70 protein-coding genes (1 of these 70 running past the window's edge) are annotated in these 54,844 nt (G+C 36.1%); 11 read left to right on the forward strand and 59 right to left on the reverse strand.

Annotated elements, in window-relative coordinates; translation table 11 throughout:
• Positions 1–52: 52 nt before the first annotated feature.
• The 6 genes from smpB to HGPG_RS04915 are packed head-to-tail and all read right to left on the reverse strand — an operon-like array spanning position 53 to position 6,564.
• Positions 53–508, reverse strand: coding sequence for an SsrA-binding protein SmpB (smpB, locus tag HGPG_RS04890; protein WP_019124946.1), 456 nt, complete (start codon positions 506–508; stop codon positions 53–55).
• Complete coding sequence (gene rnr, locus HGPG_RS04895) at positions 501–2,603, reverse strand: ribonuclease R (RefSeq protein ID WP_019124947.1); 2,103 nt, start codon at positions 2,601–2,603, stop codon at positions 501–503. The genes smpB and rnr overlap by 8 nt, the downstream gene beginning before the upstream one ends.
• Entirely contained in the window at positions 2,603–3,775 is a 1,173-nt protein-coding gene (locus HGPG_RS04900) for a D-alanine--D-alanine ligase family protein (protein WP_019124948.1), read from the reverse strand. The genes rnr and HGPG_RS04900 overlap by 1 nt, the downstream gene beginning before the upstream one ends.
• Positions 3,776–3,779: 4 nt before the next feature.
• Positions 3,780–5,333 carry a UDP-N-acetylmuramoyl-tripeptide--D-alanyl-D-alanine ligase gene (locus HGPG_RS04905; protein ID WP_019124949.1) on the reverse strand — a complete coding sequence of 518 codons (1,554 nt, stop codon included), beginning with the start codon at positions 5,331–5,333 and terminating at the stop codon, positions 3,780–3,782.
• A gap of 9 nt (positions 5,334–5,342) precedes the next feature.
• Positions 5,343–6,113 (reverse strand): alpha/beta fold hydrolase, encoded by a 771-nt coding sequence (locus tag HGPG_RS04910; protein WP_019124950.1) that lies wholly within the window; start codon positions 6,111–6,113, stop codon positions 5,343–5,345.
• On the reverse strand, positions 6,100–6,564 hold the full coding sequence (locus HGPG_RS04915; protein ID WP_019124951.1) for a hypothetical protein: 465 nt from the start codon (positions 6,562–6,564) through the stop codon (positions 6,100–6,102). Before HGPG_RS04915 ends, HGPG_RS04910 begins: the two co-directional genes overlap by 14 nt.
• 106 nt (positions 6,565–6,670) lie before the next feature.
• Here HGPG_RS04915 and HGPG_RS04920 point away from each other — a divergent pair, with 106 nt between their 5' ends.
• Positions 6,671–6,910 (forward strand): glutaredoxin family protein, encoded by a 240-nt coding sequence (locus HGPG_RS04920; protein ID WP_019124952.1) that lies wholly within the window; start codon positions 6,671–6,673, stop codon positions 6,908–6,910.
• A gap of 32 nt (positions 6,911–6,942) precedes the next feature.
• Here HGPG_RS04920 and HGPG_RS04925 read toward each other — a convergent pair whose 3' ends face one another.
• The 7 genes from HGPG_RS04925 to HGPG_RS04955 all read right to left on the reverse strand — a co-directional run bounded on the left by HGPG_RS04925 (position 6,943) and on the right by HGPG_RS04955 (position 12,493).
• Entirely contained in the window at positions 6,943–7,848 is a 906-nt protein-coding gene (locus HGPG_RS04925) for a hypothetical protein (protein WP_019124953.1), read from the reverse strand.
• A 195-nt stretch (positions 7,849–8,043) separates the two neighbouring features.
• A complete protein-coding gene (locus HGPG_RS04930; protein WP_019124954.1) occupies positions 8,044–9,030 on the reverse strand; it encodes a resuscitation-promoting factor in 987 nt (328 codons plus the stop codon).
• A gap of 382 nt (positions 9,031–9,412) precedes the next feature.
• Positions 9,413–10,042, reverse strand: a complete 630-nt coding sequence (locus HGPG_RS04935; protein WP_019124955.1) for an NUDIX hydrolase — start codon at positions 10,040–10,042, stop codon at positions 9,413–9,415.
• Positions 10,032–11,072, reverse strand: a complete 1,041-nt coding sequence (locus HGPG_RS04940) for a patatin-like phospholipase family protein (RefSeq protein WP_019124956.1) — start codon at positions 11,070–11,072, stop codon at positions 10,032–10,034. Before HGPG_RS04940 ends, HGPG_RS04935 begins: the two co-directional genes overlap by 11 nt.
• Positions 11,069–11,488 (reverse strand): large conductance mechanosensitive channel protein MscL, encoded by a 420-nt coding sequence (gene mscL / locus HGPG_RS04945; RefSeq protein ID WP_019124957.1) that lies wholly within the window; start codon positions 11,486–11,488, stop codon positions 11,069–11,071. The genes HGPG_RS04940 and mscL overlap by 4 nt, the downstream gene beginning before the upstream one ends.
• Before the next feature lie 10 nt (positions 11,489–11,498).
• The gene (locus HGPG_RS04950; RefSeq protein WP_019124958.1) at positions 11,499–11,918 is read right to left on the reverse strand and encodes a deoxycytidylate deaminase; all 420 of its coding nucleotides are present in this window, start codon (positions 11,916–11,918) and stop codon (positions 11,499–11,501) included.
• The gene (locus HGPG_RS04955; RefSeq protein WP_019124959.1) at positions 11,915–12,493 is read right to left on the reverse strand and encodes a ribonuclease H1 domain-containing protein; all 579 of its coding nucleotides are present in this window, start codon (positions 12,491–12,493) and stop codon (positions 11,915–11,917) included. Before HGPG_RS04955 ends, HGPG_RS04950 begins: the two co-directional genes overlap by 4 nt.
• Positions 12,494–12,579: 86 nt before the next feature.
• Here HGPG_RS04955 and HGPG_RS04960 point away from each other — a divergent pair, with 86 nt between their 5' ends.
• The 3 genes from HGPG_RS04960 (at position 12,580) to HGPG_RS04975 (ending at position 17,258) form a co-directional block, all read left to right on the forward strand.
• Positions 12,580–13,470 carry a fructose bisphosphate aldolase gene (locus tag HGPG_RS04960; protein ID WP_019124960.1) on the forward strand — a complete coding sequence of 297 codons (891 nt, stop codon included), beginning with the start codon at positions 12,580–12,582 and terminating at the stop codon, positions 13,468–13,470.
• A gap of 732 nt (positions 13,471–14,202) precedes the next feature.
• Positions 14,203–15,846 (forward strand): tryptophanase, encoded by a 1,644-nt coding sequence (locus tag HGPG_RS04970; RefSeq protein WP_019124962.1) that lies wholly within the window; start codon positions 14,203–14,205, stop codon positions 15,844–15,846.
• A gap of 71 nt (positions 15,847–15,917) precedes the next feature.
• On the forward strand, positions 15,918–17,258 hold the full coding sequence (locus HGPG_RS04975; RefSeq protein WP_019124963.1) for a sodium-dependent transporter: 1,341 nt from the start codon (positions 15,918–15,920) through the stop codon (positions 17,256–17,258).
• Positions 17,259–17,317: 59 nt separating this feature from the next.
• On the opposite strand, the gene HGPG_RS04980 is transcribed toward HGPG_RS04975, so the two are convergent.
• Entirely contained in the window at positions 17,318–17,680 is a 363-nt protein-coding gene (locus HGPG_RS04980) for a hypothetical protein (protein ID WP_019124964.1), read from the reverse strand.
• Between the two features lie 127 nt (positions 17,681–17,807).
• Here HGPG_RS04980 and HGPG_RS04985 point away from each other — a divergent pair, with 127 nt between their 5' ends.
• A complete protein-coding gene (locus HGPG_RS04985) occupies positions 17,808–18,383 on the forward strand; it encodes a hypothetical protein (protein WP_019124965.1) in 576 nt (191 codons plus the stop codon).
• A gap of 42 nt (positions 18,384–18,425) precedes the next feature.
• Here the strand turns inward: HGPG_RS04985 and gloB are convergent, their stop codons facing one another.
• Positions 18,426–19,115, reverse strand: coding sequence for a hydroxyacylglutathione hydrolase (gene gloB, locus HGPG_RS04990; protein ID WP_019124966.1), 690 nt, complete (start codon positions 19,113–19,115; stop codon positions 18,426–18,428).
• A 119-nt stretch (positions 19,116–19,234) separates the two neighbouring features.
• Here gloB and HGPG_RS04995 point away from each other — a divergent pair, with 119 nt between their 5' ends.
• Complete coding sequence (locus tag HGPG_RS04995; protein ID WP_019124967.1) at positions 19,235–19,768, forward strand: hypothetical protein; 534 nt, start codon at positions 19,235–19,237, stop codon at positions 19,766–19,768.
• A 310-nt stretch (positions 19,769–20,078) separates the two neighbouring features.
• On the opposite strand, the gene groL is transcribed toward HGPG_RS04995, so the two are convergent.
• From groL to HGPG_RS05185, 38 genes are all read right to left on the reverse strand, one after another.
• A complete protein-coding gene (gene groL / locus HGPG_RS05000) occupies positions 20,079–21,701 on the reverse strand; it encodes a chaperonin GroEL (RefSeq protein WP_019124968.1) in 1,623 nt (540 codons plus the stop codon).
• 11 nt (positions 21,702–21,712) lie between these two features.
• The gene (locus HGPG_RS05005; RefSeq protein WP_019124969.1) at positions 21,713–21,994 is read right to left on the reverse strand and encodes a co-chaperone GroES; all 282 of its coding nucleotides are present in this window, start codon (positions 21,992–21,994) and stop codon (positions 21,713–21,715) included.
• Between the two features lie 173 nt (positions 21,995–22,167).
• Positions 22,168–22,791 (reverse strand): methylated-DNA--[protein]-cysteine S-methyltransferase, encoded by a 624-nt coding sequence (locus tag HGPG_RS05010; protein WP_019124970.1) that lies wholly within the window; start codon positions 22,789–22,791, stop codon positions 22,168–22,170.
• 45 nt (positions 22,792–22,836) lie between these two features.
• A complete protein-coding gene (gene rplQ / locus HGPG_RS05015; protein ID WP_019124971.1) occupies positions 22,837–23,178 on the reverse strand; it encodes a 50S ribosomal protein L17 in 342 nt (113 codons plus the stop codon).
• Between the two features lie 10 nt (positions 23,179–23,188).
• Complete coding sequence (locus HGPG_RS05020) at positions 23,189–24,136, reverse strand: DNA-directed RNA polymerase subunit alpha (RefSeq protein ID WP_019124972.1); 948 nt, start codon at positions 24,134–24,136, stop codon at positions 23,189–23,191.
• Positions 24,137–24,162: 26 nt separating this feature from the next.
• A complete protein-coding gene (rpsK, locus tag HGPG_RS05025) occupies positions 24,163–24,558 on the reverse strand; it encodes a 30S ribosomal protein S11 (RefSeq protein WP_019124973.1) in 396 nt (131 codons plus the stop codon).
• 12 nt (positions 24,559–24,570) lie between these two features.
• The gene (gene rpsM / locus HGPG_RS05030; protein ID WP_019124974.1) at positions 24,571–24,933 is read right to left on the reverse strand and encodes a 30S ribosomal protein S13; all 363 of its coding nucleotides are present in this window, start codon (positions 24,931–24,933) and stop codon (positions 24,571–24,573) included.
• Between the two features lie 11 nt (positions 24,934–24,944).
• Positions 24,945–25,058: a 50S ribosomal protein L36 gene (gene rpmJ / locus HGPG_RS05035; protein WP_010244353.1), complete on the reverse strand. Its 114-nt coding sequence runs from the start codon at positions 25,056–25,058 to the stop codon at positions 24,945–24,947.
• A gap of 23 nt (positions 25,059–25,081) precedes the next feature.
• The gene (infA, locus tag HGPG_RS05040; protein ID WP_005957367.1) at positions 25,082–25,300 is read right to left on the reverse strand and encodes a translation initiation factor IF-1; all 219 of its coding nucleotides are present in this window, start codon (positions 25,298–25,300) and stop codon (positions 25,082–25,084) included.
• Positions 25,301–25,318: 18 nt separating this feature from the next.
• Complete coding sequence (locus HGPG_RS05045; RefSeq protein WP_019124975.1) at positions 25,319–25,573, reverse strand: KOW domain-containing RNA-binding protein; 255 nt, start codon at positions 25,571–25,573, stop codon at positions 25,319–25,321.
• A 3-nt stretch (positions 25,574–25,576) separates the two neighbouring features.
• Positions 25,577–26,218 carry an adenylate kinase gene (locus HGPG_RS05050; protein WP_019124976.1) on the reverse strand — a complete coding sequence of 214 codons (642 nt, stop codon included), beginning with the start codon at positions 26,216–26,218 and terminating at the stop codon, positions 25,577–25,579.
• Positions 26,219–26,227: 9 nt separating this feature from the next.
• A complete protein-coding gene (gene secY, locus HGPG_RS05055) occupies positions 26,228–27,508 on the reverse strand; it encodes a preprotein translocase subunit SecY (protein ID WP_019124977.1) in 1,281 nt (426 codons plus the stop codon).
• Positions 27,508–27,957 (reverse strand): 50S ribosomal protein L15, encoded by a 450-nt coding sequence (gene rplO / locus HGPG_RS05060; protein ID WP_019107904.1) that lies wholly within the window; start codon positions 27,955–27,957, stop codon positions 27,508–27,510. Before rplO ends, secY begins: the two co-directional genes overlap by 1 nt.
• Before the next feature lie 13 nt (positions 27,958–27,970).
• Positions 27,971–28,147: a 50S ribosomal protein L30 gene (rpmD, locus tag HGPG_RS05065; RefSeq protein WP_019124978.1), complete on the reverse strand. Its 177-nt coding sequence runs from the start codon at positions 28,145–28,147 to the stop codon at positions 27,971–27,973.
• Positions 28,148–28,157: 10 nt separating this feature from the next.
• Positions 28,158–28,664 carry a 30S ribosomal protein S5 gene (gene rpsE, locus HGPG_RS05070; protein WP_019124979.1) on the reverse strand — a complete coding sequence of 169 codons (507 nt, stop codon included), beginning with the start codon at positions 28,662–28,664 and terminating at the stop codon, positions 28,158–28,160.
• A 13-nt stretch (positions 28,665–28,677) separates the two neighbouring features.
• Positions 28,678–29,040 (reverse strand): 50S ribosomal protein L18, encoded by a 363-nt coding sequence (rplR, locus tag HGPG_RS05075; RefSeq protein ID WP_019124980.1) that lies wholly within the window; start codon positions 29,038–29,040, stop codon positions 28,678–28,680.
• Positions 29,041–29,055: 15 nt separating this feature from the next.
• Positions 29,056–29,592 carry a 50S ribosomal protein L6 gene (gene rplF / locus HGPG_RS05080; RefSeq protein ID WP_019124981.1) on the reverse strand — a complete coding sequence of 179 codons (537 nt, stop codon included), beginning with the start codon at positions 29,590–29,592 and terminating at the stop codon, positions 29,056–29,058.
• Between the two features lie 14 nt (positions 29,593–29,606).
• Positions 29,607–30,002, reverse strand: coding sequence for a 30S ribosomal protein S8 (gene rpsH, locus HGPG_RS05085; RefSeq protein WP_019124982.1), 396 nt, complete (start codon positions 30,000–30,002; stop codon positions 29,607–29,609).
• A gap of 29 nt (positions 30,003–30,031) precedes the next feature.
• Entirely contained in the window at positions 30,032–30,217 is a 186-nt protein-coding gene (locus HGPG_RS05090) for a type Z 30S ribosomal protein S14 (RefSeq protein ID WP_019107910.1), read from the reverse strand.
• 11 nt (positions 30,218–30,228) lie between these two features.
• Entirely contained in the window at positions 30,229–30,774 is a 546-nt protein-coding gene (rplE, locus tag HGPG_RS05095; RefSeq protein WP_019124983.1) for a 50S ribosomal protein L5, read from the reverse strand.
• Positions 30,775–30,785: 11 nt separating this feature from the next.
• A complete protein-coding gene (rplX, locus tag HGPG_RS05100; RefSeq protein WP_019107912.1) occupies positions 30,786–31,094 on the reverse strand; it encodes a 50S ribosomal protein L24 in 309 nt (102 codons plus the stop codon).
• A gap of 14 nt (positions 31,095–31,108) precedes the next feature.
• The gene (rplN, locus tag HGPG_RS05105) at positions 31,109–31,477 is read right to left on the reverse strand and encodes a 50S ribosomal protein L14 (RefSeq protein WP_019124984.1); all 369 of its coding nucleotides are present in this window, start codon (positions 31,475–31,477) and stop codon (positions 31,109–31,111) included.
• A gap of 23 nt (positions 31,478–31,500) precedes the next feature.
• Positions 31,501–31,755, reverse strand: a complete 255-nt coding sequence (rpsQ, locus tag HGPG_RS05110; RefSeq protein WP_019124985.1) for a 30S ribosomal protein S17 — start codon at positions 31,753–31,755, stop codon at positions 31,501–31,503.
• Between the two features lie 4 nt (positions 31,756–31,759).
• A complete protein-coding gene (gene rpmC / locus HGPG_RS05115) occupies positions 31,760–31,966 on the reverse strand; it encodes a 50S ribosomal protein L29 (RefSeq protein ID WP_019124986.1) in 207 nt (68 codons plus the stop codon).
• On the reverse strand, positions 31,956–32,387 hold the full coding sequence (rplP, locus tag HGPG_RS05120) for a 50S ribosomal protein L16 (RefSeq protein WP_019124987.1): 432 nt from the start codon (positions 32,385–32,387) through the stop codon (positions 31,956–31,958). Before rplP ends, rpmC begins: the two co-directional genes overlap by 11 nt.
• A gap of 17 nt (positions 32,388–32,404) precedes the next feature.
• Positions 32,405–33,169, reverse strand: coding sequence for a 30S ribosomal protein S3 (gene rpsC, locus HGPG_RS05125; protein ID WP_019124988.1), 765 nt, complete (start codon positions 33,167–33,169; stop codon positions 32,405–32,407).
• 11 nt (positions 33,170–33,180) lie between these two features.
• Complete coding sequence (rplV, locus tag HGPG_RS05130; RefSeq protein ID WP_019124989.1) at positions 33,181–33,516, reverse strand: 50S ribosomal protein L22; 336 nt, start codon at positions 33,514–33,516, stop codon at positions 33,181–33,183.
• Positions 33,517–33,527: 11 nt separating this feature from the next.
• Complete coding sequence (gene rpsS / locus HGPG_RS05135; protein ID WP_019107919.1) at positions 33,528–33,812, reverse strand: 30S ribosomal protein S19; 285 nt, start codon at positions 33,810–33,812, stop codon at positions 33,528–33,530.
• 12 nt (positions 33,813–33,824) lie between these two features.
• The gene (rplB, locus tag HGPG_RS05140; RefSeq protein WP_019124990.1) at positions 33,825–34,655 is read right to left on the reverse strand and encodes a 50S ribosomal protein L2; all 831 of its coding nucleotides are present in this window, start codon (positions 34,653–34,655) and stop codon (positions 33,825–33,827) included.
• 18 nt (positions 34,656–34,673) lie between these two features.
• Complete coding sequence (gene rplW / locus HGPG_RS05145; RefSeq protein ID WP_019124991.1) at positions 34,674–34,961, reverse strand: 50S ribosomal protein L23; 288 nt, start codon at positions 34,959–34,961, stop codon at positions 34,674–34,676.
• Complete coding sequence (gene rplD / locus HGPG_RS05150; RefSeq protein WP_019124992.1) at positions 34,961–35,584, reverse strand: 50S ribosomal protein L4; 624 nt, start codon at positions 35,582–35,584, stop codon at positions 34,961–34,963. The genes rplW and rplD overlap by 1 nt, the downstream gene beginning before the upstream one ends.
• Before the next feature lie 17 nt (positions 35,585–35,601).
• Positions 35,602–36,234, reverse strand: a complete 633-nt coding sequence (rplC, locus tag HGPG_RS05155; protein WP_019124993.1) for a 50S ribosomal protein L3 — start codon at positions 36,232–36,234, stop codon at positions 35,602–35,604.
• A gap of 58 nt (positions 36,235–36,292) precedes the next feature.
• Positions 36,293–36,610, reverse strand: coding sequence for a 30S ribosomal protein S10 (gene rpsJ, locus HGPG_RS05160; protein WP_005957385.1), 318 nt, complete (start codon positions 36,608–36,610; stop codon positions 36,293–36,295).
• 488 nt (positions 36,611–37,098) lie between these two features.
• Positions 37,099–38,622 (reverse strand): alkyl hydroperoxide reductase subunit F, encoded by a 1,524-nt coding sequence (ahpF, locus tag HGPG_RS05165; RefSeq protein WP_019124994.1) that lies wholly within the window; start codon positions 38,620–38,622, stop codon positions 37,099–37,101.
• Complete coding sequence (ahpC, locus tag HGPG_RS05170) at positions 38,622–39,191, reverse strand: alkyl hydroperoxide reductase subunit C (RefSeq protein ID WP_019124995.1); 570 nt, start codon at positions 39,189–39,191, stop codon at positions 38,622–38,624. The genes ahpF and ahpC overlap by 1 nt, the downstream gene beginning before the upstream one ends.
• A 163-nt stretch (positions 39,192–39,354) precedes the next feature.
• The gene (locus tag HGPG_RS05175) at positions 39,355–40,155 is read right to left on the reverse strand and encodes an ABC transporter ATP-binding protein (protein WP_019124996.1); all 801 of its coding nucleotides are present in this window, start codon (positions 40,153–40,155) and stop codon (positions 39,355–39,357) included.
• Positions 40,152–41,180: a FecCD family ABC transporter permease gene (locus HGPG_RS05180; RefSeq protein WP_019124997.1), complete on the reverse strand. Its 1,029-nt coding sequence runs from the start codon at positions 41,178–41,180 to the stop codon at positions 40,152–40,154. The genes HGPG_RS05175 and HGPG_RS05180 overlap by 4 nt, the downstream gene beginning before the upstream one ends.
• Complete coding sequence (locus HGPG_RS05185; protein WP_019124998.1) at positions 41,177–42,340, reverse strand: ABC transporter substrate-binding protein; 1,164 nt, start codon at positions 42,338–42,340, stop codon at positions 41,177–41,179. Before HGPG_RS05185 ends, HGPG_RS05180 begins: the two co-directional genes overlap by 4 nt.
• A 193-nt stretch (positions 42,341–42,533) precedes the next feature.
• Here HGPG_RS05185 and HGPG_RS05190 point away from each other — a divergent pair, with 193 nt between their 5' ends.
• Together HGPG_RS05190 and HGPG_RS05195 are read left to right on the forward strand one after the other, a co-directional pair.
• On the forward strand, positions 42,534–43,331 hold the full coding sequence (locus tag HGPG_RS05190; protein WP_019124999.1) for an electron transfer flavoprotein subunit beta/FixA family protein: 798 nt from the start codon (positions 42,534–42,536) through the stop codon (positions 43,329–43,331).
• An 8-nt stretch (positions 43,332–43,339) separates the two neighbouring features.
• Positions 43,340–44,335 (forward strand): electron transfer flavoprotein subunit alpha/FixB family protein, encoded by a 996-nt coding sequence (locus tag HGPG_RS05195; protein ID WP_019125000.1) that lies wholly within the window; start codon positions 43,340–43,342, stop codon positions 44,333–44,335.
• A 449-nt stretch (positions 44,336–44,784) separates the two neighbouring features.
• Here the strand turns inward: HGPG_RS05195 and HGPG_RS05200 are convergent, their stop codons facing one another.
• The 6 genes from HGPG_RS05200 to HGPG_RS05225 are packed head-to-tail and all read right to left on the reverse strand — an operon-like array spanning position 44,785 to position 50,159.
• Complete coding sequence (locus tag HGPG_RS05200; protein ID WP_019125001.1) at positions 44,785–45,477, reverse strand: LrgB family protein; 693 nt, start codon at positions 45,475–45,477, stop codon at positions 44,785–44,787.
• Positions 45,470–45,820 carry a CidA/LrgA family protein gene (locus HGPG_RS05205; RefSeq protein WP_019125002.1) on the reverse strand — a complete coding sequence of 117 codons (351 nt, stop codon included), beginning with the start codon at positions 45,818–45,820 and terminating at the stop codon, positions 45,470–45,472. Before HGPG_RS05205 ends, HGPG_RS05200 begins: the two co-directional genes overlap by 8 nt.
• Positions 45,821–45,827: 7 nt before the next feature.
• A complete protein-coding gene (locus HGPG_RS05210) occupies positions 45,828–46,799 on the reverse strand; it encodes an electron transfer flavoprotein subunit alpha/FixB family protein (RefSeq protein ID WP_019125003.1) in 972 nt (323 codons plus the stop codon).
• 9 nt (positions 46,800–46,808) lie between these two features.
• A complete protein-coding gene (locus tag HGPG_RS05215; protein WP_019125004.1) occupies positions 46,809–47,576 on the reverse strand; it encodes an electron transfer flavoprotein subunit beta/FixA family protein in 768 nt (255 codons plus the stop codon).
• Positions 47,577–47,578: 2 nt separating this feature from the next.
• Positions 47,579–48,715 (reverse strand): acyl-CoA dehydrogenase family protein, encoded by a 1,137-nt coding sequence (locus HGPG_RS05220; RefSeq protein WP_019125005.1) that lies wholly within the window; start codon positions 48,713–48,715, stop codon positions 47,579–47,581.
• Between the two features lie 31 nt (positions 48,716–48,746).
• On the reverse strand, positions 48,747–50,159 hold the full coding sequence (locus HGPG_RS05225; protein WP_019125006.1) for a D-lactate dehydrogenase: 1,413 nt from the start codon (positions 50,157–50,159) through the stop codon (positions 48,747–48,749).
• 171 nt (positions 50,160–50,330) lie between these two features.
• Between HGPG_RS05225 and HGPG_RS05230 the strand changes: the two genes are divergently transcribed.
• From HGPG_RS05230 to iadA, 3 genes are all read left to right on the forward strand, one after another.
• Complete coding sequence (locus HGPG_RS05230; RefSeq protein WP_019125007.1) at positions 50,331–51,767, forward strand: hypothetical protein; 1,437 nt, start codon at positions 50,331–50,333, stop codon at positions 51,765–51,767.
• A gap of 410 nt (positions 51,768–52,177) precedes the next feature.
• Complete coding sequence (yfcC, locus tag HGPG_RS05235; protein WP_019125008.1) at positions 52,178–53,890, forward strand: putative basic amino acid antiporter YfcC; 1,713 nt, start codon at positions 52,178–52,180, stop codon at positions 53,888–53,890.
• A gap of 20 nt (positions 53,891–53,910) precedes the next feature.
• Positions 53,911–54,844, forward strand: partial view of a beta-aspartyl-peptidase gene (gene iadA / locus HGPG_RS05240; protein WP_147629752.1) — the 5' portion only. Its footprint extends 251 nt past the window's final position; 934 of the gene's 1,185 nt are visible here — the first part of the coding sequence; the start codon lies at positions 53,911–53,913; the stop codon falls past the right edge of the window.

Below are 54,844 nucleotides of genomic sequence, written 5' to 3' on the forward strand. Positions count from 1 at the left end.
AAATAAAAACGCCCATAACTGAGCGTTCTCTAATAAATTTTATTTTTATTTTTTAATACATTGTAGCCTGGCGAAGTTTTTTGTCCACTTCTTTTTTCTTCATTGTCTCCCTCTTGTCCCAAAGTTTTTTACCCCTTGCCTTGGCAATTAGGACCTTTACCTTTCCACGAGTTAGGTAAACCTTTAAGGGAATAATTGTGTAGCCATCTTGGGTCTTAACTTTTTCCAAGCGGAGAATTTCATTTTTGTGCATCAAAAGTTTTCTCTTCCTCATGGGATCAACATTGTGTATATTTCCCTGCTCATAGGGAGAGATGTGCATGCCGTAGACGAAGATCTCGCCCTTATTTATGTCGCAGTAGGAATCTTTTATATTTACCTGCCCTGCTCTAATTGATTTAACTTCTGTGCCAAAAAGTTCTATGCCAGCTTCATAAGTGTCCTCGATAAAATAAAGATGGCTTGCCTTTTTGTTATTAGCTATTGCATTGTCTTTTTCTTTACTCATCTTCATCACCTACTAATTTAAAATCAATATTTCCCATATTTAAGTCCACGCTTACAACTTGGATCTCTACTTGGTCGCCTATGTGGAACTCATTTTTTGTCTCATAGTCTACAGCCTTGTAGTGGTCTACATCAAATTCGTAGTAGCCCTCCATGGACCTGTAGCTTACAAGGCCTTCTACTAAATTGTCTAGTTCCACAAAAATTCCAAAGCTTGTAATGCTAGAGACCCTGCCAGTGTATCTTTCTCCAAGACGCTCTGACATGTACTCTGCCATTTTTATGTCTTGGACTTGTCTTTCTGCCTCTTGAGCAATTTTTTCTGTCCTTGAAACTTGCTCTGCTATCTCTGGCAAGATGACCTTTAAATTTTTAATTTCTCCACCAGAGAGTTTGCCCTTTAGGTATTTCTTTATAATTCTGTGAATTGTCAAATCTGCATATCTTCTTATGGGAGATGTAAAGTGTGAATAATAATCAAAGGCTAGGCCAAAGTGAATGTCATTTATTTCAGAATACCTTGCCTTTGTCATGGAGCGAAGGGTCATAGTAGAGATAAACATCTCTTCCTTAGAGCCCTTTGCCTTTTCAAGAACTTTTTGCACATCTTTTGGCTGAACTTTTTCGTCAAAGTTAATCATGTAGCCAAGAGGCCTTAGGTAGGTATTAAGTTCAGAAATTTTTTCTTCCTTAGGTCTTTCGTGGATTCTATATAAGAAAGGAATATGCTTGAAAAAATATTCCCTTGCCACGCAGACATTGGCTGTAAGCATAAAGTCTTCGATGAGTTTGTTGGCTGATCTTCTGTCTCTCTTGTGAATATTTTGTGGCCAACCTCTATCGTCAACTTCAATTACAACTTCTGGTATGTCAAAGTCAATGGCGCCGCCCTCTTCTCTCTTCTTTTGCAAGATTTTTGAGAGCTCATACATCTTGTCCAGTGTTTTTTCCAGTCCCTTTATAGATTCGTGAAGGACTCCCTTTTCTAAGTAGTCAGATACATTTTCGTAAACCAGTCTTTTACTTGAATTTATAACAGATTCACAGATTTCATATTTTACAACATCGCCCTCTTTATTTATCTCTGCCATAACTGATAGGGTAAGCCTATCTACGCCCTCATTAAGGGAGCATATGCCATTGGAAAGTTCAAGGGGTAGCATTGGTATTACCTTGTTTAACAAATAGACTGAGTTGCCCCTCTTGAAGGCCTCCTCGTCAAGGGCGCCAAACTCTTCTACATAGTGAGCCACATCTGCAATGTGAACGCCTAAGAGATAAGATCCCTTCTTTGTAATTTCAAGGGAGATAGCATCGTCAAAGTCCTTTGAGTCTGCCCCGTCAATGGTAAAAGTTAGTAGGTCTCTAAAGTCCCGCCTTCCCTTTATATCATCAGCAGTTACTTCTTGTGGCAGGCTCTTTGCCTCAGCTAGGGCTGCCCTGTTAAATTCCATGGGTAGGTCAAGACCTGCTGCCACAGACATTATGTCTACATGGGGGTCTTCTGGATAGCCTAAAATTTCTAGAACCCGCCCTTCTGGTTTTTTATTTGCCTCTGGCCACTTCTCGATTTTTACAACTACCTTTTGACCATTTCTTGCTCCATTAATTTTTTTCTTTGGAATGTAGATGTCCATTGCCATTTTGCTCTCGTCAGTGATTACAAAACCAAAGTCCCTCTTGTCTTGAAAGATGCCAACAAATTTTGTGTTCACCCTCTTTACTATGGCAAGGACCTTTCCCTCTGGCTTGTCGCCAAAGGAATCTTTATACCTTCTCACAATGACTTCGTCGCCATTTAGTGCGAAGTTTAAATTATTTTTTGATATATAAATGTCTTCGTCAAGATTTTCAGTAATCAAAAATCCAAAACCCTTGGCATTTGTTTGAAGTTTCCCATAAAAGAATTTGTCATTATCTACAAATCTATATTTTTTTCTGCTGTCTTCAAAAATAAGTCCCTCATTTTCTAGTTCTTCAATTATTTTCAAAAACTGCTTCTTCTCTTTATTTTTAATTTTAAATAATTTAAGGAGTTCCTCTTTTGACCTTGGTGTTGTCTTTTCGATAATTTCTAAAATCTTTTCTTTAATCATTAAATCTTTGCTCCATAACTTGTCATATTAAATAAGTTTGAATCGATGGAATAGCTGTTTTCTGCCCTTTCATTGTATCTCTCATGACCAAGTTCAATTAATCTTGTGATTAAATCCTTAATCTTTAAGCCCTCTACTTCATAGAGGTAAAAGGCAATGGACCCTGGAAGGGTGTTGATTTCATTTACATAAGCCACATCGCCATCAACTAAAAAGTCAATTCTTGCAACGCCTGCTCCGTCAATTGCCCTAAAACTTTTCTTGGCAAGGTCTTTAATTTCTTTTTCAAGTTCTGGTGTGAGGTCAGCTGGAAGCTTTTTGTTTTGATGCTTTTGTGAAGACTTTGCTCCCTTTGAGCCAGAAACATACTTGTCTTCGTACTTCAAAAGATCTTTAAAGCCAAGAGGTTCTTCTGCTGCAGAAACTTTTAGGTCATCTTCATAACCTAGGACTGCCACATTTATTTCTCTTGGGTTTACCACTGCTTCTTCCACGATTATTTTTCTGTCGTAATGGGCAGCAACTTCAAGGGCCTTTGAAAGGTCAAGGGCATTTTCCACTCTTGAAATTCCAATAGAGGAACCTAAATTTGCTGGCTTTACAAATAGAGGATATTTCAAATCCTTGCACTTTTCAACAATATTTTGTAAATTTTTGAGTTCATCTTTGTAAAAATACTTGTATTTTGTCATGGGAATATTTTCTGATTCAAAAACTTTTCTCATTACAACCTTGTCCATGCCCACAGCAGCAGACATTACGCCACAGCCAGTGTAAGGCATGCCCATAAGTTCAAAAAGTCCTTGGGTACATCCATCTTCACCAAAAGTTCCGTGAAGGGCAAAAAATATTGCGTCAATTTTTTGGTAAACTTCAACAGAATCATATTCTGCCTTAAATAATTTCTTTTCATTGTGTTTCACGCAGTAAAGATTTTTGTCGCCATAAATTGGTTTAAAGAAAACTTCAACTCCATCATGAAAGTCTTGGTTCTTGTAGGCCTTAAAGTTTTTTAAACTTTCGCCAGATAGAAATTTGCCGCTCTTTGTAATATAAATTGGAATAGGATTGTACTTAGTCTTATCCATATTTTCAATAATTTGCATTCCTGTTATAACAGAAACTTCGTGTTCAACGGATCTTCCTCCGAAGATTACTCCTATATTTTCCATTTTTTCACTCCTCATTGTAGTTGTCAGGTAGGTCATTTTCAAAGAGAACGACATCTCCCGGCAAGGAAATCTTTGCTAAGACTTCAGTAGCTTCTGCTAGTGAAGACACCCTATAAATATTATCTTCATTAAAATTTTTATTTTTTAAGCCTTGGTAAATTGGCATAGTTCTCTTTTTCCCAACTAAAATTGGAAAATCTATGACATCTGCCATGACTTCGCCTATTTTTCTATTTTCTTCTTCTTCCATGTCGCCAAGTTCAACCATGCCCGGCGTAATTATAATCTTTCTATGGTCCTTAAATTCTCTTAGTACATCAAGAGCTGCCCTAAAGCCTACAGGATTGGAATTAAAGGCATCGTCAATTATTATTGTGCCATTAGTTGATGGAATAAGTGAAAGCCTGTGTTCCACTGGCTCAACTTTTTTCATGCCCCTTTGAATTTCTTCTAGGCTAAGTCCAAGGACATGGGCTGCAGTTGCCGCCGCAAGCAGGTTTGAAATATTGTGAAGACCAAGAAGCCTAGTTTCGCATTTAATTTCTCCCACATCTTTAATGTGTAGGGTAAATTCGGAGCCTTCCTCATTTACTTTTATTTCATCAGCATAGACATCTAGCTTGTCAAAATCTCTTGTGCCGTACCTATAAGTCTTCTTTTTAGTCTTGTCTGCAAGGGGTTTTACATAGTCGTTGTCGTAGTTAAAAATTGCAATTCCATCTTCAGGCAGATCTTCGATTAACTCGTACTTAGTCTTTTTAATGTTTTCGATAGTCTTAAAGAGGTGCATGTGAGTTGGTCCAATGGCTGTAATTATTCCAATGTCTGGTTGGACAAGCTGTGCTACTTCGTGAATTTCTCCTGGCACTTTGGCTCCAAGTTCTGCAATAAAAACTTCCCTGTCACTTTCAAGCTCGTTATTTATAATTTTTGAAAGGCCCATAGGTGTGTTAAAGGAAGATGGCGTGTTCTTGACCCTTAGTCCCTCAGATAAAATTGTGTCAGATATAAATTTTACAGAAGTCTTGCCAAAGGAACCTGTTATGCCAAGGACCTTTAAGTCATTTTCTTTTTTGAATTTTTTTATTTTTTCTTGGGCAGAAGTGTAAAAGCCCATGTTTATCTTATCTTCAGTAGGCTTTGCCCACTTGTTAGAAAGTATCAAAAGTCTATATTGGTAGAAATATGTCAAAAAGGAAAGGACTAAAGTCGCAAGACCTGAAATGACATAGGACTTTGTTATATCAAATAGGACCAGTGAAATAATAACTATAAGAATAAAAGTAAGGTCATTTACAAGCTTATGCTTCTTTAAAAGTCTCTTTGCCCTGTCAGTCCAAACTAGGGGAGTCTTTTGATTTTTCTCAGGCTTATAGACAAGCTTATTCATCTTTTCCCTGTTGTTTTTTAAAAATGTCTTGTATTCATCATTGTCGTAGCCCTCTAATTGAAGCATGTGAATGGGAAAATTGCTCCTAATTAGAGAATAATATAGGGCCAGGCAAATAACTACAAAATCTATTAAGTAAATTGGTAATCTCGCCAAAAAATATTCCATGTAAATCTCCTAATCTAAAAATGAATTAATAACTGCGCTAAATTGCGAAAACTTGTCTAGGTAAGAATAGTGACCTGCATCTTCTAAGACCACAAGTCCAGAATTTTTTATCTCTTCTTCAAAAATCTTACCCATGTAAAGGGGCGTTGCCTCGTCCCTATCTCCCCAAATGAGAAGGGTCTCTGCCTCAATGTTTTTAAACTCTTCTCTTGTAGATTCATTTACAACTTTTACGAAGCACTTGCGCATAATTCCATCTGCTGCCTGATAGTCGTCAGAGCCGCGGTTTTTGTAAAACTTTTCCATGGCTTCTTCATTGTTACCATGAGTCAGCATATATAATTTTTTTGCCGCCTTAAAGGAGTAGACCTTGGTGTAATAAGAAAGCTTTCTCTTGGGAAGAACTCCCGATGCATCAATTATTACAAGCTTGTCTATTAAGTCCTTATTTCTTGCCCCTAGAATGGTTAATGTCTTGCCACCAAAGGAGTGACCGATAAAGGTCGCCTTCTTTATATTAAAGATCTCTAAAAATTTTAAGAGAAATTCATAATAATCGTAGGTCCCCATGACTTCTTTTGGGTTATCAGAATCGCCAAAGCCTGGAGCATCGTAGGCATAGACTGTGTAGGATTCTGGAATGGCATTAAAAATCGGCATAATTGATTCAATATATGCGCCCCATCCATGGAGAATTACAGCCACTTTGTCGCCGCCCTCTCTCTTAATATATGCAGTTTTAATTCCATCTATATCAATAAAATTTTTATCTACTTTCATCTTCATCTTCTTCTATAAAAATTATGGATCCTTCATCATTATTTGAATTATTTTCTTTTCCAAAATCTTTTTCAATATAAAGTCCAGAAAAGTCATCTTCGCCTAAATTTTTATCTAGCTTACTTTCAGAATCACTTGTAAAAATAAGACCAGAACTGTCTCTTACATCAAGACCCATTTTTAGGGAAGAGATCCTTGCACTGTGCCTTTCAATTTCTCTCAAGGTCTCATCAACATCAAGCTCTGATTGACTGCCCTTTAAAAGACTGTATTCATGGCGACCAAGGGCTTCAAAGAGTTCAGATAACTTTCTCTCTTCATTTAAAATTTCGTACTTTAGCCTTGCCGTCTTCTTAATTTCCTGTGATTCACTTACAATTTTTTTCTTCAAATAGTTTAAATTTTCCATAATTTCATCTACATTGCCATCGAGACTGTCAAAAAATCCCACAATATCACCTCGAATCTATGTTATTATATCAAAAAATGGCTGTTTTTTAAATACTGCCCTTGTTTTCTTTGTCATTAATTGGGTAAATCTATTTTGGAGGGATATTATGGAAAAATTAACACTTTATGTAGGAACAGTTTGTCCTTTCTGCAAAAAAGTTGAATCCTTTATGGCAGATAATGGCATTGACTCTGTAGAAATAAAAAATATCGACAAGGACAAAGAAGCTCGAGAGTATTTGATTGAAAAGGGTGGCAAAAAACAAGTGCCATGTCTATTCATTGGTGAAGAGCCTCTTTATGAATCACTAGATATTATTAAATATTTAAAGGAAAACCTAGCATAAAAATTTTTTTACGAAAAAAAGACAGGGATACTCTAAGAGTTTTCTCTGTCTTTTTTATTTCTTCTCTTGTGCTTATTTTTCTTTCTCTTTTTTCGCGATAGCAAAATATTTTTGCTCTTAGAAATATTGTAAGTGTTTAAAATTAAATTAATCACACTCATTAGCATTATTACCTTTATGATAAATACCTTTGGGATAAAGTGATTCGTCATAATAATAAAACTGATGATTGTAAAAATATCTACAAAGTATTCCAGATACATTACCTTTGAGACGATTGTGTTTTCTGAAAGCTTTAAGTTGTCGCTAAGCACATTTATAAAAAATAAAAACATTATAAAGGTGTAAGTGACAATGGAAATATTTATGCTGGTAGTGATTATATAAGTCTGAAGCATAAAATACATTGAAAAAGTCACTAAGTGTAGTGCAATTTCATACTTTTCAATTTTAAAATCCTTAGTCTCGTAAAGATTATCTATGTCCCAATCCTCTGTAAGTGCCTTTAAAATTTTTTTGGTCTTAATTTTTTCACAAATCCATGAAGGAAGTAGGCTCAAGATAAAAATGCTAATGACTAGACTCTTTAGTAGGTCAAATAAATTTGCGCTGACAAATCTGTTGAAGTAATTGAAAATAAATAAAATTATTCCAATTAGGGCTGAAACAGAAAGCATCTTCAAGAAGGCGACAAAAATTTCATAATTCTTGCCACTTATAAGAAAGTTTCCCCCCTCAGTATAAGCACTGGCAAATTCGTAGGGATTACCCATTCTATTTAATTCTTTTTTTATGTCATCTTCCCTATAAATTTCGGGAAGTCTATCTTTTAAAATTTCTAAAAAATCATCCCTGGCATCCTTTTGCTTGTCATAGGGGATGTATCTTTGCAAATAATAAATATATCTATCGACGAGTTCATGTTCAATTAATTTCATAAAATCATCCTCATATATATTATAAAGTAAATAAAAGTTCTTTTAAATGGTGAAGCTTTATTTTTTAAAATTTTATTTTTTCTTAGCTTTTTAATTTCGGTGAAATTTTTTGTAAGTTTCTAAAGGAATCTCCCACAAACTATTAAAAATTCAAAAATTTTCCCAATAAAAAAAGTCCTGTTGCCAGGACCTTAATTAGTCTAATACATAAACTTTTACATTTCTTCTGCCGAACCTATTTGCCTCAGCATTTGAGTTGTAATATAAATCAATTCTGTTGCCCTTAATTGCTCCACCAGTATCTTCTGCTGTTGCATATCCATAACTTGCGAAACCGTCCATTGATTCTATATAAAGTTTTGAACCAAGTGGAATAACCTTAGGGTCAACGGCAACTGCGCCAACTCTTGCACGAGTTCCCATGGCTGTTTTTGAGCCAGCTGTTGGATCATAAGCTGTAGCTTGCATTACTATTACTCTCTTTGCATCTTTTCCATTAGGAGCTACTGTTCCCTTTTTAGTTCCAACTTCTACAACTTCCTTAACTGGATCCTTTGTAATTTCACTTTTTAAAACTTCAGTAGTTTCAAGAACGCCATTTACATAAGTGTTCTTTAGGCTTTCAGTCTTTTGTCCAACTTCACCCTTAGTGATTACCTTCTTTTCTCCTTCAAACATGTCTTTGTTTTCGCGACTTTCTGTTTCAAAAGGAATTTCTATTTTATTTTCAAGGTTTTCAACTACAACTCTATCGATTTTAATTTCCATGCCCTCTTTTGCAATTTCGTCAAGAGGAAGAGAAACTCTGTCAAGTTTGTTTAACTTAATGTCTAGGTTGTCAAGAACATCGGCAACTGTGTAACCACTTGCTTCAGCTATAAGAGTCTTTTTGCCGTCTTTAATATGATAAGATTTTGGAGAAGAAATAACAATCTTCATATCCTTATCAATTGCTTTATCAAGGCTTGGACTAACTAGGTCCTTATTTTTAAGTACAATGCCTTCCTTTTCTAAGAAGTCACCTACAGTTTTTTCATATGTAAAAACTGTCTTTGTCTTTCCATCAATATTTAATTCTACATCATTTCCTAGAGCTGTGCTAAAACCCATTGTAAGTACAGACACAAGAGCTAGGACAATCAAAATAAATTTCGCATTTCGAAAAATGTTTTTTCTATTCAACTATATTACCTCCATAACGTTACAAAGTTGTAAATATTGTTACGATTTTGTAACCTCTTCTAACCTCATAAAAGTATAATAGAAAAAACTTGATTTGTCAATTTTTTGTAACCAATTTGTAATTCTTGTCACAAGTCCTAATATTTAGCCATTTCTGAATTTGTATTATTTGTATATATTTTCCAACAAAAATAAAAAAAGCTCTAAAGCTTGAAATTTAGAGCTTGAAAAAGAAATATTACATTTATGTTACAAATTAATTTTACTTTTTTATCCTTTTTTATAAAAAATCCCTTAAATTTTTCATTTTTTGCAAAAATTTTTTTCTTTTGTTGTGCTTAATAAAATTTTTGAACATTATATGTACAAAATTTTATTGAGTCTAAAGGCTTATCCTTTCCACAAACCTTCTCGCCATTTTTGCAGTAAAGCCCCAGATGATTTGACCCTTATAATCATAGAAAAGTACCTCTTCCCTTCCCCTTTTAAATTTATAATTTTCGCCATTGGGGATCAAGTGGTAGGGGAAGTCCTCACTCCTATTGACCTTTAAATTTATGGTGTAGGTTTTTGGCTCAGTCTCCATAAAAAACTTTAGTGGCACTGTAAAAATACTTTCCACTTCTGCCCTTGATGGATTGATTTCGAAAAAATCTTTTTTAATTTCGCCTATGAAGGTGTAGATAATTGCAGCATAGGGATTGACCAAAAAGTCGCCCTCTGCATAGATTTCTAGGTCTTTTTCTTCTATTAAGAGTTCCTCGCAAGTTTCTCTAAGGGCTGCCTCCCAGGGACTCTCATTTTTTTCTATACGACCTCCTGGAAAGGAAATTTCTCCAGGCTGATTTCTAAGAGTTAAGGCTCTCTTCTCAAACAAGAGGTGAATCTCTCCCTTTCTCTTTATTAGAGGAATCATGACAGCAAATCTATTTTTCACATCTACAGGCATGGGACTTTTCTTCTGAAGTTTAGCTTTAATTTTCATCAAGTCAAAATCAGCATTAAAATCCATTTTCTATTTCCCTCATTAGTTCATCAACAGTATAAATTTTAAATCTGTCCACTTTCTTCTTTTCTGCCTCATCTTCCAGAAGCTTATAGAGAAGTTCGTCATATTTAAAAGTTTCTGGCAAGTCCAATTCCTCTGCAAGCTTTGGAACATGTTCCTCAAATACTTTTCTCACAAGTTCATTTTCAGAATTTTCAAACTTGTCTTTTAAAATTCTGTAAATATATTTTAAACTTTCCTCTTCCTCCACTGGATGTATATAATAATCTTCTCCCCTTAATCCCTTGACTTCTCTAAAGGCATCAAAGTAGCCAGTTTTTATGAGCTCGTCAGCCTTTTCTTTGTTAAAATCCATGCTTGAACCAAGTTTTTTATTTGGCTTTATTATATACTTTGCCTTTATTTCAGTTTTAGGCGGAGTATTGTGAAGTCTTATAACTACAGCGTCCCTGCCTGTCTGGTCAACCATGTCCACTGGCAATTGTGATGCAAAGCCACCATCTAAATAATACTTTCCGTGAAGAGGTTTCATTTTAAATACTGGCAAGTAACAAGATGCGATTATATAATCCTTCAAAAGTCCCTCTTCAATGTCATTCTTAAATAATTTTTCAACCTTAAAATCAGAGATGTTGACAGTGCAGAGGCCAAAATCAATATCAGACTTCCTTATTTTTTCTTCATCAATATATTCATCAACTAACCTAAATAGTGGGTCGGGGGATTTTTTTATCTCAGGAATTTTTATATCGCGATCCCTTAACAATTGACTTATCTTGTCCAACAAGTCATCATCTTCATTATTATCAATTTCTTCCATTTCATTTTCAAAGGAAGATAAATCTAAACTTTTCCAAGCTTTAAAACACTCATAGGCATCACCTTGGCAGAACATAGCACCGTTAATAGCGCCAATGCTTGTGCCAACGATTTTTGAAAAATTAAATCCCATTTCCATGAGGGCGAAATAGGCACCAACTTGGTAAGCACCCTTAGCTCCGCCGCCTTCAAGGACTAAATCCCACTTTTTCATTTTACACTTCCTAGTTCAGATGTGCAGTGTGGACATCTAGTAGCATCAATGGCAATAGTTGACTTGCAGAAAGGACACACCTTTTCTGTAGGCGCAGCTTCTTCTTCCTCTTTTTTAAATTTGTCAGTAACCTTTGAGATTTGTTTGATCATAATAAAAATAACAAGTGCGATAATCAAAAAATCAAAAACGGATTGCAAAAATATACCGTATTTAACTTCAGCATTTCCAACCGTTGCGCTCAAATCAGAAAAATTAACGCCTCCAAGTAAAATTCCAATAAGTGGCATCAAAATATTTTCCACAAGACTTGACACGATTTTGCCAAAGGCACCACCTATAATGACACCCACAGCCATGTCCATGACATTGCCCTTGGAAATAAAGTCCTTAAACTCTTCCATAAATCCTTTCATCTTTAACCTCCTATATTTGTTTTAATCTTATATTGTTTTTTTCGATTAACTCCATTGCATAATCGTCAACTCTATAGGCTTCGTGGTAGTAAATTGCACAGATTCCTGCTTGTATAAGTGCCTTTGTGCAGTTTAGGCAAGGAAAATGTGTCACATAAGCCTTGGCGCCCTTGACAGAAATTCCTTCCTTTGCACAGTAAAGGAGGGCATTCATCTCTGCGTGAATAGTTGCTATGCAGTGGCCGTCACGCATAGTGTGACCAACTTCGTCGCAGTGAGGGTTTCCTGTCACTGAACCGTTGTAGCCAGTGGAAATTATTCTGTTGTCAGAATTTACCAGGACGCAGCCCACAAAGGCGCGGTCGCAAGTAGATCTCGTCGCTACCATTTCAGTTATTTCCATAAAATATTCATCCCAAGATTTTCTCATTTTGCCTCCTTTGCAAGCTTGTCCACAAGTTCGTTGTACTTGACACCAGTATGGGCCTCTACCTTTATAAACTTCACTTGAAGCCTATCCTTAATGTCATCATAAAACTTTTTATAGGCTATGGTTCCCTCTTTATTTGTCTTCCAAAAGCCAAGAGCCCATGACCTTATGCCTTCGTAATCATAATGAAGATAAATTTTTCTCTTCCCAAGGGCAAGTGCCTCTTCCATGGCACACATGGCGCCCTTTATTTCTCCAGATACATTTCTCATGTCTGAATCTTCAAAAAATCTTTTGGAAAAGGAATATTCCTCCTCATCATTGTACATATATACCCCATAGGAATGACTCTTATCAGAATTTCTATAAGAACCGTCTACATAAACTATGAGTTCGTCCCTTTCTGCCTGGTCTTTTTTTTCTTCCTCAACTTCATTAATAAAGGCCTTGGCATCTTCTAATGTAGAAAATTTTTTAAAGCTTGCTCCCTTAAAGCCCATGGTCTCTTTTTTGCACTCGTCCCAAGTTTTATATATGCCGGGATTTCTCCCAACTCTAACTGCGTAATAATTCATATTCACCTCAAAATTTGTCATTTGTCAACTATGTCTACTTATTATATAATTAGAAGTAATTAGAAGTCTAGACTTTGGAGGTAAAAATGAATAGAGAACAATTTGATAGAATGAAAAATGGCAAAGGCTTTATAGCTGCCCTTGACCAATCAGGTGGCTCAACACCTAAGGCACTTTTAAATTATGGGGTTACAGAAGACAAGTATTCCAACGATGAAGAAATGTTTAAGCTAGTTCACGAAATGAGAAAGAGAATTATAACAAACGAAGCTTTCACATCTGACAGAATTTTGGCTGCAATTTTATTTAAGGTTACAATGAATTCAAAAGTTGGCGACAAGTATACTGGCGACTACCTTTGGGAAGAAAAGGGCATAGTTCCAATCCTAAAAATTGACGAAGGTCTTGATGAAGAAAAAGATGGGGCTCAACTTATGAAACCTTTCAAACACCTTGACGAACTTCTTAAAAATGCCAAAGAAAGAAATATTTTAGGCACAAAGATGCGTTCTGTTGTAAAGGAACTTAACGAAGAATCCATTAAAAAAGTTGTAGACCAACAATTTGACTACGCTGTGAAAATTTCTAATGCTGGCTTCGTTCCTATTATCGAGCCAGAAGTTGACATCCACGCTAAGGACAAGGCTGAAATCGAAGAAGTCCTTAAAAAATATTTAATCGAAGGACTAAAAAAACTTGGCAAGGAAAATTATGTTATGTTTAAGTTGACTCTTCCTGAAAAAGAAAATCTTTACGAAGATCTATATGACTTTGACCAAACAGTTAGAGTTGTTGCTCTTTCTGGCGGCTACTCAAGAGAAGAAGCCAACGAAAAGCTTAGAAAAAATAGGGGCGTAATTGCATCTTATTCAAGAGCCTTAACTGAAGGACTTAATGTAAATCAAAGTGACGAAGAATTTACAAAGATGCTTGACGACTCTATAGAAAAAAATTATTCAGCATCAGTTGAAAAATAAACATAAGAAAGCGAAAAACCTCTGAATTCAGAGGTTTTTCTTTGTCTATATTATTAAAATCATTGATTTTAAATCATCAAACTAAGTCTTTTTTTATAAAATAAGTTAATATAAATACACTGATAAATGCCACAACATAACTAAATAAAATATATAAAATAAATAAAACTCTTCCCTTATTATCACCAAACTTTTGTATAGTCAAAAGTGTTGGAAGAAAACATAAAAAACTAATATAGGTATATAAAAGAAGTATCTCCTTTGTGAGAGTATTAAATAAATCAATATCTAAAATAATATATCCCCAACATAATGTTAAAAAAATTATAAAAATATGAATTAAAATCCTGTATATTATGTTTGATTTATCCGTAGACTGCCAAAAAAGTAATTGAAAAAACTTTTTCACATATATTCTCCTCTTAAAAGATTTACAAAAATTTTGTCCAAATTTCTCTTAGTTATTTTAACTTTTTTAATTTAATATTTCAAATTATTAGCGTCCTTAAAAATTTATTTACCACTAAACTTCTATTATTGACTTTGATAAATCGGTAATGTAAACTATTTCTTAGATAATACATATTATCTTGGAGTTCTGACCGCTCATCAAGAAAGAAAACTTAAAATTTTGATAACGGGGGTTCTCTATGGGATACTGTCCGCTAGTCGACATTTGTCGATGACCGGGGTTCCTCTATAACTTTTTTTATTTTTATATGGAGGTTTTTTATGAAAAAGTATCAATTAGATGTACCTACACCACATTCCTACACTTATGTTACAAAGAATATTCCAAATGTAACTGTGGAACAAAGAGAAAGAGCTCTTAAGGCTACTCACTACAATGAATTTGCCTTCCCTGCAGGAATGTTAACTATCGATATGTTATCTGACTCAGGAACTACTGCCATGACAGATGTTCAATGGTCTGCAATGTTTTTGGGTGATGAATCTTATGGAAGAAACAAGGGCTACTATGTTCTCTTAGATACCTTTAGAGATGTCTTCGAAAGAGGCGACGATCAAAAGAGAATTATTGACCTTGTAAGAACTGACTGCGACGATGTTGAAAAAATGATGAACGAAGTTTACCTTTGTGAATATGAAGGTGGACTATTTAACGGTGGATCTGCTCAAATGGAAAGACCTAATACTTTTATCATCCAACAAGGTCGTGCAGCTGAATCTGTTTTATTTGAACTTGTTAGAAATATTTTAAATGCAAGAGAACCTGGAAAGACTTACACAATTCCTTCTAATGGACACTTTGACACTACTGAAGGAAACATCAAGCAAATGGGCTCTATCCCAAGAAACTTATACAATAAAGAACTTTTATGGGAAGTTCCTGAAAATGGTCACTATGAAAAGAATCCATTTAAGGGCAACATGGACACAGAAAAGTTGGAAGAATTAATTGAAAAATTAGGACCAGAAAATGTTCCTCTAATTTATACAACTATTACTAACAACACAGTATGTGGTCAACCAGTTTCCATGGCAAACATGAGAGAATGTTCAAGAATCGCTCACAAATACGAAATTCCTTATATGTTTGATGCTGCAAGATGGGCAGAAAATGCTTACTTCATAAAAGTTAATGAAGATGGCTATGCTGACAAATCAATTCCAGAAATCGCTAAGGAAATGTTCTCTTATTGCGACGGCTTTACTGCCTCTCTTAAAAAAGACGGACACGCAAACATGGGTGGCGTTCTTGCCTTTAGAGACAAGGGCTTATTCTGGAAGAAGTTCTCTGACTTTAACGAAGACGGTTCAGTTAAAACTGATGTAGGAATTCTTTTAAAGGTTAAACAAATTTCTTCCTACGGCAACGACTCCTACGGTGGAATGAGTGGTAGAGATATTATGGCACTTGCTGCTGGTCTTTATGAAGCAGCTAAGTTTGATTATCTTGATGCCCGTGTTAAACAATGCGAATACCTTGCACAAGGTTTCTACAAGGCTGGCGTAAAGGGCGTTGTACTTCCTGCTGGTGGTCACGGTGTTTACATCAACATGGACGAATTTTTTGACAACAAGAGAGGACCAGAAACTTTTGCTGGTCAAGGTTTCTCTGTTGAATTAATTAGACGCTATGGAATTAGAACTGCAGAACTAGGCAACTACTCAATGGAATATGACCTAAAGACTCCAGAACAACAAGCTGAAGTAGCCAATGTAGTTCGTTTCGCAGTAAACAGAAGTCAACTTTCAAAGGAACACATGGATTATGTAATTGCAGCTGTAAAGGCTCTTTACGAAGACCGTGCTACTATTCCTAATATTAGAATAGTCAAGGGCAAGAACCTTCCAATGCGTCACTTCCACGCTTTCCTTGAAACTTATGAACCTTCTGAAGATGAAAAATAAGTTTTAATTTTTTAATTTAATATTAAGAAAAGCCCCTTGCAAGAGGGGCTACCCTATTAAGGAGAATGACTATGGATAATAACTTAAAAGCTCGTGATGGTTTTAAAAGTAAATGGGGTTTTATACTTGCTTGTATAGGCTCAGCAGTTGGTATGGGTAATATTTGGAGATTCCCTATAATGGTTTCTACCTATGGTGGAATGACTTTTTTAATCCCATATATAATATTTGTAATTCTTATAGGTTCAACTGGAGTAATTTCTGAAATGGCACTGGGAAGATCTGCTGAAGCTGGTCCCGTTGGTGCCTTTGGAAAATGCACTGAATTAAGATGGAATAATAGAAAACTTGGCGAAATAATTGGACTTATACCAGTAGTAGGCTCCCTTGCTCTAGCCATAGGTTACACTTGTGTAATGGGTTGGATTTTTAAGTACACTTTCCTTTCATTATCAGGCGGACTTTATGCTATGGGTCAAGACATGGATGTAATTGGCGGAACTTTTGGACAAACAGCCTCTGCCTTTGGCGCAAATATTTGGGTTGTTATAGCAATTATTGCAAGCTTTGCCATTATGGTAATGGGAGTATCTGGCGGAATCGAAAAGGCAAACAAAATTATGATGCCTGTCCTCTTTGTTTTATTTGTAGGACTTGCGATTTACATCTTCACCCTTCCAGGTGCAAGCAATGGATATAAATACATCTTTACAGTAAACCCTGAAGGCTTAAAGGATCCAAAAGTTTGGATTTTTGCCTTTGGACAAGCCTTCTTCTCCCTATCCGTTGCCGGAAATGGAACAGTAATTTACGGCTCCTATTTACCTAAAAACGAAAGCATTCCATCCTCTGCAAGAAATGTTGCAGTCTTTGATACTCTTGCAGCTCTACTTGCAGCCTTTGTAATTATCCCTGCCATGGCAACAGCAAATGCACCTCTTGATACTGGTGGTCCTGGACTAATGTTTATTTACCTAGTAAATGTATTTAATGGCATGGCTGTAGGAAGAGTCATTGGTATTATTTTCTACATCTGTGTGCTCTTCGCAGGCGTATCTTCCATAATAAATCTTTACGAAGCACCAGTTGCTTATTTGCAAGAACAATTTAATTTTTCAAGACCAATTGCAACAACAACTATTCATGTAATTGGTTGTATCGTAGCTATATTTATTCAAGCTATAGTCGGCGGTTGGATGGATGTAGTTTCCATTTACATCTGCCCACTTGGAGCAGCCCTTGCTGGCATAATGTTCCTATGGGTTGCAGGAAAAGATTATGTAATCCCTGCAGTTAGTCAAGGTCATGAAAAAGAAATTGGCGGATGGTATTATCCACTTGCAAAATATGTATATGTAACAGCAGCCATAATTGCCCTAATAGCAGGCGCAAAATTTGGCGGTATCGGTTGATAAATATAAAAAATAAAGCGTTGGTGCAAAACCAACGCTTTTATCAAAATTTTTATTTATCACCTTGCGTGTCCATAATAATATAAAGTCCCTACATAAGCTCCCCTATAATGCCCATTATCTTCCTCAAGAACCAGACCTATAAATTTTAAATTTCCAGTATATAAAAGTCCATTTCTTGTTTCAGTTCTATAAATACTTGGTTCAAAATATTTTGAATACTGTACTTTCCAAAAAGGTGAATTACGAGTATAGTATATAGCATCATCGTCATAGCCTAAAGGCCTCATTTCCGAAGTGATTTCTATTAAGCTGTCTGTATCATCTTGTGCAATAACTAGTCCCTTACTTGCAAAAACTGAAATGTTAATACTAAAAACGATAAATCCCACAACAATAAAAGTTAAAATTTTCTTCTTCATAAAAAATCCTCCTTTATAAATACACTCTTTACTTTATTACAATAATATGTAACCATTAAATCATGAATAAGTAAAGCTTTATTTTATTTATTCAACCAAAAATTTTATATTATTAGGAGGTAACTAAATGAAAAAGAAATATCTCATTATTTTATTGACACTTCCCTTAATTTTTAGTGGTTGTAAAAAAACAAATAGCGAAAGTGCAAATTCTAGTGAGGAAGCATCAAAAAATTCTATTCAAAGTGAAAAAGCCCAAGCAGAAGAGTCTTCAGCAAAGGAAGATCAAGATAAGCAAATTGAGGAAAAGTATAATATTGTGGCATTAACTAAAAATATTTCTCTTATTTTAAAGGAAATTGGCTATGAAAATGTTGGTGGAACAGTAGAGGAAGCAAAGGATCTTTATCCTCATGCAAAAATTATTGGAAGCGAAAAAAACCCAGATACAGATGTAATTTTTGAAGTCTATCCAGACTTAATTATTACAGATTCCAATAACCAAGGTTATATTTTATCAAAAATGCATGACTATAACTTTAAGAAACAATGTCTCTCTATGACTAACCCTCTTTCTTCTGCACCTAGTTTAGAAGAATATATTTACGCTTTCTGCAAGGACATAGATTATCCTAAGTATAGTGAAGAAAACCCTATACCAGAAGATTTGCTAAATAAAATAGAAAAAGAATTAAATCAATAAAAAATTAAGCTCTGGATCAGCTTATGACCCAGAGCTTTCTCTTTAAAAATTATCCTTTTTATTTCTAAATTGTATAAATTCATCTAAGTCCCTTGCCAAGAAGAAGAGATTTATTTTTTTCTCCTTTTCTATTGTTGATGGAAGGGTGATTTTATCTTCTTCACGCAGTTTTTTTACTCTCTCATATTCTCTGTTTAAGTCCTCATTAGAAATGACAGACCTTGCAAATTCTAGGTTTGCAAGAGAATATTCGTGAGCGGGGTAAACTAAAGTGTCTTCATCTAAATTTTTTAGTTTCAAAAGACCCTCATAGGATTTATTGTAGTCCTTAGTGAAGACTCTGCCGCAGCCTGCAAGGAAAAGGGCATCGCCGCAGAATAATTTATCTCCCATTAGATAAGAGATGTGATCATCTGTGTGTCCTGCAGTTAAAATAACTATAAAGTTTTCACCCATGACTTCAAACTCATCGCCATCACTTAAAGTAAAGTCGTTATATTCTTTTGTTTCAAGTGGTCCGTAGACTTTCGCACCATATTTATTTTTAAGTTCTTTAACGCCGCCTACATGATCCATGTGCTTGTGAGTTAAAAGAATGTAGTCAAGATTTTTATCCTTCAAATAATCTATGACAGGGTCAGCATCGCCAGGATCCACAACAAGAGTCTTGCCATCCTTTTCTATTGTCCAAATATAATTGTCATTAAAAGCCTTAATATAATTAATAAACATAAAACACCTCTTAATATACTTACTCTTGTTGCTGGGATTTAAACAAGTATATATTTTTAAATTTATATCCATTTAAAGCTGTGCTATAATAAAATTAATAAAAATATTAGGAGGTCACTATGAAAAAAGTTTTAATAGTTTTTATTTCAATATTTTTAATTGGCGGGCTAATATATTTTTCACAAAGTCACAAGTCTAAAGAAAATTCAACAAGTCCGAGAAAACTAAGTGCCGACACGAGAATATATAAAAGAGATAACCAGGGCGACTTTAAAATATACAAGGAAAAAACTTACCAAGATGGTCACTACTTATTGAAAAAAAGAATATTTTCTGAGAGTAAGTCTAATGATTTTGATTTGTGTCTAATTTTTGGTATAAAAAGCCAGAAAATAATTTCTGTGAAAGATGTCTCCTTAGAAACTGAAGGTAAGGGCTTCCAGGGAACTGTTTATGTAGAAATCGTCAGTGATGGAAAAAGTTTGGTCTACGATATTTTTGGCGACTTAAATAAGGGGCATTTGGAAAGGCCAACTTTGGATATAAAGGATATGGGAAGAAAGATTTATGCATCTTTTTCCTCTTTAAGTGAATCTAAATCCCTTGATCATGTGGCCGAAACTGGGGCTATATTTTTACCTTGGATGTTTTAAAATTTATATGAAAGATAAAGAAAGTAGTCTTGTGGTTTTAAGGCTACTTTCTTTTTTTATTTAATTTGTTTCAAGATATCCGACTAGCTTGGTTTCAGTGTGAAGACATTTAAAAAGACAGCCTTTTTTTAGCTGTCTTTAATGAGTTTGTTTTAAGATTTACAATCCGACTCCTTTGAAAAAACTCCCTATTCGGTCGTTTTTTCTGCAGTCGCTGGATAAGGTTCTTCATAGCTTCAGGCTCCTTTCAGTCGCCTTCAGCTTGAAGACCGTCTCAATCGTGACTCGTCACGATTGAGACTACCATTAATTACATCATACCCATGCCTGGATTCATTGGAGGCATTGCTGGGGCATCTTCTTTTATGTTTGCTACTGCTGCTTCTGTTGTCAAAATCATAGATGCTACGCTTGCTGCGTTTTGTAGGGCTGATCTTGTTACCTTTGTTGGGTCCACTATTCCAGCCTTTTTCATGTCTACATATTCTGCCCTATATGCGTCAAAGCCAATGCCTGCTTCTTTTGTCTTTACATGTTCTACTATTACTGAACCTTCTAGTCCTGCGTTTTCTGCTATTTGTCTTAGTGGTTCTTCTAATGCCTTAAGGATTATATTTGCGCCAGTTTTTTCGTCGTCTTCTAATTCGTCAACTACTTTTGCTACTGCGTCTATTGAGTCGATTAGTACTGTTCCACCGCCAGCTACAATTCCTTCTTCTACTGCTGCTCTTGTTGCTGCAAGGGCATCTTCGATTCTTAGCTTTCTTTCTTTAAGTTCAACTTCTGTTGCTGCTCCTACTTGGATTACTGCAACTCCTCCAGAAAGTTTTGCAAGTCTTTCTTGTAATTTTTCCTTGTCAAATTCTGAATCTGATTCTTCTATTTGATTTTTAATGTGGGAAATTCTATTTTCAAGTTCAGATTTTTCCCCTGCGCCATTTACTATAACTGTAAGGTCTTTTTCTACCCTAACCTTTGCTGCTGAGCCAAGCATGTCTATTGTTGCGTCCTTAAGGTCTTGACCTAAGTCAGATGAAACAACTTGTCCGCCAGTTAAGATTGCAATGTCTTGTAGCATATCTTTTCTTCTGTCGCCATAGCCTGGAGCCTTTACTCCAACTACATTTAGTGTTCCTCTTAGAGAGTTTACAACTAGAGTTGCTAGGGCTTCGCCATCAATGTCATCTGCTATGATAAGAAGTGGTTTTGATGCTTGAAGAACTTGTTCAAGTAGTGGCAAAATTTCTTGTATATTTGAAATCTTTTTGTCTGTAATTAAAATGTATGGATCTTCTAATTCTGCAACCATTTTGTCAGAATCTGTCACCATGTATGGAGAAAGGTATCCCCTGTCAAATTGCATACCTTCAACTACATCAAGGCTTGTCCCCATTGATTTTGATTCTTCAACAGTGATTACACCGTCGTTGCCAACTTTTTCCATTGCTTCAGAAATAAGCTTTCCAACTTGTTCATTGGCAGCTGAAATGGATGCAACTTGTTCGATTGCTTCCTTAGAAGAAACTTCTGTAGAGAAGTTTTTAATTTCTTCAACAGCTTTTTCCACTGCCTTTTCAATTCCCTTTTGTAGAATCATTGGGTTTGCACCTGCTGCAAGGTTTCTCATTCCTTCTCTAATAATTGCTTGAGCAAGTAGAGTAGCTGTTGTTGTGCCGTCACCTGCAACATCATTAGTCTTTGTAGCAACTTCCTTTAAAAGTTGTGCACCCATGTTTTCAAATTTATCTTCACATTCAATTTCTCTTGCAATTGTAACACCATCATTTGTAATAAGTGGTGTGCCATATTCCTTGTCTAAAATTACATTTCTGCCCTTAGGTCCAAGTGTAACCTTAACTGTATCAGCAAGAGTATTGATACCTTTTATTAAGCCTTTTCTAGCATCTTCTGAAAATTTAATTTCCTTTGCCATGTTATCACTCCTTATTCAATAACTGCCAAGATATCTTGGAATTTTATAATTGTGTACTTTTCCTTGTCAAGTTCGATGTCATTTCCAGCATACTTTGAGAAAATAACCTTGTCTCCAACTTTTACAAGACCCTTCATATCTTCGTCTGTATCTAACTTATTTCCCGTTGCAACAACTTCTGCAATGTTTGATTCTTCCTTGGCTGATGATGGAAGAACTATGCCTGAAGCAGTTGTTTCTTCTTTTTCAATTTTCTTGATGACGATTTTATCGTCAAGTGGTCTAAGTTTCATCTATATTAACCTCCTTAAATTTAGCACTCACTAATGTCTTCTGCTAATACTTATATGATAATACATTAGAAAAATTTTTTCAAGCTTAAAAGTAACAAAATATTGTAAAATTTTCTTGAAGTAATTTGCCGAGAGAATTTTTTAAAATTCTCCTTAAAATTTTTGAATAAAAATTATTTGTGATTTTTTGGCATGAAAAATTTATTTACATCTACGCCTTCAAGCTCTAGGAGCCTCACCTTTCTAGCAAGCCCTCCTGCATAGGCAGTAAGAGACCCACTTGTCCCCACCACCCTGTGGCAAGGGATGATTATAGAAAATGGATTGTGCCCTACTGCACCGCCCACTGCTTGTGCAGACATTCTCTCGTACTTGCCACTGGCGACGAGTTTTTCTGCTATGTCCTTATAGGTAAGAGTCTCTCCATAGGGGATCTTCAACAAAATTTTCCACACTTCTCTTCTAAATTCTGTGCCTTCAAGTTTTAACTTAGGTGTAAAATTTGGCTCTTCTCCAGAAAAATATAGGTCTAACCATTTTTTAGTTTCTCCTAAAATTTTATCGTCACAAATTTTTTCTCCAGACACTTTATTTTTTTCATGACCAAGACTTTTACCACTAAGATTTTTATCTTTTATATCAGAATCCTTCCCATCATCAAAATTTTTTACCTCTTCATTCTTTATAAGCACATTAAATTCTTCTTGCCCTTCAAAATAAAGTCCAAGAAGAGTGCCCTCATGGAAAAGGATTAAAATTTTCCCCAGGGGAGAACTATAAATACTTCTATAAAGCATAGAACCTCCAAAAGTATAAAAAAAAGGAAACCCCATTGGATTTCCTTATACTAATTCTATAATTGAAATTTCTGCACCGTCTCCACGTCTTGGACCCATCTTCAATACTCTAGTGTATCCACCATTTCTATCTGCATACTTTTCAGCGTATTCGTCAAATAATTTTGTAACAACATCTTCTGAATAAATATATGCTAAAGCTTGTCTTCTTGCGTGAAGGTCGCCTCTTTTTCCAAGTGTAATCATACGATCAGCAATCTTTTGAACTTCCTTAGCTCTTGTGTGAGTAGTTTGAATTCTACCTTCACGCAAAAGAGAAGTAACAAGGTTTCTAAGCATTGCCTTTCTATGACTTGAATTACGGCCAAGTTTTCTGTTTTTTGCCATAATGTCCTCCTTAATCTTCTTCAGCTTTGAGGCCAAGTCCTAATTCTTCAAGTTTTTCAGTTACTTCTAGTAGGGATTTTCTACCAAGATTTCTAACCTTCATCATTTCACTTTCAGTCTTATTAGTAAGTTCCTCAACGCTGTTTATTCCAGCTCTCTTTAGGCAGTTAAAAGACCTAACAGATAGATCTAATTCTTCAACTGTCATTTCGAGAACTTTTTCTTTTTGATCCTCTTCTTTTTCAACCATCAAATTTATTTCACTGACATGTTCTTTAAGGCCAATGAAGAGTTCAAGATGTTCTGTCAAGATTTTTGCTGCAAGAGATGTAGCTTCATCAGCTTTCATAGAGCCATCTGTTGTAACTTCAAGGATTAATCTATCATAATCAGTTCTTTGACCCACTCTTGTGTTTTCAACTTTCCAGTTTACTTTTTCCACAGGAGTGAAGTTAGAATCCATTGGAATAATTCCAATTTCAGTTATTTCATCCTTTTTAAGTTCAGAAGGTTCGTAGCCTCTTCCCTTTTCAACCATCATTTCAAGATAAAAATCAGCATCTTCATTTAGAGTCGCTATATGTTGATCTGGATTTATAATAGTTACATGAGGTTGAAGTTCAATGTCAGAGGCTTTAATTTCTCCCTTGCCCTTCTTTTCTATAATAAGTTTTACAGGTTCATCTTCAGTCATCTTTAAAACTATAGATTTAATATTTAAAACTATTTCAGGTACATCTTCCAATACTCCTGGAATTGTATCAAATTCATGTTCAACGCCGCGTATATTGATGAAAGATACAGCTGCGCCTGGTAGAGAGGAAAGTAGCACTCTTCTTAAGGAATTTCCAATAGTGATACCAAATCCAGCTTCTAGAGGTTCAACGACAAATTTGCCATATAAACCTGACTCATCTAATTCTTCAATACTAATCCTAGGTTTTTCAATTTCAATCATGGGTACCCTCCTTCTCGATAAATAGCTTAGACTCTTCTACGTTTTGGTGGCCTACATCCATTGTGAGGAATTGGAGTAACATCTTTAATCATAGTTACTTCAAGACCTGATGCTTGAAGAGATCTAATTGCAGCTTCTCTTCCTGAACCTGGACCCTTTACATATACATCAACGCTTTTTAATCCATGTTCTTTAGCCTTTTCAGCTGCTTCTTGTGCTGCTTCTTGTGCTGCAAAAGGAGTTGACTTTCTTGAACCTCTAAATCCAAGTTGTCCAGCACTTGCCCAAGATATAACATTACCGTTAATATCAGTAAGAGTAACCATAGTGTTGTTAAATGTTGAAGCTATGTGAGCTTCACCCTTTTCAATATTTTTACGAACACGTCTTCTTGAACGTGTAACTTTTTGTTTTTTAGCCATTAAAGTCCCCCCTTACTTACTTTTACTAACAAGTTTCTTAGGACCTTTTCTTGTCCTAGCATTAGTCTTAGTTTTTTGTCCTCTTACAGGAAGACCCATTTTATGCCTTCTTCCACGATAACAGTTGATTTCACGAAGTCTCTTGATGCTCATTGCAACATCACGACGCAAATCACCTTCTACGTGGTATTTATCTATTTCATCTCTAATTTTAGCAAGTTCAGCTTCAGTCAAATCTTTAACTCTTGTATCAAAATCAACGCCTGCAGCAGTTAAAATTGCTTGAGATCTAGGTTTTCCAATACCATAAATATAAGTGAGTCCGATTTCAACTCTCTTTTCTCTAGGTAAATCTACACCGGAAATTCTAGCCATAATTACCTCCCTTATCCCTGTCTTTGTTTATGTTTCGGATTTTCACAGATTACCATTACTTTTCCGTTTCTCTTAATAATTTTGCACTTTTCGCACATCTTTTTTACAGATGGTCTTACTTTCATTTAAATGCCTCCTAACCTTAGGATTATTTCTTTCTCCAAGTTATTCTTCCTCTTGTAAGATCATAAGGTGAAAGCTCAACTGTCACCTTATCACCAGGAAGAATTCTAATATAATTCATTCTCAATTTACCTGAAATATGAGCAAGTATGATATGTCCGTTTTCAAGTTCTACCTTGAAATGAGTGTTTGGAAGAGCGTCTACAACAACGCCTTCAACTTCGATTACATCTTCTTTAGCCATATTATTAAGGATCCTCCTTTAGCTATAAGGTAATAGTTTCTTCCTAATATAAGAATCGCTTAGATCTTTAAGGTCAAGATCAATAATGTCCTTATAAATATAAAGATGTTTTACCTTTTTTTTCTTTGGTCGATCTAGCTTTCTCAGTTTTCCATCAACAAGATAAAGGTAGTCTTTGTCGATAATATCAACTACCACAAAAACTTTTCCCTCATCTCTACCTTTTTTGGATCTTACAACTTGTCCCTTAAAAAGACTAAATGTATTATCCATGAACTATTCGAGACCATTAACTATATCTTCAAATACCTTGTCAATATCCTTAGCACCATCAATATCTACAAGAAGATTTTGTGCCCTGTAGTAATCAATAAGAGGTGCAGTTTGATCAAAGTAAACTGAAATTCTAGTTTTTACAGTTTCTTCAGTATCGTCATCTCTTTGAATAAGCTTAGTGCCATCCTTATCACAAATTCCTTCTTCCTTTGGAGGATTGAATTTAACATGATAAGTCATTCCACAAGTTTTACAAACTCGTCTTCCAACAGCTCTTTCTATTAAAATTTCAGGATCAACTGAAATATTAATAACCTTAGTTAATTTGTCATTGTTCTTGTCTAAAATAGAGTCAAGACTAACAGCTTGAGCCACAGTTCTTGGAAAACCATCTAATAGAAATCCTTCTTTAGCATCAGCCTTGTTAAGTCTGTCTTCAACAAGGGCGATTACAAGATCATCAGGAACTAAAAGACCCTTGTCCATATAAGACTTAGCTTCTTTACCAAGTTCTGTATTGTTCTTAATATTTTCTCTAAAGATATCTCCAGTTGAAATGTGTGGAATATTGTATCTTTCAACAATATATTCAGCTTGTGTGCCTTTGCCGGCCCCTGGAGGTCCCAATATAACTAATTTCATAAATGCCTCCTATTTATTCTTTAAGAAACCACGATAATTTCTCATGATTAATTGTTGTTCTAATACTCTATGAATTTCAAGTACAACACCAACTACGATGATAATTGATGTACCACCATAATTAAATTGTAGGCCTGAAATAAGTGTTAGTATAGTTGGAAGAACTGCAAGTATAGAAAGTGCAATTGCTCCCGGCATAACCAATCTATTTAAAGTTCTGCCTAAATAATCGCTTGTAGGTTTTCCTGGTCTAATACCACTAATAAAACCACCATTAGCTTGAAGGTTTTTAGAGTATTCAACAGTGTTGAATTGGATTGTAGTGTAGAAGAATGTGAAGAATACAATAAGAATAACAGTAAATATTATATAAATCACAGCTCCAGGTCCTCCAGCAGGAGTTAACCATTTTTGAATCCAATTTCTAGTTGATTCACTTGTAAACATAGCAATAGTTGCTGGAATAGCAAGAAGTGAGTTGGCAAAGATAATTGGCATAACACCAGTCATCAAAACCTTAATAGGAATATGAGTAGCTTGTCCGCCATACATCTTTCTTCCTACAACTCTCTTTGCATATTGCACAGGGATTCTTCTCTCACCTTCCGTAAGTGTTACTACAAATACAACAATTGCAATAGCAATTATTACAAATAGCACTAAGAAGATTGGGCTAGATTTGCCTGCCTTTACAAGAGCAATAGATTGAGCTATATCAATTGGAAATCTTGAAACAATACCTGCAAAAATTAAAATTGAAATACCATTTCCGATTCCATGTTCAGTTATTTGTTCACCTATCCAAACAAGTATAGAAGTACCTGCTACTATTGATAGGATTATAGTTGTGTATTCAAGAGCACTTGTAGCATCGATTGCTTTTCTAAAGAAACCAAAAGTATAACCAATTGCTTGAACAAGAGCTATAGCAGTAGAAAGATATCTAGTATATTTAGCTATTGCCTTTCTACCAGTTTCCCCTTCCTTTGCAAGAGATTCCAATGAAGGAATGGCAATTGTCAAAAGTTGAAGAATAATTGATGCAGTAACATATGGATAAATGTTAGCAGCAAAAATTGTAAATCGTCTAAAGTTACCTCCTGCCATTAAATCTAGGAAGGAGAAAATTGATCCGCCTGCTCCACTCATAAGTTGTGAAATAACTTGTGAGTTCATATAAGGAACGGCAATATGTGATCCAAGTCTATAAAGTAGAAGCATGAATAAAGTGAAAAGCATCTTCTTACGAAGAGATTCAATCTTCCATGCACTCTTAAAAGTGGATAGCATTAAATCACCTCGGCCTTTCCTCCGCAAGCCTCAATTTTTTCTTTAGCAGATTTTGAGAAATGCTGAGCTTTTACAGTAAGTTTTACATTTAATTCACCATCTCCCAAAATTCTAATTCCGTCTTTAGCTTTACCAGCTTTGATAAATTTGTTTTCTATTAAGAATTCAGGAGTGATTTCAGTTCCTTCTTCAAATACATTAAGATCTGCTACGTTAATAACTGCATATTCTTTCTTGAAGATGTTAGTAAATCCTCTCTTTGGAAGACGTCTAAATAGTGGCATTTGTCCACCTTCAAATCCAGGTCTTACTCCTCCGCCACTTCTAGCATTTTGTCCCTTGTGACCCTTGCCAGATGTTTTGCCAGTACCGGAACCTATTCCACGACCTACTCTTTTTCTAGCTTTAACTCCGCCGCCTTCATTAGGTCTTAAGTCATGTAACTTCATTAGGTACACCTCCTTATTCTACTACTTCGATCATATAATCGACTTGCTTTAACATACCCCTGATTTGAGGTGTATCATTTTTTTCAATAACTTGATTTAACTTAGTAAATCCAAGTGCTTTTATTGTTTTTCTGTGTTTAGGTACTTTGCCGATAGGACTTTTAACAAGTTTAATTTTAATTGTACTCATGATTTTCCTCCTATCCTAAAATTTCATCCGCTGATTTATTTCTAAGTCTTGCAACAGATTCAACAGTTTTAAGTTGTTTTAAACCTTCAATAGTTGCATTAACTGTGTTTCTTGGATTGTTTGTACCAATATTTTTAGTACGAATATCTGAAATACCTGCAAGTTCACATACAGCACGAACTGCACCGCCTGCGATAACTCCTGTACCTTCTCTTGCTGGTTTTAAGAAAACTCTACCTGCACCATAAATTCCAGTAACTTGATGAGGAATAGAAGTGTTTAGTAGGTTTACTTTAATAAGATGTTTTTTAGCATCTTGTGTTGCTTTTCTAATAGCTTCAGGAACTTCAAGAGCCTTACCTGTACCTACACCAACGTGTCCGTTTCTGTCGCCAACTACTACAAGAGCTGAGAATCTAAAGTTTCTACCACCCTTAACTACTTTGGCAACTCTGTTTATAGATACAACTCTTTCTTCAAGATCAAGTTCTGCCGCATTTATTAATGAACGCTCCATTACTTCCTCCTTCTTAGAATTTTAGTCCGGCTTCTCTAGCTGCGTCAGCAAGTGCTTTGACTTTTCCGTGATAAACATAACCACTTCTATCAAAAACAACTTCTTCGATACCCTTTTCTTTTGCCTTATTAGCAATAGAAGTACCAACAGCCTTTGCCGCTTCAATATTTCCAGTGTTTTCTAAATTCAATGACTTATCAAGAGTTGATGCACTTAATAAAGTGTTACCAGCCTCATCATCAATAAGTTGAGCATAGATGTGCTTTGATGATCTGTAAACTGAAAGTCTTGGTCTCATAGCAGTACCGGAGATATGATTTCTAAGTCTTTTGTGTCTTTTTATTCTGTTTTCATTTTTATTAATCTTTTTTAACACTTAAATTCTCCTCTCTTACTTACCAGTCTTACCAACTTTACGTCTTACATGTTCATCAGTGTATCTGATACCCTTCCCCTTATATGGTTCAGGTTCTCTGAAGCTTCTAATGAAAGCAGCATAAGCGCCAACTTGTTGTTTGTCATTGCCTCTTACGATAATTGAGTTTGGAGCAGGAACTTCAACTTCAATACCTTCTGGATCTTCAAGATCTAGAGGATGTGAGAAACCTAAGTTAAGAGAAAGAACCTTTCCCTTCTTAGCAGCTCTGTATCCAGTTCCTATTATTTCAAGAGATTTTGTATAACCTTCTGTAACGCCAATTATCATATTGTAGATTAGAGTTCTAGTTAAACCGTGAAGTGCCTTAATTCTTTTAATTTCATTTGGTCTTTCTACAGTGAGAACTCCGTCATTTAATTCTATTTTTAAATCTTTATCGAAAGATTGTGTTAGTTCACCCTTTGGTCCCTTAACAGTAACTGTTTGACCGTCAACTTTAACATCAACGCCCTTTGGGATTTCAATAGGTTTTTTGCCAATTCTTGACATTTTTCACCTCCAAATTACCAAACGTAGCAGATTACCTCTCCGCCAACTTTATCTTGTCTTGCTTTTTTATCTGTAATTATTCCCTTAGATGTAGAGATAATTGCAATTCCTAGTCCTCCAAGAACTTTAGGAACATCTTCGCACTTAACATAAACTCTAAGTCCCGGTTTAGATATTCTCTTTAAGCCAGAGATAACTTTTTCTCCGTCCTCTGAATACTTAAGATCAATCTTGATCATTCCTTGTTTGTCGTCTTCAACAACATCGAATCCTTTAATATAGCCTTCATCAAGAAGAATTTGAGCTATTTCTCTTTTAATTTTAGAGCAAGGAATATCAACAGATTTGTGTCTTGCATTATTTGCATTTCTAATTCTTGATAGCATATCTGCAATTGGGTCTGTCATCATATCAGTTTGCCTCCTTTCATCTAAGGCTTTTACCAGCTAGCTTTTCTTACGCCAGGAATTTGTCCCTTGTACGCAAGTTCTCTAAAGCATATTCTACATATTCCATATTTTTGTAAAACAGCATGTGGTCTTCCACAGATTTTACATCTAGTATATTCACGAGAAGAATACTTTTGTTTCCTCTTTTGTTTTGCAATCATTGATTTTTTTGCCACAATGTACCTCCTTAAGCCTTAGCAAAAGGCATTCCCATTTTGTCTAGGAATTCTTTAGCTTCTTCATCAGTATTAGCAGTAGTTACAATAACAATGTCCATTCCTCTAATAGCGTCAACCTTATCATATTCAATTTCAGGGAAGATAAGTTGTTCTTTAAGACCAAGGGCATAGTTTCCTCTACCATCAAAAGCAGTAGGCTTAACACCTCTAAAGTCTCTAACTCTTGGAAGTGCAACATTCATTAATTTGTCTAAGAATTCATACATTCTTTGTCCTCTTAGAGTAACCTTAACACCAACATTTTGTCCTGCACGAAGTTTAAAGTTGGCAATTGATTTTCTTGCTTTAGTAACAACAGCCTTTTGACCAGCTATAGTAGTAAGTTCTTCTACTGCTGATTCAAGAGCCTTGTGGTTATCCTTAGCTTCACCAATACCTATGTTAATAGTGATTTTTTCAAGTTTCGGTACTTCCATAACATTTCTATAGTTGAAATGTTCCATTAGGTGGCCCACAACTTCTGTCTTATATTTTTCTTGTAATCTTGAAGTCATTATTCTACCCCCTATTTAATGTTCTTTCCGCTAGACTTTGCATATCTAACTTTTTTTCCGTCTTCAAATTTATAGCCAATTCTTGTAGCCTTTCCTGATGCACTGTCAAAGTACATAACATTAGATACATGAATTGGAGCTTCCATTTTTTCTATTCCACCTGGGTTTTGAGGTCCTCTAGGTTTAATGTGTTTAGTAACAATATTTACCTTTTCAACAACTACTAAATCTTTTTTAGGAATTGTTCTTAGGACTTTACCAGTTTTGCCTTTATCTTTTCCGGCTATAACTTTTACGATGTCATCTTTTTTAATTTTCATATTACACCTCCAAATTATAGTACTTCCGGAGCTAGAGAAATAATCTTCATAAAGTTTCCAGCTCTTAGTTCTCTAGTTACAGGTCCAAAAATACGAGTGCCAACAGGGCTTCTATCATCTTTAATTACAACAGCAGCATTATCATCGAAGCTAATGTAAGATCCATCTTTTCTGCTGATACCCTTGTTTGTTCTAACAATAACTGCTTTTACAACAGCACCTTTTTTGACAACGCCACCGGGTGTTGCATTCTTCACAGAACACACTACAATATCTCCGATAGAAGCTGTCTTTCTATTAGTTCCACCAAGGACTTTAATTACAGATAGTTCTCTTGCACCTGAATTGTCAGCAACACGCAATCTTGTTTCTTGTTGAATCATGTTATTCTCCTTTCAAGTTAAAATTATTGAGCCTTTTCAATAATTTCTACAAGTCTCCATCTTTTATCTTTACTTAGTGGTCTAGTTTCCATAAGTTTTACGCGATCACCAATACCACATTCATTATTTTCATCATGAGCCTTGAATTTAGTAGTCTTCTTAAATCTCTTTTTGTAAATTGGATGAGTTTTTAAAGTTTCAGTTTGAACTACAATAGTCTTATCCATTTTATCACTTACTACAATTCCTGTTATAGTTTTTCTTGAATTTCTTTCCATGAGATTAAGCCTCCTTTCCAACTTCAAGTTCACGTTCTCTAATGATCGTTTTAACTCTTGCTATATCTCTTTTAACACTTTTAATACTTGATGGATTGTCAAGTTGACCAGTGGCCAATCTGAATCTCAAATTAAAAAGTTCATTTTTAAGTTCAATAACTTTCTTATTTAAATCTTCGCTTGACATCTTGCGAATTTCATTAGCCTTCATTTGAGTCACCATCCTTATCTTTCATAACGAATTTAGTTCTCACAGGGAGTTTCATAGATGCAAGTCTCATAGCTTCTCTTGCAACATCTTCAGAAACACCGCCCATTTCAAATAAAATTCTTCCTGGTTTAACTACTGCAACCCAATACTCTGGAGCACCTTTACCGGAACCCATACGAGTTTCAGCAGGTTTTTCAGTAACAGGTTTGTCTGGGAAAATCTTAATCCAGATATTTCCACCTCTACGAATATATCTTGTCATAGCACGACGTGCTGCTTCTATTTGATTTGAAGTTATCCAACAAGGTTCTAAAGCTTTTATACCATATTCGCCGTATGCAAGCTCATTACCACGCATAGCCTTGCCCTTCATTCTGCCTCTGTGAACTTTACGATATTTTACTCTCTTAGGCATCAACATGACTATTCCTCCCTTCTTTAAGACTCTTTATTTTTATTGTCTCTTCTATTATTTCTATTAAAATTATTGTTTCTATTATCGCGTCTCTTGCGGTTTCTGTTATCTCTATTGTCTCTATTGTCTCTAGGTTTTCTTCTTGAATCTTCTCTTAGTTCAGGAAGAACTTCGCCCTTATAAAGCCAAACTTTAACGCCAAGCTTACCATAAGTAGTATCAGCTTCAGCGAAACCGTAGTCGATATCAGCTCTTAATGTTTGAAGAGGAATAGTTCCTTCAGAATAACCTTCAGTTCTTGCCATATCTGCACCGCCAACACGGCCTGATACAGAAGTCTTAATACCAAGAGCTCCTTGACGCATAGTTCTTTGGATAGCTTGTTTCATTGCACGTCTAAATGCAACTCTTCTTTCAAGAGATTCAGCAATAGCTTCAGCAACGATTTGTGCGTCTAAATCTTGGTTCTTAATTTCTTCAACATTTATTACAACAGATTTATTTGTTAGCTTTTCAATTTCAGCTCTAAGTTCTTCAACTCCAGCGCCACCACGGCCAATAACCATACCTGGTTTAGCTGTGTGAATTGAAACTTTAACTCTGTTAGCAGCTCTTTCGATTTCAATTTTAGAAATACCTGCAGTATAGAGTTTTTTCTTAACATATTTTCTAATATTGTTGTCTTCAACTAAAAGATCGGCAAAATTTTTCTTGTCTGCATACCATTTTGAATCCCAATCTTTGATTACTCCAACACGAAGTCCATGTGGGTTTACTTTTTGGCCCATTCTCTACCTCCTTACTCTCTTTCTGCTACTACAACGCCAATGTGACTTGATCTTTTAAGGATTGGATAAGCCATACCCTTAGCCTTAGGACGAAATCTCTTCATAGTAGGTCCGTCATTAGCGTATGCTTTCTTCACATAAAGATCGCTTCTGTCTAAATTAAGGTTGTTTTCAGCATTAGCTACAGCTGATTTTAATACCTTATAGAGTTCATGAGCTCCCCTCTTATTAGTAAACTTTAAAATAGAGAGGGCCTCATCAACGCTTTTGCCGCGTATTTCAGCGCAAATATAATTCACCTTAAGAGGTGATATTCTTACATATTTTGCAATTGCTTGTGCTTGCATTTTAACCCTCCTTATTTAACTGTTGTGCTCTTTTCGCTCTTGCCGCCGTGGCCTCTATATGTTCTTGTTGGAACAAATTCACCTAATTTATGTCCTACCATGTCTTCAGTAATATATACTGGCACATGTTTTCTGCCGTCATGAACAGCAATTGTGTGTGAAACAAATTCAGGGAAAATAGTTGAGCGACGAGACCAAGTTTTAATTACTTTCTTTTCATTTTTTTCATTAAGCTCGTCAACCTTCTTTAGAAGGTGTTCATCAGCAAATGGTCCTTTTTTTATTGATCTACTCATTATACCCTCCGATTACTTAGTTCTTCTTCTTACTATATACATATCAGATTTTTTAGATTTCTTTCTAGTCTTAAGTCCTAGAGCTTTCTTGCCCCAAGGAGTCATAGGTGAAGGTCTACCTACTGGAGTTCTACCTTCTCCACCACCATGAGGGTGATCAACAGGGTTCATTGCAGATCCTCTAACATGAGGTCTGTTTCCAAGATATCTGCTCTTACCTGCTTTACCTAAAGTGATAAGTTCATGAGAAATATTTCCAACTTGTCCAATAGTTGCCTTACATCTTTGGTTAACTAATCTAAATTCACCTGAAGGAAGTCTAAGTTGAGCATATTTTCCTTCTTTTGCCATAAGTTGAGCTGATGATCCAGCACTTCTTGCAATTTGACCGCCCTTTCCAGGAGTCATTTCGATGTTGTGAACAGTAGTACCAACAGGGATATCAGCAAGCATTAGTGCATTACCAACTTTGATATCTGCATCTGATCCTGATTCTACAATATCGCCAACCTTAAGTCCGTTAGGTTGAATGATGTATCTCTTTTCACCATCAGCATAAGATAAAAGTGCAATGTAAGCAGTTCTATATGGATCATATTCAATAGCTTGTACTTTTGCAGGAATATTGTCTTTATCTCTTTTTAAATCTATAATTCTATATTTTCTCTTAACTCCGCCGCCTCTATGTCTACTAGTAATTCTACCTTGAGAATTTCTACCGGCAGTTTTACTGAAGCTAACTAGAAGAGATTTTTCAGGTGTAGTCTTAGTAATCTCATCGAAAGTAGCAACAGTCATCTTTCTACGGGCAGGAGTTGTAGGTTTAAATCCTCTAATCGCCATTTTAATACCTCCTACTTATCAAATAGAATCAAAAAATTCTATTGGTTCTGAGTCATCAGTAAGTTTAACTATAGCCTTTTTCCATGAAGGACGTCTTCCTTGATGAACTCCTTGTCTCTTTAATTTTCCACGCATATTCATTGTATATACTTTTTCAACCTTAACGCCGAAGATTTCTTCAACAGCTGCTCTGATTTCAGGCTTAGTGGCATCCTTTGGCACTTCAAAAGTGTACTTATTTTCTGCCATCATGTCCATACTTTGTTCAGTAACTAAAGGTCTTTTAATAATGTCAAATTTATTCATCAGTTAAAAACCTCCTCAACAACATCAAGTGCAGCCTTAGTGATAATTAAGTTATCGTATTTTAATAAATCATAAACATTAATATCAGTAGCTCTTGATGTCTTTACACCAGCGATATTTCTTGCAGCTCTTTGAACATCTTTTTCGTCGTCATTAACAACTACAAGAGCCTTTCCTCCTGCCTTAATATCCTTTAAGATGTTGGCGAAAATCTTTGTCTTTGGTTCTTCCATAGTTAATTTGTCAACAAGGATTATTTCACCATCTTGTAATTTTGTAGTAAGAACTGATCTAAGAGCAGCTCTTCTAGTTTTCTTAGGAGTTGTGTAAGAGTAATCTCTAGGTTTCTTAGCGAAAACAACTCCGCCGCCTCTCCATTGAGGTGATCTAATGGAACCTTGTCTTGCACGACCAGTTCCCTTTTGTCTCCAAGGTTTTCTTCCGCCGCCACGCACTTCAGCACGAGTCTTAGCAGAGTGAGTACCTTGTCTATTATTAGCCAAAATATTTTTAACAACTAAATAAACAGCATGAGTGCTTACAGGAGCATCAAATAGCCCTTCACTTAGTTCGACTTCTTCAACAGGATTTCCCTTAATGTCAATCATTTGAATTTTAGGCATTTCTTTACCTCCCTATCTTATTTAGTCATTTTAGTAGTGCTTTTAATTCTAACAGTTCCCTTCTTAGGTCCTGGAATAGCACCCTTAACTAAAATTAAATTTTTATCTGTATCTATTCTAACAATTTCAAGGTTTTGAACAGTAACTCTTTCGTTACCCATTTTTCCAGCCATTCTGTGGTTTTTGAATACTTTTCCTGGATAAGAAGCAGCACCCATACCACCTGGCATTCTGTGGAACTTAGAACCGTGAGTTTCTCTACCACGACCGAAGTTGTGGCGTTTAATAATACCAGCAGTTCCTTTACCCTTTGAAGTACCGATAACATCAACATGTTCTCCAACTTCAAATAAATCTACCTTTATTTCATCGCCAAGATTGTAAGACTCAACATCATCAGTTCTAAATTCAGAAAGATGTTTTCTATATCCTACGCCTGCCTTGTCGAAATGTCCCTTCTCAGGTTTGTTAAGTTTCTTTTCCTTAACTTCATGTGTTGCAACTTGGATAGCATTGTAACCATCGCTTTCAATAGTTTTCTTTTGCACAACAACATTTGGTTCTACTTCAATAACTGAGACAGGAGTGACAATACCCTCTTCATCAAAAATTTGGGTCATGCCAATTTTTTTACCTACTAAATATTTCATGTTGCACCTCCTAATATTTACAGCGGACTTCTATTTAGAAGTCATATAAAGCAAAGTTTTAAAGTTTAATTTCTATATCTACACCAGCTGGTAGATTTAACTTCATAAGTGAATCTACAGTCTTTTGTGTAGGATTAAGTATATCAATTAGACGCTTGTGAGTTCTTTGCTCAAATTGTTCTCTTGAATCCTTATACTTGTGTACAGCTCTTATAATTGTGATGATTTCCTTTTCTGTTGGAAGAGGAATTGGTCCAGAAACTTCTGCACCGCTCTTTTTAGCAGCATCAACAATTCTTAGTGCTGAATTATCAAGTAATTCGTGATCATAAGCTTTAAGTTTAATTCTGATTTTTTGTTTGCCTTTGTTAGACATATTTACCTCCTATTCGCTAAAGCCTTACTTGCGAATGGGGTTATCGATAAACGCACCCTTGTGTATCAAGTGGCCCGTCTGAAAAAAATAACCCGCGCCCAAGTCCAGCTTGGACTTCTCTGTCATAATTACCTCGAAACTCCTTTTTTTCAACAAAATCTCAAGCAACTTATGACTTCATCGCAACTTTCTTTTTTAAACGCTCTGGTATTATATAACAAATAAAGCCACTTGTAAAGGAAATTTACACATTTTTTTAAAATTTTTTTAAAAAATTTTATTTTTCTCTTAGACAAATTTTTTCTTCAAAAAAATAAATTATTTTGCTAGAAAAATTTCCTTAGACAAAAATTTTTACAAATTTTTATTTTTTTCTATTATATATAAATAAAGAGCCTTAAAAATTTTCCCATAAAAAATATACACTTTCAAAAATCCAAGACATCAAAAAAGAAGTAGGTCGCCCCTACTTCTTTTTAATAGAAACTTCAATTTCCCTTAGTCATTAAATAATTGTAGGCACCAAGGGCTGCTGTCGCACCTGATCCCTCTGCAATTACAATTTGTTTGAAGGCTGAGTTAGTGCAGTCCCCTGCCCCATAAATTCCTTCAAGATTTGTTGCTCCAAATTCATTTACAATTATTTCACCGCGAGGATTCTTTTTAACATTGTCAAGCCATTCTGTCATTGGCACAAGTCCAACTTGAATAAAGCATCCGTCAGTGGCTTCTTCTATAACTTGTCCAGAGACCCTGTCCTTGTAGGTGATTTTTTCAAGAAACTTTTCCCCACTTAAGGCTTGAGTTTCTGCATTAGTAACTATTTTTACATTTTTAAATCCCCTAAGCTTGTCTTGGAGAAGCTTATCTGCCTTTAATTCAGGCAAAAATTCTAGGACTAGGACTTCTCTTGCTATGCTGGCAAGGTCTATGGCTGCTTCTATGCCAGAGTTTCCTCCACCAATTACTGTAACCTTCTTGCCTCTAAATAGTGGTCCATCACAGTGAGTACAGTAGGCGACGCCCTTGTTCCTAAATTCAATTTCTCCAGGAATGCCAATGAGCCTCCACTTAGCACCTGTAGCTATAACAATAGTCCTTGCGAAGAGATTTCCCTTATCTGTTAGGATCTTTAACTTCTCGTCTCTCTCTATGCCTGTAACTGATAGTCCTTCAATGACTTCTACCTTGTACTTGTCAAGATGTGCCTTGACATCCTCCATATACTTGGGACCCTCTGTGTAGGCTATGCCCGTAATATTTTCTATGGCAAGAGTTTCCTTTACTTGACCGCCAAATTCCTCGGCTACAAGGGCAGTTGTTATCCCTTTTCTCGCTGCATAGATGGCTGCTGTCGCCCCACCAGGGCCTCCACCTATTACCAGACAGTCATAAATAGGTTTTTCTTCAAGCCTTAGGTCAACTTCTTCCTTCTTTATCTTATTTAAGATTTCATTTAAGGAAATTTTTCCTCTGTTAAAGATTTCTCCATTTACATAAGTTGTTGGCACTGCAAGTACACCAAGGTCTTCAACATAGTCAGTGAAGACAGACCCGTCCACCATTGTGTGGGAGATCTTTGGGTTTATGACTGCCATAATATTTAGGGACTGAACTACTTCAGGGCAGTTGTGGCAAGATAGGCTGACCATGGTTTCGAAATTCATTTCATCCTCTATTGCCATAATCCTTTCCCTAGTCTTGTCATCAATCTTGGGTGGGCGACCCCCAACTTGTAGGATGGCAAGTATAAAGGACTCAAACTCGTGTCCAAGGGGTATGCCTGCAAAATTGATTCCACTACTACTATCTGATGAAAGGCTAAAGCTTGGCTTAAACTTTAGTTCCTCCTCCTTTATTTTTATTTTGTCAGAAAGTCCCCCTAGCTCATCTAAGAACTTTTTTAAGTCCCTTGAATTTTCTGTATCATCAAGGTCTACTGAAATTACAACTTCCTTTTCAAGAAGCTTAAAATATTCAGCAACCTGATTTTTTAAACTTTGATCTAACATTAGATCTTGCCAACTAGGTCTAGTCCTGGAGTTAAAGTCTTGCCAGATTGCTTCCATTTTGCTGGACATACTTGGCCAGGATTGTTTCTTACAAATTGTCCTGCGCGAATCTTGTCAATAACTTGACTTGCATCACGGCCAATGCCATCTGCATTGATTTCCAAAGTTTGGATCACTCCATCTGGATCAATTATAAAAGTAGCCCTTTGTGCAAGGCCTGCTTCTTCATCAAGGACATCAAAGTCCCTTGCAATTGACTTGTGGGGGTCAGCCAGCATTGTGAACTCAAGCTTACTAATAGCTTCAGAGTGGTCATGCCATGCCTTGTGAACGAAGTGAGTGTCAGTTGACATAGAGTAAACTTCAGCTCCAAGTTCCTTTAACTTTCCATATTGTTCTTGCATGTCTTCAAGTTCAGTTGGACATACAAAAGTAAAATCAGCAGGGTAGAACATTAAAACTGTCCACTTGCCTTCAAGGTCCTTGTTAGAAACCTCTACAAACTCTTCCTTGCTAGGGGCATAGCCCATAGTTTTAAACTCAGGTATTTTCTTTCCAATTTGTGACATATTGTCCTCCTTATATTTTTAAAGTTTATTTGATATTCTCTATCAATTTATCTATACCCGCAAAAACCCGGGATTTTTAAATATATAATCTTTTTAATCTTAAATCCCCCTGTATAATAAAAAAAAGAAGTATGACCTCCATACTTCTCTTCCACTATATTTTCTACTTTAAATTTTCATCTTCTATGCCAAGAGGAATTATACTCTCGTAAGCTTTGCCAGCCACAGAAATTTTTTCTATCTTCACCTCAACAGAAAAAGATTTTTTCAAGTTCTCTCCATTTAAAACTTCTCTCGACTCTCCAAACTTATAAGTTTTGTCGTAACTTAATAGAAGACATTTGTTAGAAATTTTTAGGGCGTGGTCTGGATAGTGGGTGTTCATGACAATAATCACCCCACTTGCGGAAAGTTTTTTTATCAAATCTAAAATAATAATTTGGTTTTTGTAGTCAAGGCCACTTTCTGGCTCGTCTAAAATAATTATTTTTGGCTCCTTGACAAGGCTTCTGGCTATTAAAAGCATTTGCAGCTCTCCACCACTCATTTCATTGGCAAGCTTGTCTGCAAGATGGTCTATCCCTATCATCTTCATGACTTCCCTCGCCCTCTCAATTTCTCTTTGACTAGGCCTTTCAAAAATATTTAAGGATGAAGTTGAGCCAAAGAGGACCATTTCAAGTCCAGTGTAGGAAAAGGAAAAATTCCTCTTTTGTGGAATGTAGGAAATTTTTGACCAGACTTCTCTTTCCTTCATGGCAGAAATATTTTTGCCATCAATAAAAGTCTCGCCCCTAGTCCAAGGAAGAAGTCCCGTCAAACACTTTATGAGAGTTGTCTTTCCCACTCCATTGGGTCCAAGAATTGAAAGGACATCACCATCACCTAGAGAAAAATTTATGTCCCTTAAAATATAGTCTGTCTTTTTAAATTTAAAAAATCCCTTGGAAACTTCTAATTTCATTTGAATATTCCTCCAGACCTTCTCATGAGCATTATAAAAATTGGCGCCCCAATAATTGCAGTGAGAACTGAAATTGGAAGCTCAATTACAGAAACTGTCCTTGATAGGGCTTCAATTAAGACCATAAAGCCTGCACCAAAGCTTATGCCAAAGGGCAGAGTGTAAAGATTATTTGCCCCAATGAGCATCCTAACGAGATGGGGAATGATAAGGCCAATCCAACCAATTTGCCCGCAAATGGAGACGCTAGATGCAGTGATTATTGTTGAGGCCAGTATAAAAATAAATCTTGTCCTCTTAACATTTACGCCCAGAGACCTTGCCTCTTCCTCTGATAGGGAAAGGAGATTTAAACTCCAGCTCATCTTATAAATTACAAAAATAGAAATTATAATGAGAGGCCCTGCCAAGACTAGGTTCTTGTAAGAAGTCCTGCCAAAGGAACCCATTAGCCAATAAGTAATTTGTGGCAGCTTGTCCATGGGGTCAGCTGTGTATTTTAATAGGGAGCTAAAGGCATTGGCAAGAGAGGATACAATAATCCCAGCCAAGACTAGCATGACAATGGAAGACTCATCTCTCCTCACGAGATTTATGGTGATAAAAATTGAAATGAGACCAGTAACAAGGGCAATGATTTGAATGCCCATAGTGTCAAGAGAAAGTAAAATCCCAATAATTGCCCCAAGGCTTGAGGCACTTGTCACTCCTAAAATATCTGGTGTTGCCAGTGGATTTGAAAAGATAGCTTGAAAGGCAATGCCTGCCACAGTAAGACCTGCACCCACTATTAGGGCAGTGAGAATCCTTGGCAACCTTATCTTAAAAATTAAGGACTCCATCATAGGGTCCAAATCTCTTCTTAATATGTAATTTTTAAATAAATTTATTATTTCAGAAATATTTACCTTCATCCTGCCCATAGAAAGTGCAAGAAGTGCACAGACTAGGGGAAGAATGAATAAAATAAGATACACAGAGAGACGGAGTTTCCCGTCATCTCTAGTGCAATATTTTTTTATCATATATTAAACATATCCTCGATTTGTTCATCAGTAAGTTCATAATTGTACCATTTTTGATAGTAGTCTTTAATAACTTTCTTTAAGTCGTAGTCCTTAAAGGCATCTGGATAAGTTTCGCTAGCTAGCCATGCAAGAACAAGTGGAGCGTCTGGGTTTGGTGTTAGCCAGTTCCACATGCCAAGCTTTGAGTTGTAAACTCTCTTGTCCATAACAGATTTTAAGTTAGAAAAATCAAAACCCTCTACAGAATTGTTGTAGACATCTTCAGTCTTAATATTTAAAAGGCCAGGTCCATCAAGATAAAATACATCTGGGTTCCAAGAATAAATTTGTTCAACATTTACCTTGGCATAGCCCTTTGCTTCTTCAGCCACATTTTTTACCTTTAGTCTCTTTAGCCAGAAGTCGCCAAAAGTTCCCTTGCCGGCAACAATTGGAGTGCCCTCTTGATACTTCCAAAGGATCATGCCGCTAGGTCTTTTTTCATCAGGGACTTTCGCAATTCTTTCTTCAACATCCTTAACAATATCATCGCCAGCTGCTAAAAAATTATCCATCTTTCCCTTTTCGCCAAAGACATCTTCAAGAAGCTTTAGCCACTCTCCATACCTATTTATTGGGTCAGCAGGAGTGTCTGCTCCCATAGTTGCAAAGCCAATACATGGTACTCCAGTCTTAGATAGCTTTTCGTATCTATCTTGGTTTTTTGCATTGTAGAAAATTACATCTGGCTTTAACTTCATAATTTCTTCCACATTGATGTCTGATTGACCTTGAACAGTGTTAGTGGCATCTAAAAGTTCTGGTGCCATGTCCTTTAAAACTGTTTCAGAAATAACTTGCTTTAAGGATCCAGCATAGCCCACAATGTAAGGAGCCTTGCCTTCATTGTATGCCATGTAAGTTGAAAGAATTGGCACTTGGTCAATTACAATCTTTTCAATTTTATTTGGCACCTCAACTTCGTGACCTGCGTGGTCGGTTACTATGTGACTTCCAGCCTCATCTTTTGTAGCAACTTTTTCCTCGCTAGAAACATTATTTGTTCCTGCATTTTTTTCTTCGCTATCTTCTTTTTTACCGCATCCGCCTAAAATTCCTGCCATCATAATAAAAACTAAGAGCAGGCTTAGGATCTTTTTAAACTTTAAATTTTTCATTTTTTCTTCCTTTCTTTATAAAATTAATTATTTTAAAACAAATAACCCTCTATATATTATAATACAGATAGAAAATTTTTTAAGTAATTTATGAAATAAAATAATTTCATTAAATCTAGGACTGTTAAATACTTTAATCATTTTGGGGTATGATATAATTATGATGAATAATTAATAAATTTTAGGAGGAACTATGAAAATATTATTATTGATGAAAACTGTTCCTGACACAACTAATGCGAGAATCGATCCAGAAACTAATAACTTAATTAGAGATGGAATTAAAACTATAATAAATCCATCTGACCTATGCGGATTGAAATTTGCATTAAATATATCAGAACAAGTAGAAGAAGATGTTGAGATTGATGTCCTAACTATGGGCCCACCATCTGCAGAAAAATATTTGCGTGAATGTATCCAAATGGGTGCAGAAGAAGCCTATCTATTGGCAGGACTTGAATTTAAGGGTTCTGACACAATAGCAACTTCCTACGCCCTAGCTGAAGCAGCAAAATCCATTGGAGACTACGACATAATCTTTACTGGCGATCAAACTATGGACGGCGACACTGGACAAGTTGGCCCACAAGTTGCAGAAAGACTTGGCATGAACCAAGTGACTTATGTCTCAGACATTAACTATGTAGACGGCGAATTTGAAGTTAAGAGAAATATTGGCACAGGCATTGAAACTATAAAACTTTCCACACCTTTTGTGGCATCTGCACTTAAGGGCTCTGTAAATAAACCTTCAAAATTTGCCCTAAAAAGAAGCGCCATTGCAAAAGAAAAAGAAATTCACGAAATGACTCCATCATCTCTTGGACTTGACCTTGAAAAACTTGGACAAAAGGGATCTCTTACAATTGTAAAAGATTTGTCTGCTCCAAGAAAATCCGAAGCAGGAAACCTTATTGACAAGGGCTCTGCCAAAGAAAATATAGAAGAAGTCATAAAGATCTTAGAAGATAAGAAAATATTAGTGTAGGTGATAAAATGAAAAAAGGAAATATTTGGGTAGTAAACGAAGCTTCAGAAGGTTCACTTTCACTTATTACTAAAGAAACTATGTCAAAGGCAAGAGAACTTTCTGATGAATTAAATAAAGAACTTGTAGCTATTGAAATTGGCTACAAAAATGAAGAGCTTGCAAAGGAATCAGGCTACTACGGTGCCGACAAGGTAATCAAAGTAGATGACGAACTTTTAGAAAATTACAATACCTTAGCCTATGCAAAAGTTTTGGAAGCCCTAATGGAAAAATACGATCCAGCAATAGTCATGCTGCCAGCCAGCCACAATGGTCGTGACTTGGCAGGTAGAGTTTCAGCAAGAAGACATGTTGGCCTTGTTGCCGATTGTTCATCAGTTGAACTAACAGAAGATAAGGCCGACATCAAATGGATAAGACCATCCTTTGACGGAAAATTATTCTGCGATGTAAGAATTTTATCTGAAACAATGATGGCAACTATTGGAAGAGGCTCTTTCGTAGAAGCTCCTCGCGACGAAAAAAGAGAAGTTGAAATAATAAAAGAAGAAGCTGGACTAAGTGAAGAAGATGTTAAGACAAAATTCATTGATTTTGAAAAAGCTGACATCAATCCACTTCTCGATAAACTTCTTAATTCAAAGGTAGTTGTATCTGGCGGCAGAGGACTTGGCGGCCCAGAAAACTGGCACCTAGTAGAAGAACTTGCAGACGCCCTTGGCGGTGCTGTTGGAGCAACTAAAGCTGTAACAGACCTTGGCTGGTGCGACAAAGACCTACAAGTTGGTGTAACTGGTGTCCAAGTAAAACCAGACCTATACATTGCCCTTGGCATCTCTGGAGCCATCCAACACACAAAGGGCATGGAAAATTCTGCAACAATTATTGCCATCAACAATGACCCAGATGCAACAATCTTTAACACAGCATCCTACGGAATAGTTGACGATTTATTTAACATAGTTCCAGACTTAATAGAAGAAATAAAAAATAGAAAATAAAATAATTTAATGATAAGAAAAACCGAGACGAGTCTCGGTTTTTTTGGTTTTCACAGCAAATGCGAGCGTTAGCGAAGCATGAGCTGATGAAAAATCTTATCCAGCGAAGGAAGACGATGCGACCGAATAGGGAGCATTGTCGAGTGAGTCGGATTTCTTGAAATAAATTAAATAAAAAAACAAAAAGTAGTCTAAAACCATAAGGCTACTTTTTTGGTTTCCACAGCAAATGAGAGAGCTAGCGAAGCATGAGCTGATGAAAAATCTTATCCATCGAAAATTAAGGAACACAGATTTATCGAAATTTCTTGCAGAAATTTGATCAAGTCTCATCCGTGCAAGCGAATAGAGACCATTGTCGACTAAGTCGGATATCTTGAAATAAGTAAAGACCTATTGAGGGAGACAATAGGTCTAATAAATTTATTTAGTTCAAAACAACATTCGCCTTAAAATAAGCTTTCTATAACTTTCATTGCAAGAGGCATTAGGATTACAGTCACAAGACCTGCCACAGCAATTGAAAGTCCACTCATGGCACCTTGGATCTCGCCAAGCTTTCTCGCTTCAGATGTTCCAACTGCGTGAGAAGATGTACCAATGGCAACACCTTGTGCTGTTGGGTCCTTTATCCTAAAGAGCTTTATGATCATTGGGGCAATAACTGCACCAGTTACCCCTCTTATTACTACAAGGACTGCAGTAATGGCAGAGGCGCCACCATACTCTTCAGATAGAGAAATTGCAATTGCAGTTGTAATTGATTGTGGAGTTGCAGACACAACTATGTTTTTGTCAAAGCCAGCCATGTGGAAGACAAAGACCACAAATAACATTGCAATTACAGAGCCAAGTACCGTTCCTGAAAGAATTGGGATTAAATTTTTCTTTAATTCGGGCAAATTTTCGTACAAATCAACAACCATTGCTACTGTGGCAGGAGCGATGAAGAACATTATAAAGTCTCCACCCTGCTTATAATCTTCGTAGGGTATTCCTGTCACCTTTAAAAACAAGATACATAGGGCAATGGATATTAGTAGAGGATTAGCCAAAGGAGTTTTTAATTTTTTGTTTATCATCTTTCCTATTTCAAAAGTTGCAAAGGTCAAGATGATGCCAAAGTATTTGTTACTAAACATCTTTCCTCCTTTGTAAAATTTCTATAATTTTACCAGTGAGTCCCATTGTTATAGCTGTGCCAAGGACTACTAAAACCACGAGTAGGCCAGCCTTTCCCCTTATCTCGTCATAGGAATTTATAATGCCAACGCCTGCTGGCACAAACAAAATCGCCAAATTTTGTAAAATTCCGTTGGAAGTCTTTTTAACATCGTCGGGTTTTATTATTCCAACTGCAAAGGCTATGAAGAGATAAATCATACCATATACAGCTTCAGGTATTGGGAAATTTATAAGGTGTCTAGTCACTACTCCAAGCATTAAGCAGACACATAATATTACAAATTCCTTTAAATAGTTCATAAGTCACCTATGCGTTTTCTTTAATTTTTTTCACTTCTTCAATAAGTAGTGGAAGAATAACTTTACAGTCTCCAACTATTCCCACATCAGCAAGATTAAATATAGGAGCGTCTTCGTCCTTATTTATTGCTAGGATAAAGCCAGAGTTTTCCATGCCAGAAATGTGTTGCACTGCGCCAGAAACTCCACAGCCAATGTATAGGGCTGGAGAAACAATTTTACCAGATTGACCAATTTGTGAAGCCTTAGGTAGAACTCCATCGTCAATTACTGGTCTTGTGCCAGAGATTGGAGCGCCGAAAGCATCAGCAAGTTCCTTAACAAGTGGGAAGATTTCATCAGATGATGCCCCTCTACCACAAGTTACGATTACTGGAGCATCTTCAAGGTTAATTTCAGCACCTGCTGCCATTACCACATCTCTTATGATTGATTTTATGTCCTTAACTTCATCAATATTTTCTTCTACAAGATTTCCTGCTCCATTTAGGTCCTCTCTCTTGTCAAAGGATCCTGCTCTCACTGTGATAATTCTTGGAGCCTTGTTTAGCTTTGATTCAGTTAAAACAGTTGCCCCATAAGAAGGACTTACATAAAGGACTTCTTCTCCTTCAAATTTAATTTCCATTACATTTGTAAGAGAAACTGTGTCAAGTGTAGCAGCAACATTTGGAGCCAAGTCCTTGCCGTCAAGTGTACCTGGGATAAAGATGTCTTCACATTCATATTTTTTAGCCACTTCAACAATAATATTTGAGAAGTCTTCCATATTGTAAGCATCTCTTTTTACAAGTACAATATCACTTGCTCCTGCTCCCCTTAATTTATTTAATTCATCATCTTTTAAATCTTCTGTAATTAAGGCAAGGGATTTATTTCCTTTTTCAACTGCAATTTCACTTGCCTTAGATAGAGCTTCTAAAGAAAGTTTAATAGGAGCACCCTCTTTAATTTCTATATAAGTTAATATATTTTTCATCTTTTCCTCCTATAAAACCTTTTGTTCCTTCATGATTGCAATAGCCTTTGCTACGCTATCTTCTGGCTCTTCTTCTTGAATCTTAACTCCAGCTTCCCTCTTCTTAGGTTCAAAGTCCTTAATCTCTTCAAGAGTTAGACTAGAGTCACAAGTAACTTCAAAGTCTTCAATCTTTTGTCTTCTTGCAGCCATCTTTGACTTTATAGTAGGGTATCTTGGTTCATAATCTGGCTTAGCAATAGTTACAACGCATGGAGTTTTTGTTTCAACTTCTCTATAGCCACCGTCGATTTCTTGCTTAGTGATAAGCTTGTCCCCATCTAATTTCATTTCGATAACAGATGTAACAACACCAAGATCAGATTTATTGGCAAAGTAAACTCCAACTTGTGAGCCTTCAGCATCAGTAGTTTCCTTGCCAAAGCATACAAGGTCAAATTTGCCAAGTTCTTCTTCCAATTTCGCCTTTGCGCCCATAAGTATTTCTGTAATCATTTTTGCGTCAAGATTTCTATAATCATCACGCTTTACTAAGTATGCCTTGTCAGCTCCAACAGCTAGACAATTTTTAAGTGAATTTTTAACATCTTCACCGCCAATAGAAAGAACAGTTACTTGTCCTTCCACTGCTTCCTTTAATCTTACAGCCATTTCTAGGGAGTAAGTGTCAAAGGCATTTACAACAGGTGTGATGGAATCTATTGTAGCTCTGTCATCAACGACAGAAACTGCAACTGAATCATCAGGCACTTCTTTTATACAAACTAAAATATTCATTCTTAACCTCTCAATAAATTATTAGCAACAACAATTCTCAAAATTTCGTTAGTACCTTCAAAAATTTGGAAGATCTTTGCATCTCTTAAAAGTTTTTCTACAGGATATTCTCTGCTGTAGCCATAACCGCCAAATAGTTGGATGGCATCTTCAGCCACTCTCATAGCTATATCAGAAGCATAACATTTTGCAATTGCAGATTCTCTATTGTAGCTTAGGCCCATGTCCATTCTTGTAAGTGCATTGGCAACCATTTGTCTTGCAACTTCTGTTTGAATGTCCATATCAGCAAGCTTAAATTGAATAGCTTGGTTTGCATTAATAGCTTTGCCAAATTGGATTCTTTCTGTAGTATATTTTTTAGCTTCGTCAATACCTCTTTGTGCAATACCAACAGCTATACAACCCATCCAAGCCCTAGCTTGGTCAAGAGTCTTCATGGCAATAGAAAAGCCCTTGCCTTCTTCGCCAATAAGATTTGATGCAGGAATTCTACAATCTTCAAGGACAACATCAGTTGTGTTAGAAGTTCTAATTCCCATCTTGTCTTCTTCCTTGCCTGAGCTTAGTCCAGGAGTTCCTGCTGGCACTAAGAACATAGAAAGTCCCTTTACTCCCTTAGATTTATCAGTTGATGCAGTAATACAATAATAAGATGCAACAGCACCATTAGTGATGAAGCACTTTCTTCCGTTTAGCACATATTCGTCGCCATCTTTTACAGCAGTAGTAGTTCCTGAACTTGCATCAGAACCAGCCCCTGGTTCAGTAAGACAGAAGGCACCAAGTCCACCTTCCATAGCCACATCAGCAACATAATTTTTTTGTTCTTCGCTACCTGCAATAAGAACTGGCTTCATGCCAAGTCCTGATGCAGAAATAGTAGTTGCAAAACCAGCGTCAGCCTTTGCCATTTCTTCAAATAGAGCAGCAATATCTACTCTTGAAAGACCAGGTCCGCCTAATTCTTCTGGCACTTCAAGGGCAAAGTATCCTTGTTCCTTTGCCATTTCGTATAAATCTTCTGGCCATTCTCCACTTCTGTCTGCTTCCTTACAAACTTCAACAACTTCTTTCTCACAGAAGTTTCTAACATCTAAAAGCAAATCCTTTGCTTCTTCAGAAATTAAATATGACATCTTTATCCCCTTTTTCTTATTAAATAAATTATTAAATGACTTTATTTGGATTTAAAATCATGTTAGGGTCAAATACCTTTTTAATGCCTCTCATTAATTCAGTATTAACATCCCCTTCAAACATCTTTAAGAATTCCTTCTTACCAAAGCCAATTCCGTGTTCACCAGAAATTTGTCCGCCCATTTCATAAGCCTTTCCATAAATGTCCTTCATGAAAACTTCAACTTCTTTGACAAACTCTTCTTTTTCCATGTCATTTGAGCAAGTGTAAATGTGTAAGTTGCCATCGCCTGCGTGGCCAAAGGACTTAACTTCAAATGGGAAGTCCTTAGCTCTTTCGTTTACATAGTGAACGTACTTAGCAATCATGTTAATTGGCACAACAACGTCACATTCGTCAAGAAGTTTAGTTTGTGATTCAATTGCTTCAAGGAAGGAAGATCTTGCAGCCCAAGCTTCCTTGATCTTATTTGGAGTGTCAGCAACTAAGATATCAATTGCTCCAGCTTCCATTAGAACTTCAGCAGCTTCTTCGATAATGTCGTTAAGTTCATCTTCATCATTTCCGTCAAAAGTGATAAGAAGATAAGCACCAATGTCAATTCCTTCTAATTCCTTAGGGAAAGTAGATTTTCCAATATAAATTTCAGACATATTAACAATTTCTTTTTCCATAAATTCAATAGCTTGTGGATTTAAGTGAGCCTTGAAAAGTTGTGGAACAGTTGAAATACAAGTATCAAGGTCTTCGTAAGGAACGATTAGAGAAATAGTTTCCCTTGGAGCAGGAATAATCTTTAAAGTAAGCTCAGTGATAATTCCTAGAGTTCCTTCAGAGCCAATGATTAAGTCCTTTAGAGAATAACCAGTTGATGTCTTAGAAACAGTTGCACCAAATTGAGTGATTTCTCCAGTAGGAAGGACAACTTCCATTGAACGCACATAGTTTCTTGTAGTGCCATACTTAACAGCTCTCATGCCACCAGCGTTAGTAGCAACATTTCCCCCAAGAGTTGCAAACTTTTCGCCTGGATCAGGTGGGTACATATATCCCCTAGTTAAACAGTCTTCAGCAAGATCGTTTAATAATACACCTGGTTCAACTTTAACAACCATGTTTTCTTCATCATAAGCAAGAATTTTATTCATAGATTGCATGTTAAGCATTACGCCGCCAAATCTTGAAACGCCAGCGCCAGTAAGACCAGTGCCAGCACCTCTTGCAAGTACAGGAATTTTATTTTCGTTACAAATTTTTACGATCTTTGAAACTTCTTCTGCAGAAGTAACATCAACAACAAGATCCGGTTGTCCTTCGCCATAAATTGGCATTTCATCGTGGAAGAAGTCAATATTGATTTCTTCGCCAACATATACTTTGCCGCTAACAGCAGCCTTAATGTCCTCAATAACTTTATCAGTTACAGAATTATAATTTCCCATGTTTCCCTCCAAATTTTTTAAAAATATTCTTCTTGCTTTTATTATATAACCTTATTGTAAAAAAACGGTTTATTGGCACTTGCAAGAACTTGAATCATTGTGACATTATTTGACTTTTATTCAACAAATTAATATAATTTATATATAAATTTTTACGGAAGGAGAAAAAATATGTGGCACTACAGACAAGTTTTTAAAATTTTGACAGACATGACAAATACCAAGCTCTCCACCCTTGCCTATGCCTTGGACTACGACATATCCTACATAAGCAAGTGGAACTCTGGCAAAAAAATTCCATCATCAAAAAATATTTACACCATAAATAGAAAACTTGCGCCCCTATTTGCAAGGGCCCTCATAGAAGAGGACAAGACCAAGGACTTTCTCCTTAGCTTTGAATTAAAAAATTCAGAAATCTTAAAAAAAGAACCGGAAAAAGGCCTGGAAGTCTTAATCTATAAGCTCCTAAACGAGTCCTACGCCTACACAAATTCTGATGCAATAGAAGAAAGACCACAAGGCACAAATTTCATCTTCAAAACATCTAGCGTGGAAAGCGACTTAAAAGAAATTCTAGAAAAATTAATTTTGGAGAACATAGACCTTGACATCTGGGCAACCTTTGACATCACAAGTCCCTATGCAGACATACTCATTCAGACCATAAAAAAAGTGTCAAGAGATGTAGAAGTAAACCTCCACCTCCTTTGCAAAAAAGATGACATAGAAAAAATAGATCTCTTAAAAATTATCACAGATAACTCATCCATAAACTTAGAATTCTATGAGCGCAGCTACACTCACTGCGACTTCATACTCATAAAGGGCGAGATGTATATAATCATAGCCGAAAGAGAGGACTACTCAACCCTAACTTCAGGCAGAGAACTTGACACCCTCTTTGAAATTACATCCTTTATGGACCACTTCTTTGACGGGCTAAACAAAATAATTGTCACAGCCTCTCCCAAAGAGATGGCAGAGACAAATTACAGAAAATATTTTTACTCCGACAACGAATTTTTATTCTTGTCAAATTACGGCTTCGAATTTTTGCTGCCCAACAAAATTATTGACAGAATAGAAGCTTCCCTTGACCAGGACCAAGAAATAAACAAAAAAGAAATTGCCGGCATAAAACTTTTGTGGGAGGAACTTTTTGTTGATGCCAAGATAAATTTCTTGACCACAAGGACCAGCCTCTTAAACTACTTAGAAACTGGCAATATCCTCTACTGCTCCACTAGGGCAAAACTAAGTCCAAAAGAAATTGAAGACCACCTAAAAAACATAATTGAAATCATGAAGAATAACGAGAACATAAACTTTTACATCATTAATGACAACAGATACCTAAAGTCCATGGGACTGGACAAATTTAATTTCTTCATCAACGAAAATAATATGTTCTTCAAAAAAATTGAAGGGGACAAGCTAAGCACAAAGACATCCATAGTTACAGACATAAAGATCCACAACAAGATTCAAGCTGTCCTTAAGGACATAATGAATAGCTCCTACAGCAAAAAATATAACATCAAGGAATTAGAAAAGCTCTTCGCAAAATACTCTGAAGTCTTCAAAAAAATTTCCGAGAAAAGATAAATTTTATAAAAATAATATTTTCTAAAAAGGATGCAGCCTAAAAAGCTGGCATCTTTTTTTAATAATAAGATCTTTCCAAAAAATTTTCTCCTTATAAGGACTTTGCTCCTACAAAATGAAAACCTTTTGATATATACTAACTAATAGAGATATATTATTTGAAGCGTGAATTTTTTATAAACATTTTTTTAATTAAGCTCTAATAAATATGTCTCTAAATATCCATAACACCTAAAGTATTGCAAATTTAAAAGTTATTCCAAGATCCCCAAACTTATAAAATTTTAAATTTTTAGCTTACTTTAAGATGGCTTTAAATTTATTTTTCGTCTTTATATTATCTTAATTAAATAAAATTTACTGCCTCTTAAAATAATATGGATAAAATATAAACTCGAAAGGAGAAAATTATGAGAAAAAAAGATTTAACAAAATTTAAAACGCCACACACCTATGCAATTATTTTTGTTGTCGTTCTTATTTGCTGGGGCTTAACATTTTTAATTCCAGCAGGTAAATTCTCAACTCACGAAGTTGAATACCAAAATGCCGCTGGAGAAACTGACACAAGGACTGTATTGCAAACTGAAACCTTTAGGTACATGCACCCTCTCAACAAGGACTTCTTGGCTCAAAATCTTGACAAATTATACCAAGATAAAGAAGCTATGGAAGAAAAGGAAATTGACGAGGAGGCCTTTGCTGAACTTCTAAAAACTCCAGCTGACACTTGGGACCAAGGAGCTCTCGATGAGGTTGGCTTGACAGATGACACTTTATACGGACTTTATGGGGATAATTTTTATGATAAATCTGTCAACTTAAATAAGACAGCAAAAATTTGGGGTACAGATGACTTCAATGGCTTTGGTTTTTTAAACTACTTGTTCGAAGGTCTAGTATCTGGTGATAAATACGGCTCTGCTGTTGGTATTGTTGCCCTACTTTTAGTTGTAGGTGGAGCCTTTGGCATCATCATGGCTACTGGTGCCATTGACGCTGGTATCTACGCTGTAATCGACAAGACTAAGGGCCTTGAAAGATTTGCCATTCCAATTTTATTTTACCTATTTTCATTAGGTGGAGCTACCTTTGGCATGAGTGAAGAGGTTATTCCCTTCTCCATGGTCATGGTTCCCTTTGTCATTGCCCTTGGCTACGACTCCATTGTCGCCGTCACTGTAACCTTTGTTGCATCACAACTTGGCAATGCCGTTTCTTGGATGAGTCCCTTCTCCGTTGCCATAGCTCAAGGTATAGCTGGCATTCCAGTTTTATCTGGTGCAGGCTTTAGACTTGTATGTTGGGTTGTAGTTACAGGTCTTGGTGCAGCTTACACTATGATCTATGCAGAAAGAATTAGAAAGACTCCAACTCTTTCCGTTGTCTATGAAACAGACAACAAGTTTAGGGCAAAACTTGCAGAAGATAATTCCGCACAAGAATTTAAGCTTGGCCATAAAATTATTTTACTTGAAATGTTAGTAGTTTTAATTTGGATTGTTTGGGGAGTTATGAAAAAGGGCTACTACATTCCTGAAATAGCCTCACAATTCTTTGTAATGGGTCTTGCTGCAGGTCTTACAGCAGTAATCTTTAAATTAAATAATATGACAATTAACGACATGGCTTCCTGCTTCCAATCAGGTGCAGCAGATCTTGCTGGCACAGCCGTTGTTGTAGGTATGGCTAAGGGCATTTTAATTGTACTTGGTGGCAGCGATGCAAATTCCTTCTCTGCTCTAAATACTATTCTTTACTCCATGGGCAATGCCTTCGCTGGCGTTCCAAAAACAATTGCAGCAATTGGCATGTATTTATTCCAATCACTATTTAACCTGGTTGTAACATCAAACTCAGGACAAGCAGCCCTAACTATGCCAATTATGGCACCTCTTGCTGACTTAGTTGGTCTTTCAAGACAAATTGCAGTCCTTGCTTACCAAATGGGCGCAGGCTTTATGGATGCCTTTACACCTGTTTCTGCAAGTTTAATTGGTGTCCTCGGCGTTGCTGGTATAGATTGGTCTAAGTGGGCAAAATTCCAAATCAAGATGCAAGCCTTCTTCTTCCTACTTGGCTCAATAATACTAGTTATTGCAGTCCTCATTAATTTCCAATAGGAAGTGAAGATATGGATAAAATAATTAAAGTTATTAGGCAGGCAAAAGTTTATGGTCCAGAATTTTTAGGCACAAAAGACCTCTTAATTCTCGGTGACAAAATTGCAGCCATAGAAGATGAAATTAAAATTGACATTCCTTCTTTAGAAGTAGAAGAAATCGACGGTACAGGAAAAATTTTAACACCTGGCTTTATTGACTGCCATGTTCACATCCTTGGCGGCGGTGGAGAAGGGGGTTTTAAAACAAGAACTCCAGAAATTACCCTATCCACATTAACAAAAGCCGGCGTCACAACAGTTGTTGGTACTCTTGGCACAGATGGAGTGGCAAGAGATATATCTGCCCTACTTGCCAAGGCAAGAGGCCTTGAGGAAGAAGGAATCACAACATATATCTACACAGGAGCCTATCAAATACCAACTCCTACCCTCACAGGCGATGTCATGAAGGATATAATGTCAATTGACAAGATTATTGGCGCAGGTGAAATCGCCCTATCTGACCATAGGTCATCTCAGCCTACTTTTGAGGAATTTATTAGACTTGCAGCAAATGTAAGAGTTGCAGGAATGCTTTCTGGCAAGGCTGGTATAATTAACATCCACATGGGCGACGGAAAGTCTAATTTAGATTATCTAAATCGTGCAGTAGACGAGACAGAAATTCCTATTTCACAATTTTTGCCAACTCACTGTGGCAGAAATCCAGAACTTTTTGAAGAAAGCATTAAATATTTAAAGCGTGGCGGCTATTGTGACTTCACTGGTGCAGACGACCCCGACCTTTGGGAAAGAGAATATGGCGAAGTTCGAATATCCAAGGCATTAAAACGCATAATTGATGAAAAAATATGTCTCGATAACTTTACTTTCACATCAGACGGACAGGGAAGCTTCCCAATGTTCAACGAAAAAAATGAATATGTAGGACTAGGCATTGGCAAATCATCTT

The organism is Peptoniphilus grossensis ph5 (assembly GCF_000311825.1).
Classification (GTDB): Bacteria; Bacillota; Clostridia; order Tissierellales; family Peptoniphilaceae; genus Peptoniphilus_A; species Peptoniphilus_A hominis.

Coding starts and splice junctions, on each gene's coding strand:
- smpB (WP_019124946.1), bottom strand. CDS start 508: ATGAGTAAAGAAAAAGACAATGCAATAGCTAATAACAAAAAGGCAAGC.
- rnr (WP_019124947.1), bottom strand. CDS start 2,603: ATGATTAAAGAAAAGATTTTAGAAATTATCGAAAAGACAACACCAAGG.
- HGPG_RS04900 (WP_019124948.1), bottom strand. CDS start 3,775: ATGGAAAATATAGGAGTAATCTTCGGAGGAAGATCCGTTGAACACGAA.
- HGPG_RS04905 (WP_019124949.1), bottom strand. CDS start 5,333: ATGGAATATTTTTTGGCGAGATTACCAATTTACTTAATAGATTTTGTA.
- HGPG_RS04910 (WP_019124950.1), bottom strand. CDS start 6,113: ATGAAAGTAGATAAAAATTTTATTGATATAGATGGAATTAAAACTGCA.
- HGPG_RS04920 (WP_019124952.1), top strand. CDS start 6,671: ATGGAAAAATTAACACTTTATGTAGGAACAGTTTGTCCTTTCTGCAAA.
- HGPG_RS04925 (WP_019124953.1), bottom strand. CDS start 7,848: ATGAAATTAATTGAACATGAACTCGTCGATAGATATATTTATTATTTG.
- HGPG_RS04935 (WP_019124955.1), bottom strand. CDS start 10,042: ATGGATTTTAATGCTGATTTTGACTTGATGAAAATTAAAGCTAAACTT.
- HGPG_RS04940 (WP_019124956.1), bottom strand. CDS start 11,072: ATGAAAAAGTGGGATTTAGTCCTTGAAGGCGGCGGAGCTAAGGGTGCT.
- mscL (WP_019124957.1), bottom strand. CDS start 11,488: ATGAAAGGATTTATGGAAGAGTTTAAGGACTTTATTTCCAAGGGCAAT.
- HGPG_RS04950 (WP_019124958.1), bottom strand. CDS start 11,918: ATGAGAAAATCTTGGGATGAATATTTTATGGAAATAACTGAAATGGTA.
- HGPG_RS04955 (WP_019124959.1), bottom strand. CDS start 12,493: ATGAATTATTACGCAGTTAGAGTTGGGAGAAATCCCGGCATATATAAA.
- HGPG_RS04960 (WP_019124960.1), top strand. CDS start 12,580: ATGAATAGAGAACAATTTGATAGAATGAAAAATGGCAAAGGCTTTATA.
- HGPG_RS04970 (WP_019124962.1), top strand. CDS start 14,203: ATGAAAAAGTATCAATTAGATGTACCTACACCACATTCCTACACTTAT.
- HGPG_RS04975 (WP_019124963.1), top strand. CDS start 15,918: ATGGATAATAACTTAAAAGCTCGTGATGGTTTTAAAAGTAAATGGGGT.
- HGPG_RS04980 (WP_019124964.1), bottom strand. CDS start 17,680: ATGAAGAAGAAAATTTTAACTTTTATTGTTGTGGGATTTATCGTTTTT.
- HGPG_RS04985 (WP_019124965.1), top strand. CDS start 17,808: ATGAAAAAGAAATATCTCATTATTTTATTGACACTTCCCTTAATTTTT.
- gloB (WP_019124966.1), bottom strand. CDS start 19,115: ATGTTTATTAATTATATTAAGGCTTTTAATGACAATTATATTTGGACA.
- HGPG_RS04995 (WP_019124967.1), top strand. CDS start 19,235: ATGAAAAAAGTTTTAATAGTTTTTATTTCAATATTTTTAATTGGCGGG.
- groL (WP_019124968.1), bottom strand. CDS start 21,701: ATGGCAAAGGAAATTAAATTTTCAGAAGATGCTAGAAAAGGCTTAATA.
- HGPG_RS05005 (WP_019124969.1), bottom strand. CDS start 21,994: ATGAAACTTAGACCACTTGACGATAAAATCGTCATCAAGAAAATTGAA.
- HGPG_RS05010 (WP_019124970.1), bottom strand. CDS start 22,791: ATGCTTTATAGAAGTATTTATAGTTCTCCCCTGGGGAAAATTTTAATC.
- rplQ (WP_019124971.1), bottom strand. CDS start 23,178: ATGGCAAAAAACAGAAAACTTGGCCGTAATTCAAGTCATAGAAAGGCA.
- HGPG_RS05020 (WP_019124972.1), bottom strand. CDS start 24,136: ATGATTGAAATTGAAAAACCTAGGATTAGTATTGAAGAATTAGATGAG.
- rpsK (WP_019124973.1), bottom strand. CDS start 24,558: ATGGCTAAAAAACAAAAAGTTACACGTTCAAGAAGACGTGTTCGTAAA.
- rpsM (WP_019124974.1), bottom strand. CDS start 24,933: ATGGCTAGAATTTCCGGTGTAGATTTACCTAGAGAAAAGAGAGTTGAA.
- rpmJ (WP_010244353.1), bottom strand. CDS start 25,058: ATGAAAGTAAGACCATCTGTAAAAAAGATGTGCGAAAAGTGCAAAATT.
- infA (WP_005957367.1), bottom strand. CDS start 25,300: ATGGCTAAAGAAGATGTAATCGAAGTTGAAGGCGTTGTTGTAGACGCT.
- HGPG_RS05045 (WP_019124975.1), bottom strand. CDS start 25,573: ATGGATAATACATTTAGTCTTTTTAAGGGACAAGTTGTAAGATCCAAA.
- HGPG_RS05050 (WP_019124976.1), bottom strand. CDS start 26,218: ATGAAATTAGTTATATTGGGACCTCCAGGGGCCGGCAAAGGCACACAA.
- secY (WP_019124977.1), bottom strand. CDS start 27,508: ATGCTATCCACTTTTAAGAGTGCATGGAAGATTGAATCTCTTCGTAAG.
- rplO (WP_019107904.1), bottom strand. CDS start 27,957: ATGAAGTTACATGACTTAAGACCTAATGAAGGCGGCGGAGTTAAAGCT.
- rpmD (WP_019124978.1), bottom strand. CDS start 28,147: ATGAGTACAATTAAAATTAAACTTGTTAAAAGTCCTATCGGCAAAGTA.
- rpsE (WP_019124979.1), bottom strand. CDS start 28,664: ATGGAGCGTTCATTAATAAATGCGGCAGAACTTGATCTTGAAGAAAGA.
- rplF (WP_019124981.1), bottom strand. CDS start 29,592: ATGTCAAGAATTGGCAAAAAACCTATTGAAATCCCAAAGGGCGTTGAT.
- rpsH (WP_019124982.1), bottom strand. CDS start 30,002: ATGATGACAGACCCAATTGCAGATATGCTATCAAGAATTAGAAATGCA.
- rplE (WP_019124983.1), bottom strand. CDS start 30,774: ATGACTTCAAGATTACAAGAAAAATATAAGACAGAAGTTGTGGGCCAC.
- rplX (WP_019107912.1), bottom strand. CDS start 31,094: ATGAAAATTAAAAAAGATGACATCGTAAAAGTTATAGCCGGAAAAGAT.
- rplN (WP_019124984.1), bottom strand. CDS start 31,477: ATGATTCAACAAGAAACAAGATTGCGTGTTGCTGACAATTCAGGTGCA.
- rpsQ (WP_019124985.1), bottom strand. CDS start 31,755: ATGGAAAGAAATTCAAGAAAAACTATAACAGGAATTGTAGTAAGTGAT.
- rpmC (WP_019124986.1), bottom strand. CDS start 31,966: ATGAAGGCTAATGAAATTCGCAAGATGTCAAGCGAAGATTTAAATAAG.
- rplP (WP_019124987.1), bottom strand. CDS start 32,387: ATGTTGATGCCTAAGAGAGTAAAATATCGTAAAGTTCACAGAGGCAGA.
- rpsC (WP_019124988.1), bottom strand. CDS start 33,169: ATGGGCCAAAAAGTAAACCCACATGGACTTCGTGTTGGAGTAATCAAA.
- rplV (WP_019124989.1), bottom strand. CDS start 33,516: ATGCAAGCACAAGCAATTGCAAAATATGTAAGAATATCACCTCTTAAG.
- rpsS (WP_019107919.1), bottom strand. CDS start 33,812: ATGAGTAGATCAATAAAAAAAGGACCATTTGCTGATGAACACCTTCTA.
- rplB (WP_019124990.1), bottom strand. CDS start 34,655: ATGGCGATTAGAGGATTTAAACCTACAACTCCTGCCCGTAGAAAGATG.
- rplW (WP_019124991.1), bottom strand. CDS start 34,961: ATGAATAAATTTGACATTATTAAAAGACCTTTAGTTACTGAACAAAGT.
- rplD (WP_019124992.1), bottom strand. CDS start 35,584: ATGCCTAAAATTCAAATGATTGACATTAAGGGAAATCCTGTTGAAGAA.
- rplC (WP_019124993.1), bottom strand. CDS start 36,234: ATGAAATATTTAGTAGGTAAAAAAATTGGCATGACCCAAATTTTTGAT.
- rpsJ (WP_005957385.1), bottom strand. CDS start 36,610: ATGTCTAACAAAGGCAAACAAAAAATCAGAATTAAACTTAAAGCTTAT.
- ahpF (WP_019124994.1), bottom strand. CDS start 38,622: ATGTTAGATCAAAGTTTAAAAAATCAGGTTGCTGAATATTTTAAGCTT.
- ahpC (WP_019124995.1), bottom strand. CDS start 39,191: ATGTCACAAATTGGAAAGAAAATACCTGAGTTTAAAACTATGGGCTAT.
- HGPG_RS05175 (WP_019124996.1), bottom strand. CDS start 40,155: ATGAAATTAGAAGTTTCCAAGGGATTTTTTAAATTTAAAAAGACAGAC.
- HGPG_RS05180 (WP_019124997.1), bottom strand. CDS start 41,180: ATGATAAAAAAATATTGCACTAGAGATGACGGGAAACTCCGTCTCTCT.
- HGPG_RS05185 (WP_019124998.1), bottom strand. CDS start 42,340: ATGAAAAATTTAAAGTTTAAAAAGATCCTAAGCCTGCTCTTAGTTTTT.
- HGPG_RS05190 (WP_019124999.1), top strand. CDS start 42,534: ATGAAAATATTATTATTGATGAAAACTGTTCCTGACACAACTAATGCG.
- HGPG_RS05195 (WP_019125000.1), top strand. CDS start 43,340: ATGAAAAAAGGAAATATTTGGGTAGTAAACGAAGCTTCAGAAGGTTCA.
- HGPG_RS05200 (WP_019125001.1), bottom strand. CDS start 45,477: ATGTTTAGTAACAAATACTTTGGCATCATCTTGACCTTTGCAACTTTT.
- HGPG_RS05205 (WP_019125002.1), bottom strand. CDS start 45,820: ATGAACTATTTAAAGGAATTTGTAATATTATGTGTCTGCTTAATGCTT.
- HGPG_RS05210 (WP_019125003.1), bottom strand. CDS start 46,799: ATGAAAAATATATTAACTTATATAGAAATTAAAGAGGGTGCTCCTATT.
- HGPG_RS05215 (WP_019125004.1), bottom strand. CDS start 47,576: ATGAATATTTTAGTTTGTATAAAAGAAGTGCCTGATGATTCAGTTGCA.
- HGPG_RS05220 (WP_019125005.1), bottom strand. CDS start 48,715: ATGTCATATTTAATTTCTGAAGAAGCAAAGGATTTGCTTTTAGATGTT.
- HGPG_RS05225 (WP_019125006.1), bottom strand. CDS start 50,159: ATGGGAAATTATAATTCTGTAACTGATAAAGTTATTGAGGACATTAAG.
- HGPG_RS05230 (WP_019125007.1), top strand. CDS start 50,331: ATGTGGCACTACAGACAAGTTTTTAAAATTTTGACAGACATGACAAAT.
- yfcC (WP_019125008.1), top strand. CDS start 52,178: ATGAGAAAAAAAGATTTAACAAAATTTAAAACGCCACACACCTATGCA.